General features: G+C 71.3%; 47 protein-coding genes (1 of these 47 cut by a window edge). 31 read left to right on the top strand and 16 right to left on the bottom strand.

The annotated features are described in order from the left end of the window. Positions 1–383 precede the first annotated feature (383 nt). Positions 384–1118 carry a Mut7-C RNAse domain-containing protein gene (locus tag ACIP5M_RS26835; protein ID WP_401201479.1) on the bottom strand — a complete coding sequence of 245 codons (735 nt, stop codon included), beginning with the start codon at positions 1116–1118 and terminating at the stop codon, positions 384–386. A gap of 41 nt (positions 1119–1159) precedes the next feature. After that, on the bottom strand, positions 1160–1576 hold the full coding sequence (locus ACIP5M_RS26830; RefSeq protein ID WP_401201478.1) for a winged helix-turn-helix transcriptional regulator: 417 nt from the start codon (positions 1574–1576) through the stop codon (positions 1160–1162). A gap of 129 nt (positions 1577–1705) precedes the next feature. Between ACIP5M_RS26830 and ACIP5M_RS26825 the strand changes: the two genes are divergently transcribed. Both ACIP5M_RS26825 and ACIP5M_RS26820 read left to right on the top strand, forming a co-directional pair. Next, positions 1706–2602 (top strand): NADP-dependent oxidoreductase, encoded by an 897-nt coding sequence (locus tag ACIP5M_RS26825; RefSeq protein ID WP_401201505.1) that lies wholly within the window; start codon positions 1706–1708, stop codon positions 2600–2602. Positions 2603–2729: 127 nt separating this feature from the next. After that, positions 2730–3131 (top strand): VOC family protein, encoded by a 402-nt coding sequence (locus ACIP5M_RS26820; RefSeq protein ID WP_401201476.1) that lies wholly within the window; start codon positions 2730–2732, stop codon positions 3129–3131. A 33-nt stretch (positions 3132–3164) separates the two neighbouring features. Here ACIP5M_RS26820 and ACIP5M_RS26815 read toward each other — a convergent pair whose 3' ends face one another. Continuing rightward, entirely contained in the window at positions 3165–3602 is a 438-nt protein-coding gene (locus ACIP5M_RS26815) for a hypothetical protein (RefSeq protein ID WP_382642698.1), read from the bottom strand. A gap of 304 nt (positions 3603–3906) precedes the next feature. On the opposite strand from ACIP5M_RS26815, the gene hemL reads away from it, so the two are divergent. From hemL to ACIP5M_RS26775, 8 genes are all read left to right on the top strand, one after another. Continuing rightward, positions 3907–5229 carry a glutamate-1-semialdehyde 2,1-aminomutase gene (gene hemL, locus ACIP5M_RS26810; RefSeq protein ID WP_401201474.1) on the top strand — a complete coding sequence of 441 codons (1323 nt, stop codon included), beginning with the start codon at positions 3907–3909 and terminating at the stop codon, positions 5227–5229. Then, the gene (locus tag ACIP5M_RS26805; protein WP_401201472.1) at positions 5226–5921 is read left to right on the top strand and encodes a histidine phosphatase family protein; all 696 of its coding nucleotides are present in this window, start codon (positions 5226–5228) and stop codon (positions 5919–5921) included. Before hemL ends, ACIP5M_RS26805 begins: the two co-directional genes overlap by 4 nt. 162 nt (positions 5922–6083) lie before the next feature. Continuing rightward, positions 6084–7319, top strand: a complete 1236-nt coding sequence (locus ACIP5M_RS26800; RefSeq protein WP_401201470.1) for a hypothetical protein — start codon at positions 6084–6086, stop codon at positions 7317–7319. Positions 7320–7386: 67 nt separating this feature from the next. Continuing rightward, on the top strand, positions 7387–8028 hold the full coding sequence (locus ACIP5M_RS26795) for a TlpA family protein disulfide reductase (RefSeq protein ID WP_401201468.1): 642 nt from the start codon (positions 7387–7389) through the stop codon (positions 8026–8028). A 28-nt stretch (positions 8029–8056) separates the two neighbouring features. Beyond that, positions 8057–8818: a cytochrome c biogenesis CcdA family protein gene (locus ACIP5M_RS26790; protein WP_401201503.1), complete on the top strand. Its 762-nt coding sequence runs from the start codon at positions 8057–8059 to the stop codon at positions 8816–8818. Between the two features lie 13 nt (positions 8819–8831). Beyond that, positions 8832–10595, top strand: coding sequence for a cytochrome c biogenesis protein ResB (locus tag ACIP5M_RS26785; protein ID WP_401201467.1), 1764 nt, complete (start codon positions 8832–8834; stop codon positions 10593–10595). Further along, positions 10592–11674, top strand: coding sequence for a c-type cytochrome biogenesis protein CcsB (ccsB, locus tag ACIP5M_RS26780; RefSeq protein WP_401201465.1), 1083 nt, complete (start codon positions 10592–10594; stop codon positions 11672–11674). Before ACIP5M_RS26785 ends, ccsB begins: the two co-directional genes overlap by 4 nt. A 25-nt stretch (positions 11675–11699) precedes the next feature. Next, positions 11700–12212, top strand: a complete 513-nt coding sequence (locus tag ACIP5M_RS26775; RefSeq protein ID WP_401201463.1) for an SRPBCC domain-containing protein — start codon at positions 11700–11702, stop codon at positions 12210–12212. Between the two features lie 47 nt (positions 12213–12259). On the opposite strand, the gene ACIP5M_RS26770 is transcribed toward ACIP5M_RS26775, so the two are convergent. Continuing rightward, positions 12260–12601, bottom strand: coding sequence for a PLD nuclease N-terminal domain-containing protein (locus tag ACIP5M_RS26770; RefSeq protein WP_401201461.1), 342 nt, complete (start codon positions 12599–12601; stop codon positions 12260–12262). Positions 12602–12690: 89 nt separating this feature from the next. On the opposite strand from ACIP5M_RS26770, the gene ACIP5M_RS26765 reads away from it, so the two are divergent. The 4 genes from ACIP5M_RS26765 to ACIP5M_RS26750 all read left to right on the top strand — a co-directional run bounded on the left by ACIP5M_RS26765 (position 12691) and on the right by ACIP5M_RS26750 (position 16211). After that, complete coding sequence (locus tag ACIP5M_RS26765) at positions 12691–14148, top strand: menaquinone biosynthesis decarboxylase (protein ID WP_401201459.1); 1458 nt, start codon at positions 12691–12693, stop codon at positions 14146–14148. Then, complete coding sequence (locus ACIP5M_RS26760) at positions 14145–14612, top strand: hypothetical protein (protein ID WP_401201457.1); 468 nt, start codon at positions 14145–14147, stop codon at positions 14610–14612. The genes ACIP5M_RS26765 and ACIP5M_RS26760 overlap by 4 nt, the downstream gene beginning before the upstream one ends. Continuing rightward, a complete protein-coding gene (mqnP, locus tag ACIP5M_RS26755) occupies positions 14609–15532 on the top strand; it encodes a menaquinone biosynthesis prenyltransferase MqnP (RefSeq protein ID WP_401201455.1) in 924 nt (307 codons plus the stop codon). The genes ACIP5M_RS26760 and mqnP overlap by 4 nt, the downstream gene beginning before the upstream one ends. A 172-nt stretch (positions 15533–15704) precedes the next feature. Beyond that, positions 15705–16211 carry a DUF3995 domain-containing protein gene (locus ACIP5M_RS26750; protein ID WP_401201453.1) on the top strand — a complete coding sequence of 169 codons (507 nt, stop codon included), beginning with the start codon at positions 15705–15707 and terminating at the stop codon, positions 16209–16211. On the opposite strand, the gene ACIP5M_RS26745 is transcribed toward ACIP5M_RS26750, so the two are convergent. Next, positions 16212–16760, bottom strand: a complete 549-nt coding sequence (locus ACIP5M_RS26745) for a rhomboid family intramembrane serine protease (RefSeq protein ID WP_401201501.1) — start codon at positions 16758–16760, stop codon at positions 16212–16214. A 173-nt stretch (positions 16761–16933) separates the two neighbouring features. Here ACIP5M_RS26745 and ACIP5M_RS26740 point away from each other — a divergent pair, with 173 nt between their 5' ends. After that, positions 16934–17605, top strand: a complete 672-nt coding sequence (locus ACIP5M_RS26740) for a UbiX family flavin prenyltransferase (protein ID WP_401201451.1) — start codon at positions 16934–16936, stop codon at positions 17603–17605. Between the two features lie 2 nt (positions 17606–17607). Here ACIP5M_RS26740 and ACIP5M_RS26735 read toward each other — a convergent pair whose 3' ends face one another. After that, positions 17608–17736, bottom strand: a complete 129-nt coding sequence (locus ACIP5M_RS26735; protein ID WP_393830626.1) for a hypothetical protein — start codon at positions 17734–17736, stop codon at positions 17608–17610. Between the two features lie 122 nt (positions 17737–17858). Here ACIP5M_RS26735 and ACIP5M_RS26730 point away from each other — a divergent pair, with 122 nt between their 5' ends. The 6 genes from ACIP5M_RS26730 (at position 17859) to ACIP5M_RS26705 (ending at position 22366) form a co-directional block, all read left to right on the top strand. Continuing rightward, entirely contained in the window at positions 17859–18314 is a 456-nt protein-coding gene (locus ACIP5M_RS26730) for an Lrp/AsnC family transcriptional regulator (protein WP_401201449.1), read from the top strand. 53 nt (positions 18315–18367) lie between these two features. Next, positions 18368–19531, top strand: coding sequence for an aminofutalosine synthase MqnE (gene mqnE, locus ACIP5M_RS26725; RefSeq protein ID WP_401201447.1), 1164 nt, complete (start codon positions 18368–18370; stop codon positions 19529–19531). Positions 19532–19674: 143 nt separating this feature from the next. Beyond that, the gene (locus ACIP5M_RS26720) at positions 19675–20199 is read left to right on the top strand and encodes a GNAT family N-acetyltransferase (protein WP_401201446.1); all 525 of its coding nucleotides are present in this window, start codon (positions 19675–19677) and stop codon (positions 20197–20199) included. Between the two features lie 132 nt (positions 20200–20331). After that, positions 20332–20604 carry a DUF4229 domain-containing protein gene (locus ACIP5M_RS26715; RefSeq protein WP_401201499.1) on the top strand — a complete coding sequence of 91 codons (273 nt, stop codon included), beginning with the start codon at positions 20332–20334 and terminating at the stop codon, positions 20602–20604. 190 nt (positions 20605–20794) lie between these two features. Further along, positions 20795–20878 carry a putative leader peptide gene (locus ACIP5M_RS26710; protein WP_330301006.1) on the top strand — a complete coding sequence of 28 codons (84 nt, stop codon included), beginning with the start codon at positions 20795–20797 and terminating at the stop codon, positions 20876–20878. 171 nt (positions 20879–21049) lie between these two features. Continuing rightward, the gene (locus tag ACIP5M_RS26705) at positions 21050–22366 is read left to right on the top strand and encodes a dicarboxylate/amino acid:cation symporter (RefSeq protein ID WP_401201444.1); all 1317 of its coding nucleotides are present in this window, start codon (positions 21050–21052) and stop codon (positions 22364–22366) included. A 100-nt stretch (positions 22367–22466) separates the two neighbouring features. On the opposite strand, the gene ACIP5M_RS26700 is transcribed toward ACIP5M_RS26705, so the two are convergent. Genes ACIP5M_RS26700 through ACIP5M_RS26690 form a run of 3 tightly spaced genes read right to left on the bottom strand, consistent with a single transcriptional unit; the run spans position 22467 to position 24627 of the window. Then, positions 22467–22784: a hypothetical protein gene (locus ACIP5M_RS26700; protein WP_401201442.1), complete on the bottom strand. Its 318-nt coding sequence runs from the start codon at positions 22782–22784 to the stop codon at positions 22467–22469. Further along, the gene (locus ACIP5M_RS26695; RefSeq protein ID WP_401201441.1) at positions 22781–24184 is read right to left on the bottom strand and encodes a hypothetical protein; all 1404 of its coding nucleotides are present in this window, start codon (positions 24182–24184) and stop codon (positions 22781–22783) included. The genes ACIP5M_RS26700 and ACIP5M_RS26695 overlap by 4 nt, the downstream gene beginning before the upstream one ends. Next, positions 24181–24627 (bottom strand): hypothetical protein, encoded by a 447-nt coding sequence (locus ACIP5M_RS26690; RefSeq protein WP_401201439.1) that lies wholly within the window; start codon positions 24625–24627, stop codon positions 24181–24183. The genes ACIP5M_RS26695 and ACIP5M_RS26690 overlap by 4 nt, the downstream gene beginning before the upstream one ends. Positions 24628–25199: 572 nt before the next feature. Here ACIP5M_RS26690 and ACIP5M_RS26685 point away from each other — a divergent pair. The 4 genes from ACIP5M_RS26685 to ACIP5M_RS26670 all read left to right on the top strand — a co-directional run bounded on the left by ACIP5M_RS26685 (position 25200) and on the right by ACIP5M_RS26670 (position 30729). Beyond that, on the top strand, positions 25200–25511 hold the full coding sequence (locus ACIP5M_RS26685; RefSeq protein ID WP_401201438.1) for an ATP-binding protein: 312 nt from the start codon (positions 25200–25202) through the stop codon (positions 25509–25511). A gap of 259 nt (positions 25512–25770) precedes the next feature. After that, positions 25771–26745: a hypothetical protein gene (locus ACIP5M_RS26680; RefSeq protein WP_401201436.1), complete on the top strand. Its 975-nt coding sequence runs from the start codon at positions 25771–25773 to the stop codon at positions 26743–26745. Between the two features lie 245 nt (positions 26746–26990). Next, positions 26991–28889 carry an AMP-dependent synthetase/ligase gene (locus ACIP5M_RS26675; protein ID WP_401201434.1) on the top strand — a complete coding sequence of 633 codons (1899 nt, stop codon included), beginning with the start codon at positions 26991–26993 and terminating at the stop codon, positions 28887–28889. 472 nt (positions 28890–29361) lie between these two features. Further along, a complete protein-coding gene (locus tag ACIP5M_RS26670; RefSeq protein WP_401201433.1) occupies positions 29362–30729 on the top strand; it encodes an alpha/beta hydrolase in 1368 nt (455 codons plus the stop codon). 9 nt (positions 30730–30738) lie between these two features. Here the strand turns inward: ACIP5M_RS26670 and ACIP5M_RS26665 are convergent, their stop codons facing one another. Both ACIP5M_RS26665 and ACIP5M_RS26660 read right to left on the bottom strand, forming a co-directional pair. Continuing rightward, positions 30739–31887, bottom strand: a complete 1149-nt coding sequence (locus ACIP5M_RS26665; RefSeq protein WP_401201431.1) for a lipase family protein — start codon at positions 31885–31887, stop codon at positions 30739–30741. 247 nt (positions 31888–32134) lie between these two features. Then, positions 32135–33145, bottom strand: coding sequence for an AraC family transcriptional regulator (locus ACIP5M_RS26660; RefSeq protein ID WP_401201430.1), 1011 nt, complete (start codon positions 33143–33145; stop codon positions 32135–32137). Between the two features lie 154 nt (positions 33146–33299). Here ACIP5M_RS26660 and ACIP5M_RS26655 point away from each other — a divergent pair, with 154 nt between their 5' ends. Next, positions 33300–35036, top strand: a complete 1737-nt coding sequence (locus ACIP5M_RS26655) for an AMP-dependent synthetase/ligase (protein WP_401201428.1) — start codon at positions 33300–33302, stop codon at positions 35034–35036. Between the two features lie 7 nt (positions 35037–35043). On the opposite strand, the gene ACIP5M_RS26650 is transcribed toward ACIP5M_RS26655, so the two are convergent. Next, the gene (locus tag ACIP5M_RS26650) at positions 35044–35286 is read right to left on the bottom strand and encodes a DUF397 domain-containing protein (RefSeq protein ID WP_401201426.1); all 243 of its coding nucleotides are present in this window, start codon (positions 35284–35286) and stop codon (positions 35044–35046) included. Beyond that, complete coding sequence (locus ACIP5M_RS26645; protein ID WP_401201425.1) at positions 35283–36155, bottom strand: Scr1 family TA system antitoxin-like transcriptional regulator; 873 nt, start codon at positions 36153–36155, stop codon at positions 35283–35285. Before ACIP5M_RS26645 ends, ACIP5M_RS26650 begins: the two co-directional genes overlap by 4 nt. 139 nt (positions 36156–36294) lie before the next feature. Between ACIP5M_RS26645 and ACIP5M_RS26640 the strand changes: the two genes are divergently transcribed. Together ACIP5M_RS26640 and ACIP5M_RS26635 are read left to right on the top strand one after the other, a co-directional pair. Next, positions 36295–36714, top strand: a complete 420-nt coding sequence (locus tag ACIP5M_RS26640; RefSeq protein WP_401201496.1) for an ATP-binding protein — start codon at positions 36295–36297, stop codon at positions 36712–36714. A 69-nt stretch (positions 36715–36783) separates the two neighbouring features. Then, positions 36784–37770: a transaldolase family protein gene (locus tag ACIP5M_RS26635; RefSeq protein ID WP_401201424.1), complete on the top strand. Its 987-nt coding sequence runs from the start codon at positions 36784–36786 to the stop codon at positions 37768–37770. Positions 37771–37780: 10 nt separating this feature from the next. Here ACIP5M_RS26635 and pabB read toward each other — a convergent pair whose 3' ends face one another. Further along, positions 37781–39910 carry an aminodeoxychorismate synthase component I gene (gene pabB / locus ACIP5M_RS26630; protein WP_401201422.1) on the bottom strand — a complete coding sequence of 710 codons (2130 nt, stop codon included), beginning with the start codon at positions 39908–39910 and terminating at the stop codon, positions 37781–37783. A gap of 12 nt (positions 39911–39922) precedes the next feature. After that, complete coding sequence (locus ACIP5M_RS26625) at positions 39923–40552, bottom strand: 50S ribosomal protein L11 methyltransferase (protein WP_401201420.1); 630 nt, start codon at positions 40550–40552, stop codon at positions 39923–39925. 337 nt (positions 40553–40889) lie between these two features. On the opposite strand from ACIP5M_RS26625, the gene ACIP5M_RS26620 reads away from it, so the two are divergent. Both ACIP5M_RS26620 and ACIP5M_RS26615 read left to right on the top strand, forming a co-directional pair. Next, the gene (locus ACIP5M_RS26620; RefSeq protein WP_401201418.1) at positions 40890–42857 is read left to right on the top strand and encodes a helix-turn-helix domain-containing protein; all 1968 of its coding nucleotides are present in this window, start codon (positions 40890–40892) and stop codon (positions 42855–42857) included. Between the two features lie 201 nt (positions 42858–43058). Continuing rightward, positions 43059–44729 (top strand): lytic transglycosylase domain-containing protein, encoded by a 1671-nt coding sequence (locus tag ACIP5M_RS26615; RefSeq protein WP_401201416.1) that lies wholly within the window; start codon positions 43059–43061, stop codon positions 44727–44729. A 216-nt stretch (positions 44730–44945) separates the two neighbouring features. Here ACIP5M_RS26615 and ACIP5M_RS26610 read toward each other — a convergent pair whose 3' ends face one another. Continuing rightward, positions 44946–45149 carry a cold-shock protein gene (locus ACIP5M_RS26610; protein ID WP_030012116.1) on the bottom strand — a complete coding sequence of 68 codons (204 nt, stop codon included), beginning with the start codon at positions 45147–45149 and terminating at the stop codon, positions 44946–44948. Positions 45150–45386: 237 nt separating this feature from the next. On the opposite strand from ACIP5M_RS26610, the gene ACIP5M_RS26605 reads away from it, so the two are divergent. Then, positions 45387–45868, top strand: partial view of a menaquinone biosynthetic enzyme MqnA/MqnD family protein gene (locus ACIP5M_RS26605; RefSeq protein ID WP_401201415.1) — the 5' portion only. 382 nt of this gene lie beyond the right edge of the window; the window shows 482 of its 864 coding nt (coding positions 1–482); the start codon lies at positions 45387–45389; the stop codon falls past the right edge of the window.

Here is a 45868-nt window from a genome sequence, read left to right as displayed (position 1 = left end):
CGGGGTCGCGGGGTCCCTCCGGGACGTCTCCTCGGCTCGCGCACTAAGGCACGGACCAGCCTTTGAGGGTGGTTGCGCGCTCGTCCTGCGGGGACGTCCCGGCGTGCCCCCGCTCCACCAGCAGGCAACAGGCCCCGGCCCGGTGCGCGGGGGAGTGGATTGCGACCCCCGGCCCGGGTGGGGCCGGAGTGGGGGTTGGGGTGGGGACACGCCGGAGTGTCCCCGCAGGACGAGCGCGCAACCACCTGGAACATGTCGAAGCGGGGGCTTCGTGCGCGAGCCGAGGAGACACTCCGGCGGGGCACCGCCCCAAGCCCCGCTCCGGACCCGCCCGGAGGACACCACCCCAGCCCCGCCGGCGATTGAGGCGAACCGGGGCCCCGTTACGCCGATGCCGTGCCGAATTCGACCAGGGCCTCGTCCACGATGCGCTCCAGGCGGGCATGGTGCGCGCCGCGCCAGTAGACGCGCTCACAGTCGGTGCACTGCGCGAAGACGTCGTAGGAGCGGTGCGTGCCGAGTTCCAGACGGTCCCCGACGCTGTCCTTGTCGGCCTCGCGGAGCGGCCCGTTGCAGGCGGTGCAGCGGGTCCACGGAGCGAGTTCGGGCGCGAACCGGCCGAGCACGTCGCGCAGTTGCTCGTCGGGGTTGTCGCTGTAGACGTACGCGCCGGCGAACAGCTCGCGGCGGCGCAGCAGTCCGCGGTCGCGGGAGAGCAGGACGCGCTGCTCGGCCGCGGAGCGGGTGGCGAGGGCCGGGTCGCCGATGTCCTCGTTCTCGTACGCGGCGTCCACGCCGAGCAGGCGCAGGCGGCGGGCGAGGGTGCCCAGGTGGACGTCGAGGAGGAAGCGCAGCGGGGCGCCGGGGACGCGTTGGGGCCGCTCGACCCCGAACACCTCGACGGTCTGGCCGTCTTGGGGCACGTAGGAGAAGGGCACCTCGTGGCCGTCGACGAGCAGGCGGCCGACCTCGGTGAGCGGGACCCCGGCCGACTCGACGACGTGGCCGAGGCTGGAGGCGCCGTCGGTCGCGGTCGGTACGCGTTCGGCGCGCCGGCTGGGGGCGGCGAACAGGCGCAGTTCGGGAGCGAGGGTGAGTTGAATGCCGGGTCCGTTCACCCTGTCAGCATGCCACTGCCGGGGCCCCGGGTGCGGCCCAATTACGAGGTCGCGGCGGCCTGGTCGTAGGCCTCGCGGTTGGTGCTGACCTCGTCGAAGTGGTTCTCGGCCCACCGCTTCACGGAGGAGAGCAGGCAGCCGAGGTTGCTGCCGAGGTCGGTGAGCCGGTAGTCGACCCGGGCCGGGACGGTGGGGGTGACGGTGCGGGTGACGAGGCCGTCGCGTTCGAGGGAGCGCAGGGTCTGGGTCAGCATCTTCTGGCTGACGCCGGGGATCTTGCGGCCGAGCTCGCTGTAGCGCATCGAGCGGTTCTCGGCTTCGCCGAGGGCGCTGACGATGAGGCCGACCCACTTGTCGCTGATGCGGGCCAGGAGCTGGCCGGTGGGGCACTCGGCGAGGAAGGCGTCGTAGGCGAAACGGGCTTCTTCGCGGGCGGCTGCGGCGGTGCGGGTGGCCATGGGGAACCCACTTCCAGGTCGGGTACGCACCTTGAAGTGCGTACTTACGAAAAGAGAGTACCTCTCCCTAGGTTAGTGCTCATCGAGAACGACGAGACACAGGGGAGAAGGATCATGAGCAGCACGACGATGAAGGCAGTGGTCGTCAACGGGTTCGGCGGCCCGGAGAACGTCGAGATCGCCGAGGTCGCGGTCCCCGGCCCGGAGGCCGGCCAGGTCCGGATCCGGGTCCGGGCCGCCGGGGTCAACCCGGTGGACGGCGCGGTCCGCGCCGGCGTCTTCGGCGGCGCCGGGCAGCGGCTCGGCCTGGGCTGGGACGTGGCCGGGGAGATCGACGCGACCGGTGCGGACGTGACCGGCTGGAACTGGGGCGACCGGGTCGTGGGCCTGCACTACGGGACGGTGAAGCCGCTGGGCACGCATGCGGAGTACGTGGTCCTCGACGCCTCCGCCGTGGCGGCCGCGCCGGCGAGCGTGGACACCGCGGCCGCGGCGGCGCTCCCGCTGAGCGGGCTCACCGCCGCGCGTTCGGTCGGCCTGCTGGGGCTCGCCCCCGGCGCGTCGGTCCTGATCACGGGCGCGGCGGGCGTGGTCGGCGGGCTCGCGGTGCAGCTGGCGGCGCAGGCCGGGCTGGTGGTGACGGCTCTGGCCGGCGAGGAGGACGAGGCGCTCGTACGGTCGCTGGGCGCGGCCGCCTTCGTCCCGCGCGGGCAGGCTCCGGCCGAGCCGGTGGACGGCGTCCTCGACGCGGCCGTCCTGGGGGAGGCCGCGCTGGCCTTCGTCCGCGACGGCGGCGCCTACGTCGGCCTGATCCCCGGCCACGCCCCGGCCGCGGAGCGCGGCATCCGGGTGCAGGAGCAGGAGGTAGCCCCGGACGGCGAGCTGCTGGCCCGCCTGGTGTCCCTGGTCGACGCGGGCACCCTCACCCTGCGCGTCTCGGAGACCTTCCCGCTCACGGACGCCGCCAAGGCCCACGACCGGCTCGACGCCCCGGGCGTCCGCGGCCGCATCGTCCTGACGGCGTGAGGCAGGGGCCGGGGGCGAGGCGCCTGGGGGGGGCCTCGCCCGGAGCCGGTCCGCGTACCGGGACAGGCCATCCCGTGCGGCGTAGCGTGGAATGACGACAGCCCACCATCGCAAGGAGGTGGCGTCCATGCCTGAAGCCCTTGGAATCGGGCACCTCACGCTGACCGTCACCGATGTGAAACGCAGCGCGGAGTTCTACAACCAGTTGTTCGACACCCAGACGGTCCTCGACGTGCAGGACGAGTTCGGGCCGTTCATGGCCGTCGCCTCACCGGCCTTCGTCCTCGGTTTCCGCACGCACCAGACGACCAATGGGGCCGACGCCTTCGACCCGACGCGGGTCGGGCTGGACCATTGCGCCCTGCACGTCGCCGACCGGGCCGCACTGGAGGCCTGGGAGGCGCGGCTGGACGAGCGGGAAGTCGCGCATTCCGGCGTCTTCGAGGATCCGTCCGGGGCCTTGCACCTCAATTTCAAGGACCCGGACAACATCGCAGTGGAGTTCTACTGCCCCGCCCGGCAGGGCTGAGCGGGACCGGGCCGCGCCAGGGCCGGGACCGGGTCAGGGCCAGACCAGGCAGTACGCCTGGTGGCCGTTCTCGTGGAGGCGGTGGGAGAAGTCCTGCCACTCGTGGAGCAGCTGGTAGACGTTGAAGGCGTCGCTCGGGCCACCGCGGTCGGGGACGGTGGACCAGATGAAGGCGGCCGCGCCGACCGACTCCTCTCCGATGCCGCGCAGCGGGTCGACCACCGTCATCGGGAGCTTGACCACCGCGTAGTCGGGGTGGAGGACGACCAGCTCCAGCGGCGGGACCTTGTGGAGGGGTATGCCCTCGATGCCGGTGAGGACCATCGCGGCCATCGTCTCCGGCTTGATCTTGGTGAAGAGACCGCCCATGCCGAGCTCGTCACCGCCGAGCTCTTCCGGCCGCATGGTGACCGGGACGCGGGCGGCCGTCGCGCCGTCCGGAGCCCCGAAGTACTTGTACGTCACACCCATACCCCGGCCCTTGGGGAGTTCGTCGGACGGCAGGGTGGGCCCGGGGACGGCGTCGGCCGCCTCCGTGGAGCGGCGGCGGTGCTTGCCGCGGCGTCGGGCCTCGCGGGCTTCGCGGGCGCGCTGGGGGTCGAGGCCGTCCGTACCCTCGCCCGGTCCACCACCGCGTTGCATATCTCCACCCGACTGGTCTTGCTTGCCCCGGCCCCGCGGCCCCCGCCACGCAGCCTGATCATCATGGCAGTGACCTCCCCCGCGGCGGCGCGGTGAAACGCCCGTCCGCAAGTCTGTCGCGGCCTCTGAGACCATGGCTGGTGTGAGCTACCCGTACCCGTATGAAGCCCCAGTTTCGCAGACGCTCTTCGAGCGCGCGTCCCTCGTGACCCCCGGCGGCGTGAACTCTCCGGTGCGCGCCTTCCGCGCCGTGGGCGGTACGCCCCGGTTCATGGTGTCCGGCACCGGTCCGTACCTCACGGACGCCGACGGCCGTGAGTACGTCGACCTCGTGTGCTCGTGGGGTCCGATGATCCTCGGCCACTCCCACCCCGAGGTCATCGGGGCCGTCCAGGCCGCCGTCGCCCGCGGCACCTCCTTCGGCACGCCCGGCGAGGGCGAGGTCGCGCTCGCCGAGGAGATCGTCGCGCGCATCGAACCCGTCGAGCAGGTGAGGCTCGTCTCCTCCGGTACGGAGGCCACGATGTCGGCGATCCGGCTGGCGCGCGGGTTCACCGGCCGGGCCAAGGTCGTGAAGTTCGCCGGCTGCTACCACGGCCACGTGGACGCCCTGCTGGCCTCCGCCGGCTCCGGGCTCGCGACCTTCGCGCTGCCCGACACGCCCGGTGTGACCGGCGCGCAGGCCGGCGACACGATCGTCCTCCCGTACAACGACCTCGAAGCGGTGCGGACGGCCTTCGCCGCGCACCCCGGCGAGATCGCCTGCGTGATCACCGAGGCCGCGCCCGGCAACATGGGCGTCGTCACCCCGGCCGAGGGGTTCAACCAGGGGCTGGCCGACCTGTGCCGCGAGAACGGCGCGCTGTACATCTCCGATGAGGTGATGACCGGTTTCCGCACCTCGCGCGCCGGCTGGTACGGCGTCGACGGGGTCAAGCCCGACCTGATGACCTTCGGCAAGGTCATGGGCGGCGGCTTCCCGGCCGCGGCCTTCGGCGGCCGCGCCGACGTGATGGGCCACCTGGCGCCCGCCGGGCCGGTCTACCAGGCCGGCACGCTCTCCGGTAACCCGATCGCCACCGCCGCCGGCCTCGCGCAGCTGCGCCTGCTGGACGCGGCCGCGTACGAGAAGGTCGACGCGGTGTCGAAGGAGATCCAGGGTCTGGTGACGGCGGCGCTGAGCAAGGAGGGCGTGGCGCATCGGCTGCAGACCGCGTCCAACATGTTCTCCGTCTTCTTCACCGAGGACGAGGTCCGCAATTACGACGACGCCAAGAAGCAGGAAGCCTTCCGCTTCAACGGCTTCTTCCACTCGATGCTGGCGCAGGGCGTGTACCTGCCGCCGTCCGCCTTCGAGTCCTGGTTCGTGTCCACCGCCCACGACGAGCAGGCGATCGAGCGGATCGCGGCCGCCCTGCCGGCCGCCGCCCGGGCCGCCGCGGAGGCCACCGCATGAGCAGCGACGTCCCCACCCGCCCCGACATCACCGTCGTGCACCTGGTGCGCCACGGCGAGGTGCACAACCCGGACGGGGTCCTGTACGGGCGCCGCGAGGGCTACCACCTCTCCGAGCTGGGCCGCCAGATGGCCGAACGGGTCGCGGACCACCTGAAGAGCCGGGACATCACCTACGTGGTGTCCTCCCCGCTGGAGCGGGCGCAGGAGACGGCGGAGCCGATCGCCAAGGCGCACGGCCTGGACCTGGCGACGGACCGGCGGCTGCTGGAGGCGGAGAACGTCTTCGAGGGCAAGACCTTCGGCGTCGGCGACGGCGCGCTGCGCAAGCCCGGCAACTGGAAGCACCTGACGAACCCGTTCAAGCCCTCCTGGGGCGAGCCGTACGTCGAGCAGGTGGTCCGGATGATGAGCGCGCTGGAGGCGGCGCGCGACGCGGCCCGCGGGCACGAGGCGGTGGCGGTCAGCCACCAGCTGCCGATCTGGATCGTGCGCAGCTTCGCGGAGAAGCGCCGGCTGTGGCACGACCCGCGCCGCCGCCAGTGCACGCTCGCCTCGATGACCTCCTTCACGTACCAGGGCGACAAGCTGGTGTCGGTGGGCTACAGCGAGCCGGCCCGCGACCTGGTTCCGGCGCACCTGCTGGCCGGGGCGAAGCCGGTGAAGGGCAAGTCCAAGGCCTTCGGCGCCTGAGCCCTTACGGCCTGATCGCCCGTCTGTTACGAACCGTTACAGCTTTACCTAATTAAATACAAGTTGCGCCGGGAATCACCGTTCCAGTGCCGCAAGTTCTGACGAATTGTTCGCTTATATGGGCAATGGCATGAGCTGTGCGGGTGACGACGGGACGGTGAGATGCGCGATTTCGGAGGCGTCAGTCGGAGGGGCCTGCTGGGATGGGGACTTGGGGCCGCCGCCGCGATGGGCATCGCGGGCTGCGGTGCACCGGCCACGTCCGATCCCGGCACCCCCGGGCCGATCAAGAACCCGAAACCCGGGGAGAAGCCGGCGGCCAAGGCGATCGGTGACGGCTCCACCGCCGACACCGGCCCGCAGCCCCGCCAGCCCGACAAGCCCGTGCCCCTCCAGCCGGGCGAGACCCCGCCGCAGTTCGTCGTCTTCAGCTGGGACGGCGCCGGGGAGATCGGCAACGGTCTCTTCCCGCGCTTCCTCAAGCTCGCCAGGGACCACGGCGCGGCCATGACCTTCTTCCTCTCCGGCCTCTACCTGCTGCCGGAGGCGAAGCGGAGCCTCTACCAGCCGCCGAACAACCCCGCGGGGGCCTCGGACATCGGCTACCTCAAGGACGAGAACATCCGCAACACGCTGAAGCACGTCCGCGAGGCGTGGCTGGACGGGCACGAGATAGGCACCCACTTCAACGGCCACTTCTGCGGCGGTTCCGGCTCCGTCGCCGGGTGGACCCCGGAGGACTGGCAGAGCGAGATCGACCAGGCCGTGTCCTTCGTCACGAACTGGCGCACGAACACCGGCTTCACCGACCTCGACCCGCTCCCCTTCGACTACCGCAAGGAACTGGTCGGCGCCCGCACCCCCTGCCTGCTCGGCCGGGACAACCTGCTGCCGACCGCACAGAAGCTGGGCTGGCGCTACGACTCCAGCTCACCCGGCGGCCTGCAGGTCTGGCCGGTGAAGAGGTCGGGGATCTGGGACCTGCCGCTCCAGTCCCTGCCCTTCCCCGGGCACTCCTTCGAGGTGCTGTCCATGGACTACAACATCCTCGCCAACCAGTCCAAGAACACCACCAGGGGCGTCCCGGCCAACTACCCGGGCTGGCGCAGCCAGGCCACCGCCACCTACCTCGGCGGCTTCCGCCGCGCCTACGAGACCAACCGCGCTCCGCTCTTCATCGGCAACCACTTCGAGGAGTGGAACGGCGGCATCTACATGGACGCCGTCGAGGAAGCCCTCAAAGGCATGGCGGACAAAAGGGACGTACGGCTCGTATCCTTCCGGCAGTTCACCGACTGGCTGGACGTCCAGGACCCCAGGGTGCTCGCCAAGCTCCGCGGGCTCGGCCCGGGCGAGCCGCCGGCCGGCGGCTGGGCGGCGTACATGACGGGCGCCTGACCAGGGCTTTGGCGCCCCCTCCGGGGGGTGGGTCACGTTCGCAAATCGCCCATGCGAAACTTTTCACATGAGCCTTAGCCGCGCGCTTGTACGTCGAAGGAGCCGCTCGACCAGCGGCCGCGCCCTCCTGCTCACCGCGGTGACCGTTGCGGGCGTCATGACCCTGACGTCCTGCAGCGATGCGGACGGCGGGAGCAAGCCCTCCAACAGCTCCGGTGGCAACTACGTCACGGGCGCGGGCGGCATCTCCCGGGTCGCCAAGGGAGAGCGCGCGGACGCCCCCCGGCTCGACGGGGCGACCGTCGACGGCAAGACCCTCGACACCGCGACCCTCAAGGGCAAGGTCGTCGTCCTCAACGTGTGGGGCTCCTGGTGCCCGCCGTGCCGCGGAGAGGCCAAGTACTTCGCGAAGGTCTCCAAGGAGATGACCGACGCCGGCCAGGACGTGGCCTTCGTCGGCATCAACACGCGGGACAACAGCACCCAGAACGCCGTGAACTTCGAGCAGGACTACGGGATCACCTACCCGAGCCTCTACGACCCGGACGGGAAGCTGATGCTCCGCTTCCCCAAGGGCACGCTCAACCCGCAGGCCATCCCCTCCACGATCGTCCTCGACAAGGAGGGCAAGATCGCCGCCCGCACCCTGGTCGCGATCAACGAGGAGCAGCTGCGCTCGATGATCGACCCGCTCCTCGCGGAGAAGTGACCTCGTGGTCACCGCCGTCCCCGACGTCCTGCTCGCCGCCGAGGCGACCGGCGTGAACACCACCGTCCTGAGCGGCGCCCTGCTGCTCGCGCTGCCCATCTCGGTCCTCGCCGGGCTGGTCTCCTTCTTCTCGCCCTGCGTGCTCCCGCTCGTCCCCGGCTACCTCTCCTACGTGACCGGCGTCAGCGGCGCCGACCTCGCCGAGGCGCGGCGCGGCCGGATGCTGGCGGGCGCGAGCCTGTTCATCGCGGGCTTCACCGCCGTCTTCGTCTCCACCGGCGCGCTCTTCGGGTACTTCGGCGCCAGCCTCCAGGAGAACAAGGCGCTGATCTCGCAGATCCTCGGCGGGCTGGTGATCGTCCTCGGCCTCTTCTTCATGGGCGCGATCCCGGGTCTGACGATGCGGGAGTTCCGCTTCCACAAGAAGCCGACGGCGGGACTGCTCGGCGCGCCCCTGCTCGGCGTGCTCTTCGGCGTCGGCTGGACCCCCTGCATGGGCCCGACCCTCGCCGCCGTCAACACCCTCTCCATCGACCAGGCCAGCGCCGGCCGGGGGGCGCTGCTGACCGTCGCCTACTGCCTCGGCCTCGGCGTGCCCTTCATCCTCGCCGCGATCGCCTTCCGCAAGGCGCTCGGCGCGTTCGGCTGGGTGAAGAAGCACTATGCATGGGTGATGCGCATCGGTGGCGGCATGCTGATCCTGACCGGCCTGCTGCTCGTCACAGGAATGTGGGACAGCATCGTCAGCGACATGCAGAGCTGGACCCAAGGCTTCACGGTGGGGATCTGAGGACGTAACGCACATGAGCAAGACCGACAACGCACCCACCGGAACCGGAACCGACGCCGGGGCCGGTACCGACGCCGAGCCCGTGCTCGGCGCCGCCGGAGCCCAGCTGTCCACCGCCCCCGTCGAGGACGGCGGTCCCGTCGGCATCGGCCTGCTCGGCTGGGCCCGCTGGTTCTGGCGGCAGCTCACCTCCATGCGGGTGGCGCTGATCCTCCTCTTCCTGCTCTCCCTGGGCGCCATCCCCGGCTCCCTCATCCCGCAGAGCTCGGTCGACGCGATGAAGGTCGCCGTCTGGAAGAAGGACAACCCGTCCTGGGTCGGCATCGCCGAGAAGCTCCAGCTCTTCGACGTCTACTCGTCGTTCTGGTTCTCGGCGATCTACCTGCTGCTCTTCATCTCCCTCATCGGCTGCATCCTGCCGCGCTCCTGGCAGTTCGTCGGCCAGCTCCGAGGCCGCCCGCCGGCCGCCCCCAAGCGGCTCGACCGGCTGCCCGCCCACACCACCTGGCGCACGGACAAGACCGCGGACGAGGTCCTCGCCCACGCGAAGACCCTGCTCGGCGGGCGCCGCTTCCGCACCGAGAGTGGCAAGGACCACGTCGCGGCGGAGAAGGGCTACCTCCGCGAGGCCGGGAACCTGATCTTCCACGTCGCGCTGATCGTGATGCTGGTGGCCTTCGCCTGGGGCCAGTACTACAAGTCCGAGGGCGGCAAGCTCGTCCTGCGCGGCAGGGGCTTTTCGAACACCCTCACCCAGTACGACGACTTCAAGTACGGCACCCTCTTCGACCCCCAGGACCTGCCGCCCTTCTCGTTCACCCTGGACCGGTTCGACGCCACGTACGAGATGACCGGCCCGCAGAAGGGCACCCCGCGCGACTTCAAGGCGTACGTCACCTTCAGCGACGGCGCGCACGGCACGCCGCAGAAGCGCGAGATCCAGGTCAACAAGCCCCTGGAGGTCGACGGCTCCAAGGTCTACCTGCTCGGGCACGGCTACGCGCCCGTCATCTCGGTGACCGACCCCACCGGCAAGGTGATCTACAAGGACGCCGTGCCGATGCTGCCGCAGGACGCGAACCTCACGTCCACCGGAGCGATCAAGGTCACCGACGGCTACAAGGACAAGGACGGCAAGAAGGAGCAGCTCGGCTTCAACGCCGTCTTCGTGCCCACCTTCGCCGGCGACGGCCAGGGCATGATGTTCTCGCAGTTCCCGGACGTGTTCATGCCGCGGCTCATGCTCAACGCCTGGCACGGCAGCCTCGGCGTGGACTCGGGTCTGCCGCAGAACGTGTACCGGCTCGACACCTCCAAGATGGAGTCCTTCAAGGACGAGTCGGGCGAGCTCTTCAAGCAGAAGCTGGAACCCGGCCAGACGATGACCCTGCCGAACGGCGCGGGCACCGTGAAGTTCGAGGGCATCGAGCGCTGGGCCACCTTCTCCGTCACCCACCAGCCCGGCAGCGGCCTCGCCCTGGCGGGCGCGATCGCCGCCATCGCGGGCCTGGCCGGGTCCCTGTTCATCCAGCGCCGCCGGATCTGGGTCCGCGCGGTGCGGGGCGAGGACGGCGTCACCGTCGTCGAGATGGCGGGCCTGGGCCGCAGCGAATCCGCCAAGCTGCCCGAGGAGCTGGCCGAGCTCGCCGCCACGCTGCACCGGCAGGCGCCCACCGCGTCCCGGGAGGCCGCGGCACCCGTCTCCGCGGCATCCGCCTCCGCAGCACCCGTCTCCGCAGAACCTGTCGAAGAAACCCCTGAAGGAGAGCGCGGATGACGCCGCTCGCAGCCGCAGCCAACGAGAACCTGGCGCAGATCAGCAACTACCTGGTCTATTCGTCGATGGCGGTCTACACGCTCGCCTTCTTCGCGCACATCGCCGAGTGGACCTTCGGCAGCCGCAGCAAGGTGGCCCGTACGGCCGCCGCGCTGACCGGGGCCCCGCAGGAGGCCGCCGCGCCCGCCGTGCAGGTGCGCGGCAAGGGCGGCACCGCCGTCCTCGACCAGCCGAAGGTCACCACCCGCTCCACCGCCGGCACCCGAGACGTGCCCGACGGCCCCGGCGCCGCGGGCGGCACCGTGCAGGGCGACCTCTACGGCCGGATCGCCATCTCGCTGACCGCCCTCGCCTTCCTCCTGGAGGCGGCCGGGGTCGTCGCCCGCGCCCTGTCGGTGCAGCGGGCCCCGTGGGGCAACATGTACGAGTTCTCGATCACCTTCTCCACGGTGGCCGTGGGCGCGTACCTGGTCCTGCTCGCGCTGAAGAAGAACGTCCGCTGGCTCGGCCTGATCCTGGTCACCACCGTCCTGCTGGACCTCGGCATCGCCGTGACCTGGCTCTACACCGACAGCGACCAGCTGGTCCCGGCCCTGCACTCGTACTGGCTGTGGATCCACGTCTCCACCGCGATCTTCTGCGGCGCCGTCTTCTACATCGGCGCGGCCGGCGCGGTCCTCTACCTCTTCCGCGACGGCTACGAGAGCCACCTGGAGGCCGGCCGCACGCCGGGCAGGTTCCGCTCTTCGGTGCTGGAGCGGCTGCCCTCGGCGGCCTCCCTCGACAAGTTCTCGTACCGGATCAACGCGGCCGTCTTCCCGCTGTGGACCTTCACGATCATCGCGGGCGCGATCTGGGCGGGAGACGCCTGGGGCCGCTACTGGGGCTGGGACCCCAAGGAGGTCTGGTCCTTCGTGACCTGGGTGGCGTACGCCTGCTACCTGCACGCCCGCGCCACCGCCGGCTGGAAGGGCCGCAAGGCCGCCTACCTCGCGCTCTTCGCCTTCGCCTGCTGGATCTGGAACTACTACGGCGTGAACATCCTGCTCAGCGGCAAGCACTCGTACGCGGGCGTCTGACCGGCGGGAGTGGGACGCTGGTGTCATGCCTGCTGTGATCCATGGCACCAGCGAGAGCCGCGGCGAGGACCGCTGGCGGCTGCGGTTCGAGCTGCACCTGCCGTACGCGTACGAGGAGCTGTGGCCCGTCCTGACCACGCGGGACGGGCTGCGGGGCTGGCTGGCCGAGGCCGAGGTCCTGGAGCGCCGGCTGGGCGGGGCGGTCACGCTGCGCTGGCTCAACACCGGGACGGTGACCACCGGCCACGTCACGGCCTGGGACGTCGAGCGGGTCGTGGAGTACACGCTGACCCTCCACGAGAAGATCCGCTTCCACCTGGAGCCGGTGGGGACGGACTCCACCGTCATCCGGTTCGTGAACGAACGGTCGGGCACCGAGGCCGAGCGCCTGGACTGCCTGGCCGGCTGGCACGAGCACTTCGAACTGCTGGAGTCCTCCCTCGAGGGGCGCCCGGCCAGGCCCGTGGACTGGGCCGCTTGGACGGACGCCCACTGGAGCGAGCTGCGCTCGGACTACGCGTCCCTCTCCGGCGCGTAGGAGCTGCGGGCCGGCGGATCCCGCGGCCGGACCCGCCCGTCCCGGGACTACGGCTGCTGGTCGCCCTTGTCGGTTCCCGTGCCCTTGTCCCCGTCCCGGCCCCGGTCCTTCTCCTGCTCGTCCCGCAGGGACTTCAGGAACTCCGGATTGTCGTCGGGCGCGATCCACTGGGTGCGGCCCCGGGCACCGCGTGCCCCGCCGCCGGGGGCCACCCGCTGCTTGCCCGCGAACAGCCACACCACCGGGCCGACGATGGAGAAGAGCAGGATGATGATCACCCACACCACCTTGGGCAGGTGCTTGACCTCTTCCTCGGGCGTGTTCAGGCAGTCGATGAAGGCGTAGATGGTCAGCGCGATGATCAGCAGGAACGGCAGATAGCGCAGCACGGTGTGGGACCGACTCCCGGGCAGTGGCGGCGGGGCCGCGAGGGCCCCGGTGACCCCTCCAGCGTAGTAGGTGACGGATACTGACCCCTATGGCTTACGACGATCTCCGCTCGCTGCTCCGGGCTCTGGAGCGGGAGGGCGACCTCAAGCGCATCAAGGCCGAAGTCGACCCGTACCTGGAGGTCGGGGAGATCGTCGACAGAGTGAACAAGGCGGGGGGCCCGGCGCTCCTCTTCGAGAACGTCAAGGGCTCGGCGATGCCGCTGGCCATGAACGTCTTCGGTACCGACCGGCGCCTGCTCAAGGCCCTCGGCCTGAAGTCGTACGGCGAGATCAGCGAGAAGATCGGCGGCCTGCTCAAGCCGGAGCTGCCGCAGGGGTTCGTCGGGGTCCGCGAGGCCTTCGGCAAGCTGGGCTCGATGGTGCACGTGCCGCCGAAGAAGGTGAAGGGCGACGCCGCGCCCGTCCAGGAGGTCGTCCTCACCGGCGACGACGTGGACCTGGACCGGCTGCCGGCGCTGTTCACCTGGCCCAAGGACGGCGGGTCCTTCTTCAACCTCGGGCTGACGCACACCAAGCACCCCGAGACCGGCGTGCGCAACCTCGGCCTCTACCGCCTCCAGCGCCACGACAAGCGCACCATCGGCATGCACTGGCAGATCCACAAGGACAGCCGCAATCACTACGCCGTCGCCGCCAAGCGCGGTGAGCGGCTGCCGGTCGCGATCGCCTTCGGCTGCCCGCCGGCCGTGACGTACGCGTCCACGGCGCCGCTGCCGGGTGACATCGACGAGTACCTGTTCGCCGGCTTCGTCGCGGGCAAGCGGATCGAGATGGTGGACTGCAAGACCGTTCCGCTGCAGGTCCCGGCGAACGCCGAGGTCGTCATCGAGGGCTGGCTGGAGCCGGGCGAGATGCTCCCCGAGGGCCCCTTCGGCGACCACACCGGCTTCTACACGCCGCAGGAACCGTTCCCCGCGCTGAAGATCGACTGCGTGACGATGCGGAAGCGTCCGCTCCTCCAGTCGATCGTCGTCGGCCGGCCGCCGACGGAGGACGGTCCGCTGGGCCGTGCGACGGAGCGGTTCTTCCTGCCGCTGCTGAAGATCATCGTGCCGGACATCGTGGACTACCACCTCCCGGAATCGGGCGGCTTCCACAACTGCGCGATCGTCTCGATCGACAAGAAGTACCCCAAGCACGCGCAGAAGGTCATGCACGCCATCTGGGGCGCCCACATGATGTCGCTGACCAAGCTGATCATCGTGGTGGACGCGGACTGCGACGTCCACGACCTGCACGAGGTGTCGTGGCGCGCGCTCGGCAACACGGACTACTCCCGCGACCTGACGGTGGTGGAGGGCCCGGTCGACCACCTGGACCACGCCTCGTACCAGCAGTTCTGGGGCGGCAAGGCGGGCATCGACGCGACGAAGAAGCTCCCCGAGGAGGGCTACACCCGCGACGGCGGCTGGCCCGACATGGTCGAGTCCGACCCGGCGACCGCCGCCCTCGTGGACCGCCGCTGGAAGGAGTACGGACTGTGAGCCCGATCGCAGTGGAGGGCCCGGAGCTCTTCCTCGGCACCGAGTCGGCGTACGTGGCCCTGGCGCGTCCGGAGATCGACCCGACCCAGCCCGGTGTGCTCATCGCCGCCGAGGAGGCGGGCGTGAGCCCCGAGGAGTTCGCGGGGCCCGGCGACACCTGGGCCGTGATGTTCGACGACGCGGACGACGAGGGCGGCGGCTTCGAACTGCCCGGCGCGCGGGACGTCGAGGCGGACGCCTTCGCGGAGCAGCTCCAGCACGCCCTGGCGGCCGGTGAGCCGTTCACCGTCGAGGCCGGGAACTTCCTGCGCCTCGACGGCCGCCCCTCCGGCGGCGCCTGGGTGGTCACCGCCCGCGTCACCCCGCCGGAAGACGCCGACGCGGCGCAGACCTTGGAGCTCGGCGCGCTCCCGGCGCCGGAGCTGCTGGCCGACCTCGAAACGTTCCGCAGGAGCCTCGCATGATGACCACCGCCGACGGTGTGATCGGACCCGGCCCCGCGCCGGAGGCGACCGGCAAGGTCAGGGCGTTCCTGCGGCTCGTGATGATCGAGCACTCGGTCTTCGCGCTGCCCTTCGCCTACATCGCCGCGCTCACCGCCATGTTCCAGCTCGACCGGAACGTGCACTGGGGCAAGCTGCTGCTCGTCACCGTCTGCATGGTGGGGCTGCGGACCTTCGCCATGGCCGCCAACCGGATCATCGACCGCGAGATCGACGCCCGGAACCCGCGGACCGCCGGCCGCGAGCTGGTCACCGGCGCCGTCTCGGTCCGCTCGGCGTGGACCGGGGCCGGGATCGCGCTCGTGGTCTTCCTCGGCTCGGCGGCGCTGCTGAACCCGCTGTGCCTGGCGCTGGCGCCCGTCGCGGTGGTCCCGATGGTGGTGTACCCGTACGGCAAGCGGTTCACGAACTTCCCGCACGCCATCCTGGGCCTGGCCCAGGCCATCGGACCGGTGGGGGCCTGGCTGGCCGTCACCGGGGAGTGGTCCTGGGACGCGGTGATCCTGGGGCTCGCGGTGGGCGTGTGGATCGGCGGCTTCGACCTGATCTTCGGCTCCCAGGACGTGGCCGCCGATCGCGCCGAGGGCGTCAAGTCGGTCCCGGCCCGCTTCGGCGTCGCGGCGGCCCTGTGGGGCGCGCGCGGCGCGCACGTGGTGACCACGGGCCTGCTGGCCTGGTACGGCCTCGCCACGGATGCGGGGGTGCTGTTCTGGGCGGGCCTGGTGATCGTCGTCGTGGCCTTCCTCTACGAGCACACCATCGTGACCCCGCACGACCTGTCCCGCCTGAACCGGGCCTTCTTCACGGTCAACGGCTTCATCGGCATTGCCCTGTTCGTGTGTGCCTCGGCGGACCTGGTGGCCCGCGGCCTGACCTTCTAGCAGGCGTCCGGCCGCCGGCAAGCCGGTACCCGGGACGGACGGGGCTCCCCCGGACGGGCGAGTGCGGGATCGTGCGGCGGCCGGATCCCGGGAGGGTGCTGTCCGGAGAGGCTTGGTTCACGGCGGGGGGACATCGGACCGCCACTCGGACCCGAGCATCCCGGAGGACCTGATGGCGACCCACAACGCGACCTCGACGCCCGTGCGCCGGCCCGCCCGGGCCGGATACCTGGCCGCCGTCGCGGCCCTGGGATACGCGGCCCCGCACTTCTGGTGGGGCGCCGGTGTCCCGGCGATGTTCCCCGGGGACTTCGCCACGGCCCCGCAGGGAAACCTGGAGGCCGCCGTCGGCTACTGGGTGATGGGCGCCCTGGCCGCGTTCGGCGCCGTGCTCTCCCTCGCCCTGGTCCGTCCCTGGGGCCGCCGCGTCCCGGCCCTCCTCATCGCCGTCCCCTCGGGGCTCGCCGCGATCGGCATGACCCTCTGGGGCTTCACGTACTTCGCGATGCAGTACCTGATCTCCGTCGGCCGCGTGGTCCCGGCCCCGGCCTTCGCGGCCAAGGACGCCCATCCGCAGGCCGTCTGGGGGCTGTTCTGGTACGGCCTGTTCGTGGTCTGGGGCGTCAGCCTGGGCATCGCCGCCTGGCAGCGCCTGCGCGCGCGCCGGGCAGGACTCTGACTACGGCGAGGGGCTGGGGGCGCGCCGGCCGGCCGGGCGGCGGAAGAACAGGGCCGTCGCCACGCCCGCCGCGAGCCCGCAGAGGTGGCCCTGCCAGCTGACCGCCGTGTCGGTCGGCAGGATGCCGAGGAAGAAGGAGCCGCCCCAGATCGCGGCGATCACCACGCCCACCGCGATGCCGAGGAGCCTGCGCTCGACGAAGCCGCGGACCACGAGGTAGCCGAAGAGGCCGAACACCAGGCCCGAGGCGCCGGCGGTGTTGGTGTGCGAGGGGGAGATCAGCCAGATGCCGATGCCGTCCGCGAGGACGACGAGGGCGCAGACGGCCAGGAAGTGGCGGATGCCGGCGAGCGCGGCGACGAAGCCGAAGATCAGCAGGGGGACACTGTTGGCCGCCACGTGCGCGAAGCCGAAGTGCAGGAACGGGGCGGTGAGGATGCCGCCGAGTCCGTCGGCATCGCGCGGGGTGATCCCGTACGGGTCCAGGGCGTGCCCGGTGGCGACGTCGACGAGCTCGATCACCCACAGCAGGGCCACCCAGCCCAGCATCAGCCGGGCCGCGGCCTTCGTGCGGTCGGTCTGCGTCCAGGTGTCCTGAGCCGTGCTCACCGTCGTCCCCCTCGTCGTGCGTCTGACCGTGCGTCCCACCGTGCGTCCCACCCCCTGGACGTCGGGCCACCATAGCGAGTGCCCGCCCGTGGTGGCCGGATAGTCTCGGAGGTATGACTGAGCGCAAGCGCACCCCGTGGGTGGTCGGGGTTTCCGGGGCGTCCGGGACGCCGTACGCGGCGGCGGTGCTCCGCGGGCTGCTCGCGGCGGGGGAGAGCGTCGACCTGGTGGTCAGCCGGGCCTCGCGGCTCACCCTGCTGGACGAGACCGGGATCGCCTTCCGGGACGCGCACTGGCGGGAGGACCTGGGGGAGTGGCTGGAGCGGGGGGCCGACGGGAAGCCCGCGACCTTCGCGCGGCCGGAACTGGGCGACGTCCGCTACTGGGCCGCCGGTGACCTGGCGGCGGGCCCGAGCTCGGGTTCGTACCCCGTGAAGGGGATGCTCATCGTCCCCGCCTCCACGGCGTGCGTGGCGGGGGTGGCGCTCGGACTGTCGAAGGACCTGCTCCAGCGGGTGGCGAGCGTGACGCTCAAGGAGCGGCGCCGGCTGGTGGCCGTGGTGCGGGAGACCCCGCTGAACGGGCAGACGCTGAAGCATCTGGTGGCGCTGGACGAGGCGGGCGCGGTCGTGCTGCCCGCCTCTCCGGCGTTCTACGCGGGCGCGACGCACATCCAGGATCTGGTGGACTTCGTCGCGGGGCGGGTGCTGGACGCGGCAGGGGTGCCGCACCGGCTGTACCGCCGTTGGGAGGGGGAGCTCGGTGGATCCCGCCCCCGGGGGTAGCGCTACTTCGTGGTGCGCGGCTTGCGGGTCTTGTCGACGCGCTTGGCGGCGGCGGGCTGGTGGGCACGGGATCGGTTGGCCAGCTCCTGGAGCTGTCGCATGTGCGCGTAGGCCATCTCGATCGTGTACACGGTGAACCACTCCTGAAGATCGTCATTGATCTGTTGAAAAGATTCACAGGGTGTTGACCCTGTGCGCCTTTGATTCTATACCTAGACTTGCAGGATCGCCGAATAATGGAAGGCTCCACGTAATGGACACGGTGGACAGGCAGCTCATCCAGGCACTTCGTGAGAACGGTCGTGCCTCGTACGCGGAGCTGGGCCGTCTCGTGGGCCTCTCCGGCCCCAGCGTCACCGACCGCATCAACCGGCTGGAGACGGCCGGAGTCATCACCGGCTATCGCGCGACCGTGGACTCGGCCTCGCTCGGCATGGGCGTCACCGCGCTGATCGGCATCTCCCTCTCCGACGCGGCCGACCACGAGGACGTGGCCCGGCGGCTGCGCGACCTCGCGGAGATCGAGGACTGCTGGTTCATCGCGGGTGACGACTCGTACATGCTCAAGGTGCGGGCCGGCGACGTGGACGGCCTGGAGAAGATCATCCGCAAGCTCTCCAGCACCAAGGGCGTCTCGCGCACCCGCACCACCATCGTGCTGTCGACGAAGTGGGAGAACCGGGTCGGGGAACTGCCCGAGGAGGGCTGAGAGTACGGTGGGTGGCGGTTGCAGGACAGGTATCTAGAGGAGGCGACCGGCTGATGGACGCTGGGCTCAAGCGCGAGCTGGAGGAGAAGGTCCGCTCCGGCGAGCGGCTGACCCGGGAGGACGGTATCGCCCTCTACGAGTCCGACGACCTGGCCTGGCTCGGCGGCCTCGCCCACGAGGTGCGCACGCGCAAGAACGGCGACGTCGTCCACTTCAACGTCAACCGCCACCTCAACATGACGAACGTGTGCACCGCGTCGTGCGCGTACTGCTCGTTCCAGCGCAAGCCGGGCGAGAAGGACGCGTACACGATGCGCATCGAGGAGGCCGTGCGCCTGGCCAAGGCCATGGAGAACGAGAACCTCACCGAGCTGCACATCGTCAACGGCCTGCACCCGAACCTTCCCTGGCGTTACTACCCGCGCTCGCTCTCCGAGCTGAAGAAGGCCCTGCCGAACGTCTCGCTGAAGGCCTTCACGGCGACGGAGATCCACCACTTCGAGACGATCTCGGGCATGTCGGCCTCCGACATCCTCGACGAGCTGATCGAAGCCGGCCTGGAGTCCCTCACGGGCGGCGGCGCGGAGATCTTCGACTGGGAGGTGCGTCAGCACATCGTCGACCACCGCACCCACTGGGAAGACTGGTCGCGCATCCACCGCCTCGCGCACTCCAAGGGCCTCAAGACCCCGTCGACGATGCTCTACGGGCACATCGAGGAGCCGCGCCACCGCGTGGACCACGTCCTGCGGCTGCGCGAGCTCCAGGACGAGACCGGTGGCTTCCAGGTCTTCATCCCGCTGCGCTACCAGCACGACTTCGTGGACATGAAGGACGGCAAGGTACGCAACAAGCTCCAGGCGCGGACGACGATGGCGACGGGCGCGGAGGCGCTGAAGACCTTCGCGGTCTCCCGCCTCCTCTTCGACAACGTGCCGCACGTGAAGGTCTTCTGGGTGATGCACGGCGTGCAGACCGCCCAGCTGGCGCTCCAGCACGGCGCGGACGACATGGACGGCTCGGTCGTCGAGTACAAGATCACGCACGACGCGGACAACTACGGCACCCCGAACAAGCTGGGCCGTGAGGACCTCCTGGACCTGATCCGCGAAGCCGGCTTCCGTCCGGTCGAGCGCAACACGCGCTACGAGATCATCCGCGAGTACCCCGGCCCGGACGCGGCCCTGCGCGAGACGCCGCAGGCCATGCGCGTCTGACCTCGCGGTCTGCCGTGAACCGAACGCAGGAGCCCCGATCCGCCGACCGGATCGGGGCTCCAGTGTTAGGGGGTGTCTTACGGATCAGGCCGGGCTCCCCCTGGCTGCTGGACCCCTCGTGGCGTAATGGATAACATGCCCGAGTGACTCTTACCTTCACTGTGGACCCGGTCGTTGACCCCGCCCTGCACGCGGGCATCCTCAGCCTGTGGACGGACGTGTCCAACGCGGGCGGCGCGGTCGGCTTCGTGGCCCCGGTCACCGCCGACGACATCCGGCCGGCGCTGGTCAAGCAGCTCGCCGCGGTCGCCGACGGCGGCATGCGGCTGCTCGTCGGACACGACGAGCAGGGCGAGGTGGCGGCCACCGCCTTCCTCGCCCGCAACACGCACCGGCTCCAGCTCCACTGGGTGTGGGCGTACACGGTGATGGTCCACCCCCGCCACCAGGGCAAGGGGTACGGCCGCGATCTGATGGCGGCGACGGAGGCGGCGGCCCGCTCCATGGAGGGCATCGACGCGATCCGCCTCGGCTGCCGCGGCGGCCACGGCCTGGAGCACTTCTACGCGGCCTGCGGCTACAAGGAGGTCGGCCGCGTCCCCGGCGCCATCCGCGTGGCCCCGGGCGACGACCGCGACGACATCACGATGCTGCTGCCGCTGCACTGACCCCGGGGCGGCGGCCGGGGCGGGTGCCCGGCGTGCTTCACTGGACGGGCACGAACCGACGGAACGCAGGACGAAGAGAGAGAAGGGGTCACCGTGTCCCTCAAGCCGAGCGCGACGATCCGCTACACCGCGATGCGTCTGGGGATCTTCGTCGGATGCCTCGTTCTCGTCGCCGTCCTCGTGAACGTGGGCTGGGTGCCCGCCGGACTCGGTGACGCGAACTTCGCCTGGGTCGTGCTGCTCGCCCTCGTCATCTCCGCGCCGCTCTCCTTCGTCCTCCTGCGCAAGCAGCGCGACGAGATGTCCGCGCAGATCTCCGGCCGCGTCGCGGGTGCGAAGGAGCGGCTCGCCGCGAACCGCAGCCAGGAGGACATCGCGGACGACGCCGCGCGCGCGAACCCGTAAGGGGCCCGTTAGCTTCCTCACACACCGAACCGCCTCAGCGCCGGGGATACCGCCCGTAACGCTGGGGCGTTCGTGTTTTCCGGGGCCGGCCGGGAGGGTCCGGGTGCGGTCCGGCCTCAAAGAACGCCTTTGAGATTCCCAAAGCGGAAGTGTTAGCGTGTTGAACATGTTGACCACAGCTGCGCACCCGATGACCACGAGCGTCCCGCTCGTGGCGCGCCTGCACGTCGACCTCTGCCGCCGCGCGTCCGCGGCCTGTTGCTGTTGTCGTTGAGCTGTCGTCCTTGAGCTGTCGAGTCTTGAGCTGAATCGATACAGCAGCGGTCCCGGCCGGCCCTTTCCGGCTGTCGCACCGCCAGACCAGCGCCACCCGGCGCCACCAGCGCCATCCACCGCAGAACCGTTCCCGCCAGTTCTTTGCGCGTCTTCCCCCCGGAGAGTGTCCGTGTCCGCGACCCCCCAGGCCCCCGCCAAGGCCTCGTCGTTCAAATTCCCCTTCTGGGCCCAGATCATCACCGGTCTGGTGCTCGGCGTCCTGTTCGGCTGGCTCGCCCGCAGCCAGGACATCAGCTGGCTCGGCACCACCCTGGAGAAGGTCGGCGACATCTTCGTCCAGCTGCTGAAGCTGGCCATCGCCCCGCTCGTCTTCTTCGCGATCCTGGTGTCCATCACCAACCTGCGGAAGGTCAACAACGCGGCGCGCCTCGCCTCCCGCACCCTCCTCTGGTTCATGATCACCTCGCTGATCGCGGTCGGCATCGGCCTCGCGATCGGCCTGCTGACCGACCCCGGCTCCGGCACCGGCCTGACCGCGGCCGACGGCAAGGACCCCAAGAAGACCGGCTCCTGGATCGACTTCCTGACCGGGATCGTGCCGACGGACATCGTCACGCCGTTCACCGAGCTGAAGGTCCTCCAGATCGTCTTCCTCGCCGTCGTCGCCGGTATCGCCGCCCTCCAGCTGGGCAGCAAGGCCAAGCCGGTCCTGGACCTCGCCGAATCCGCCCTGGTACTCCTCCAGAAGGCCCTGTGGTGGGTCATCCGCCTCGCCCCGATCGGCACCGTCGGCCTGATCGGCACCGCGATCGCCACGTACGGCTGGGACCTCATCGGCAAGTACGCGACCTTCACCGCCGACATCTACATCGGCTGCGCGCTGGTCATGTTCGGCGTCTACCCGCTGCTGCTCGCGACGGTCGCCAAGGTCAGCCCGCTGCAGTTCTTCAAGGGCGCCTGGCCCGCCATCCAGCTGGCCTTCGTCTCCCGCTCCTCGGTCGGCACCATGCCGGTCACCCAGAAGGTCACCGAGCGCCTCGGCGTCCCGAAGGAGTACGCCTCCTTCGCCGTCCCGTTCGGCGCCACCACCAAGATGGACGGCTGCGCCGCGATCTACCCGGCCCTCGCCGCCATCTTCATCGCGCAGATCTTCGACGTGCAGCTGGGCATCAAGGAGTACCTGCTCATCGTCTTCGTCTCGGTCATCGGCTCCGCGGCGACGGCCGGTCTGACGGGCGCCACCGTGATGCTGACGCTGACCCTGTCCACGCTGGGCCTGCCGCTGGCGGGCGTCGGCCTGCTGATGGCGATCGACCCGATCCTGGACATGATGCGCACCGCCACGAACGTGGCCGGCCAGGCCCTGGTCCCGGTCATCGTCTCGGCCCGTGAGGGAATCCTGGACAAGGAGGCCTACGCCTCCGCCTCGGCCTCCTCCCTGGACGAGCCGGCCCCCACCCCGGCCCCGGTCGCCGCCGCGGCCTGACCCTCCGGCCAGGCGCACCCGCCGCAGCCCCCGCCCCCGTCCGGGCGGGGGCTGCGGCGCTCACGGCGTAGTGATCGGGATGCGTTCTCCCGGGGGAGCCTCATCCGAGCGTTGCGATACGCACCCATGCGATCACCCCCAGAACGACCGGCGGGAGCAGCCACCACAGGCCCATGGTCCGGCGGTACAGCGGGAGCAGGGAGACGAGCAGCCCGACGACACAGATGGCGAACACGACATGGGCGGCCGACTCGATCTCCGCGCGCACGCGATCGTCGCCCGGCTGCACCTCTCCGATCAGCATGAGGACGCAGAAGTACGCCGCCGGGACGTAGAAGAGCCCGAGCGGAACGCCCAGCACCCACTGGAGGCAGCCCCGGTCCTCGGGCAGGTCGATGCTCTCGCGCCGGAACCTCATCGCATCGCTTCCTTCGCCTGCCCGAGGTTGTTGACGAACCGGTCACCGTAACCCTGGGCCTTGTCCAGGTCCCAGTACGGGCCGCCGTTGTAGCGTGCGGCGATCTCCCGCTTCTGGGCCTCGGTCAGCTGGTCCGCGGGAACGTCGGCGAAGCTCGTCTCCGCCTTGATCTGTGCCAGGTAGGCCCCGGCTATGAAGGCATTTTCCTTCGGGTCCTGGAGCGCCTGCTCCACCATGCCGCGCTGTCTGTCGGTGAGGTGCTCGGGATCGTAGCCCAGTACCTCGGCACCGCGCCGCAGCTGGATCGCGATGGGACCGTAAGAGGTTTCGTCCGACTTGCCGCCGATCCGGTCCGGCAGGTTCTGCGAGGCAATCGGGCTCAACCCCCAAGGAGCCTCGGCCTGTTCCCGCAGCGCCCCGACGATGTCGTCGGCGATGCCTGGTTGGTAGCCTCCGACCTCCTGCCAGGCCACACCCGCGAGGAGGTCCTCGGGCACCCCCGCGTGTGCGGCAGCCGCGCGAAGGATCTCCTGGTTCTGGGATATCCAGTCGGCACGCATACCGTCGGTGACGTTCGGAATCCAGTAGGTGTCGGCCGCCTCGCCGGGCAGAGCCGCCACCTTCATCCGGATGTCCCGCAGCTGCGGGGAGATCAGGGTGTCCGGGCCGACCGGGCCGGTCATCTCCCGCTTCGGGCCGCCGCCCGGGAGGCGGGTCAGCGGGCTGGTGCGGGCCTCCTGCGCCTCCCGGCGGATGTCCGCCATCGCCGCGTACAGGTCGGGCCGGCTGCCGCCGCCCTTCACCGTGAACTCGGGCAGCAGCTCGTACGCCTGCTTCAGCGCGTGCACGCAGGTGTTGCGCGCCTCCTGCTCGGCCGTCTTCGCCAGCCGGAAGTTGCCGCCCGCGTCGTCGTGGAGCCGGTTCGCCTCGTCCCGGATGTCGTCCACGTCCATCGTCAGCTCGGCGAGCCCGTCGAGGAACCCGGTCGTCGCCCGCATGTCCTCCCACTGGCGCATCGGCTCCGCCTCCTGCGCCGTACGGGTGATCGCGGTGCCCTTCGTGCCGATGAGCGCGGCGAGGGCCCGCTCGGCGCGCTTGCCGTTGCCGTAGTGCGTCTTGGCCGTCGTGAGGGCCGAGGCGTAGGCGTGCAGCGCGCTCGCCGCCTTGTCGTACCCCTCGGCGATGTGGGTCACCAGCCGGCGGGCCTCGGCGAGGCGCGAGGTGTACGTGTGGCTGCCGTCGCTCTGCCACTGCGTACGGGTCTCCGCCCGCCGGGCGGGCTCCTCGACCTGCACGAGGAGATCGCGCAGGCGGCGGAACTCGGCGGCGTTGCGCTCGACGAGGGCCGGGTTGCACTCCTCGAGGAACTCGACGTCCTGGCGGTAACTCAAGCCGCTCACTTGGCCTCCGGCTTCACGTACGTGCCCTCGTCGACGATGCGGTCGAGGAAGGAGCGGGCGGTGCCGTCGTCCACCGTGGCGAAGCCGGTGCCGGTCGTCTTCAGGCGGGTGGCGAGGCCGGCGAAGAGGGCGATCGTGTCCTTGAACTGGTCGTCGGCGAAGCGGGCGAAGCGGAGGGCTTCCGCCGAGACGTCCTCGTGCGCGCGGGGCGCGCGGGCCATGGTGCTCGCGTCGCCGTCGGGGCGGCCCTCGTGCAACAGCGCCGCGATCTCGATGAGGAGGTTGGCGTTGCCGTTGATGGACGGGGCACCGGCGAGCAGGCTGCCGGCGGCGCTGCCGCTGCCGCCCGCCTCGGGCGCCACCTGATTGAGCCGCATGGCGGGCGCCTCCGCCCCGGCCAGCGCGGCAGCCTTGTGCTGGGCCCATTCCGCGTCGAACGACATGTGTCACCTGGAGAGTTGGTTACAGGACATGAAGCGGAGACGAAAAAGATGAACGAAAGGTTCCGCAACAGTCTGTCAAAAACGCCCGGTAGTCGATCGATTGCGCTCAACTACCGTCATGCGGAGCGCTGATACGGGTACGGGAGATGCGCTCGTCAGCGCAGATGCGGGTGTGGCGCAACGCGCTGAGGTCCACGGCACGGCTACCGTGGTGGCCCCACCGGGCGGGCGGCGCGGGCCACGGCCGACGGCTGAAGGGGAGTACGACAACGTCTTGCGGACGTCCAAACAGCGAGCGGGTGCACGGCTGCACCCGTGCCTGAGGGTCAGATGCCGGACACGTGGGCCACGAACCCGGCCCATGCGTGGGGGCCGATGGTGAGGTGGGGGAGGCGGGTGTCCTACGGCGGCGGGGGTGGTGGCCACCTTCTCACGGTACGCACGGACGGACACGCTGAGTGACGTGATTCTTCAACTCGTCGACTTCCACGTCCAGCTCTCCGCCACCCCGCGCGGCGGCCCGGCTCGCCCGCCTGCTCGCGGTCGAACAACTGCGTGGTTGGGGACTCCCCTTGACCGGGCCCGCGCAGATCGTGGCCGAGCTCGCCTCCAACGCGGTGACCCACGGGCGCGTCCCCGGAAGAGACTTCCGGCTGGCGCTCTCGGTCACTCCGGAATCCCTCCTCATCGAGGTGACCGACCCCCGGGGTGACCGGATCCCGGAGATCCGCGAGGCGGGGTACGGGCTCGTTCTGGTCGAAGCCCTCGCGAACCGTTGGGGCGTACGGGAAGGGCCGGTTCCCTGCAAGGCGGTCTGGGCGGAGGTGTCCCTCGCCAGTGCCTCGCGGGGCGCCGCGATCCGGCGTGCTCAAGGGGCGAGCTGACGCAGGCGGCCCGGCTCAGGGCTTTCGGAGGCCGCTTCGGCAAGGCGGTTCACCGCCCGCAAGCGGTGGCCGGAGGCGGTCGGTAACCGGCCCGAGCGGACGCGGCACCGGGTGGACCGCCTCCGACCACTCTGTGGCACTGTGTCGCTCGATCCTCCCTCGCCAAGGGGGCGGACAGACGCGGCACGAGGGGGAAGCGATGAGGCTGACACGCTGGGCATCGAAAGGAGTCGGGGGCTTCGCGGGGATACGACGGGCGGTGACGGTGGCAGCCTGCGCGCTCGTCCTGGCACTCGGCGGTTCCGTGCTCGGAGCCCCGCCGGCCGACGCCGCGTCCGCGGGCTTCGAGTACCAGGTGACCCCGAAGGCCGACACGTACAAGGACGTGCCGGGTACGGACATCACGTTCGACGCGGCGGCCGGGGAAAGGTCGTTCCTGTGGTCCCGGTACTTCTCCACGGAGCCCGTCCCCGCGCTCTCGTCCGGTGACAACATCGGCAACACCTTCGCCATCCGCTGCCGCAACGCCGACGGCACCGCGCTGCCGACCGGGACCGAGAGCGGTGCCTACTGGGCGGCGAATCTGGTACCGCCGGGGGAGGCCTCGCTGACCGCCGGGCTCCGCTGGCTCTTCATCGCCCCGGCCGACGGCAGCTACACGTGTCGCCTGTCGATCGTCTCGTACTCCTCGATCATCGCCAACGGCCGCAGCGTCACCATGCGCGTCCCGGCCGGAGCCGAACTGGCCAGGGCCGCCTACTCCGCGATGTCCCGCTGGACGCTGCTCGATGGCAGCGGCACCGTGGTCGAACGCGGCACCACGGTCTCCACCAGCGGCTCCACCAACACCCCGGCTGGGGGCGACAACATCGTGGTCTACCAGGATGCGGCGCTGTCGACCTGCGCGGCGGGCTCCGGAATCTGCCCGGGCGGCACCGATGCCTACACCTACACGCGCGCGGAGACCTGGGTCGAGGCGCAGCCCCGGAACCCGGACGGCGCGCTGTGTGGCGAACCGGTCAAGAGCCCGGTGGCGCAGTGGAACATCACCAACGCGAAGCACCACCAGACGGTGACGAACACCCTCCGCATGACCCGGTCCCAGCTCGGGGGCTGCACGCAGATCCGCATGACGCTGAAGGTACGCAACGTCGACGGCAACCCGCTCAACATCCATGACGGATACGCCAGCGGCACGATCGCGGCGACGCACGGCGTGGCCTTCTCCTACTAAAGACGCACAAGGGGTGGCGGCCTCGGTACGCGGGTCCCGGGTCCCGCCTGACCGCCCTCCTGGCGTATCTCCAGGGCGGCTCGGACAGCGGTTCGGGCGGGCTCCCGCCCCCGGTCCGGGCCGCCGCCCGAGTGCGGCGGCCGCGTGGAGCGTCCGTGAAGAAGGGTTCCAGGGGGTGTTCAGGCGCGGCCCCGGGTCCGTAAATTACCGGCGGTAACACTGCGTCGAACCGAGGAGAACGCGCCGTGGCAGCCGAATCCAGCCTGGTCAGGTCCTCACAGCCCGGAAAGCCCGTCGCCGTCGAGCCCGTCAAGACCGTGGTCGACGGGCGGGTGCGCGAGGTACGGGTGCCCGCGCTCGCGGCCGTGCCGGGGCACGGCTCCCTCGGGGACATCCCCTTCGACAACGCCCGGCAGGCCCCCGGCGAGCCCGTGCTCGCCCGCAAGGAGCGCGACGGCTCCTGGCGGGACGTCACGGCCGCCGAGTTCGCCGCCGAGGTGCTGGCCGTCGCCAAGGGGCTCATCGCGGAGGGCCTGCGCGAGGGCGACCGACTGGCGATCATGGCGCGGACCACCTACGAGTGGACCCTGCTGGACTTCGCCGGATGGGCCGCCGGCCTGGTCACCGTGCCCATCTACCCGACCTCCTCGGCGATCCAGGCGCGCTGGATCATCCACGACTCCGGCGCCGTCGCCTGCGCCGTCGAGGACACCGCCCAGGCCCGCCTCATCAGCGCCGAACGGATCAACCTGCCGTGGCTGGCGCACCTGTGGGAATTCGACACGGGTGCGATCGCCCGGCTGGTCAAGGCCGGCGAGCACCTGCCCGACGCGCTGGTCCACCACCGCCTGGCCGCCCGTACGCCGGACTCCGTCGCGACCCTGATCTACACCTCGGGCACCACCGGTCAGCCCAAGGGATGCGTGATCACCCACGCCAACTTCTTCGCCGAGGTCGACAACGCGGTGGAGCTGCTGCACCCCGTCTTCAAGTCGGTCAGCAAGGACCCGGCGTCGACGCTGCTCTTCCTGCCGCTGTCGCACGTCTTCGGCCGGATGGTGGCCGTCGGCTGCCTGCGGGCCCGCGTCAAGCTCGGGCACGCCCCCAGCATCAGCACCGAGGACCTCCTCGCCGACCTCGCCGGCTTCCGGCCGACCTTCCTCCTCGCCATCCCCTACGTCCTGGAGAAGGTCTACAACACCGCCCGCGCCACCGCCGAGAAGATGGGCCGCGCCTCGTCCTTCGACCGGGCCGCCCGCATCGCCCGGCGGTACGGGGAACTCGCCGAGGGCAAGAGCCCCGGGCTCGGACTGCGCGCCGCGCGGGCGCTGTACGACCCGCTCGTCTACCGCCGCATCCGGGCGGCGCTCGGCGGCCGCGTCCGGTACGTCCTGAGCGGCGGATCCCCGCTGGGCCGCCGGCTCGCCGCCTTCTACACCGGCGCCGGCATCGAGGTCTTCGAGGGCTACGGGCTCACGGAGACGACCGGCGCCAGCACCGTCACCCCACCCCAGCGGCCCCGCCTCGGCACGGTCGGCTGGCCGCTCCCGGGCACGGCGGTACGGATCGCCGACGACGGCGAGGTGCTGCTGGGCGGCCGGCACGTCTTCGCGGGCTACTGGAACACCGCCCAGGCCGTCCCGCCGGGCGGCTGGCTGGCCACCGGTGACATCGGGGAGCTCGACGCCGACGGCTACCTCACCATCACCGGCCGCAAGAAGGACCTGATCATCACCTCCGGCGGCAAGAACGTGGCCCCGGCCCCGCTGGAGGACTGGCTGCGGGCCCACCCGCTGGTGGGCCAGTGCATGGTGGTCGGCGACAACCGGCCCTACATCACCGCGCTGATCACCCTGGAGCCGGAGGGGCTGCAGCACTGGCGCCAGATGCACAAGAAGACCGGGGTGCCGATGCGGGAGCTGGTACGGGACGAGGCACTGCGCGCGGACCTCCAGCGGGCGGTGGACGAGGCGAACCGGCTGGTCTCCCGCGCCGAGTCGATCCGCAGCTTCACCGTCCTGCCGGGGGACTTCACGGAGGCGCGGGGGCATCTCACGCCGTCGCTGAAGCTCAAGCGGGGCGCGATCCTGCGGGACTATGCGCGGGAGGTGGAGGAGCTGTACGGGGCCCCGCGCGAGCCCTGACCCCGGGGCGGGGACCGGCCCCCGGGGCTCCGCCCCGGACCCCGCGCCTCAAACGCCGGCGGGGCTGGATTCGGCTCGGCCGGGTGGGTGGGTGCGGCGCCGCTTCCCGGGGCTCCGCCCCGGACCCCGCGCCTCAAACGCCGGCGGGGCTGGATTCGGCTTCGGTGCCTCGAACGCCGGCGGGGGCGAGAGGTGGGCGGGCGGAGGGGCCGGAGGGCGCTTATGGTGGGCTGACTGGTCCGGGGGGTCACCCGAGGAGGGTGCAGTGCCCCGTACCCGCAGCCGATCGCATCCCCGCATACGGCCCCGTACGCGCTCCCGTGCCCTTGCCGCCGCCTGTGTGCTGGCCCTGGCCGGGCTCGGCGGTGCACCGGCTCACGCGCCCGGCCCCCCGCCCGGAGGCGACGCGATCCGGTGGGGGGTCTGCCCCGAGAAGCCCGTGCCGGCCGGCATGCGGTGCGGGACCCTGAAGGTGCCGCTCGACCACGCCGCCCCCGCCAAGGGCACCGTCACGCTGGCGCTGGCCCGGATACCGGCCAGCGACCGCAAGAAGCGCCTCGGCTCGCTCCTGCTGAACTTCGGCGGCCCCGGCAACCCGGGCATCGCGAACCTCGCCGCCGACCCCAAGCTCTTCGCCGACCTCGGGGAGCGCTACGACCTCGTCGCCTTCGACCCCCGAGGGGTCGGCCACAGCGAGCCCGTCTCCTGCGGCGGCTCCCAGGAGACCGAGACCGAGTCCGAGACGGAGGGCGACGCGGGCGAGGACGCCGCCGCGCAGCTGGCCGCCCTGCGCGCCGTGGCCCGGCGCTGCGAGCTGGCCTCCGGGCCCGTCCTCCCGTACATCGGGACCGTCAACGTCGCGCGCGACCTGGACCTGATCCGCCAGGCCCTGAGCGACCGCAAGCTCAACTACCTCGGCTTCTCCTACGGCACCCGGCTCGGCGCCGTCTACGCCGCCCAGTTCCCCGGCAGGACCGGCCGTATGGTCCTCGACGGCGTGGACACCCTCAGCGAGCCGCTGGCCGAGCAGGCCCTCGCAACGGCGCGCGGCCAGCAGCGGGCGCTGGACAACTTCCTGGCCTGGTGCGTCCGCAGCGAGGACTGTGTCTACGGGACCAACACCCGCACCGCCCGGGAGGGCGTCGAGGCCCTGGTGGAGCGGCTCGACGAGCAGCCGCTGACCGGCCACGACGGTTCGTACGTGACCGGGCAGGACGCGGTCCTGGCCATCGGCCAGGCGTTGTACGCCAAGAGCACGTGGCCCGATCTCGCCGACGCGCTGGCGATGGCCGAGCGGGACCACGATCCGGTGGGACTCATCCAGCTCGGCGGCCCGGCCGACCCGGGCCCGGTGGACCAGGACACCGCCGGCCAGGGCCCCGGCACCGTGCCCGCGGACAACGGCGAGGCCGCCCTCGCCGCCGTGAGCTGCGCGGACGACCCGGACCGGTCCAGGGACACGGCTGCTCCGGCGGCCATAGAAAAGGAACTGGTGGATCTGCAGGACGAGTTCGCCAAGGTCTCGAAGGTCTTCGGGCCGCGCCAGCTGATGACGGTGCTCGCCTGCTACGGGCGCCCCGCAGGCACCGACTTCATCCGGAAGATCGACCACCCGGGCGCCCCGCGCATGATGCTGATCGGCACCCGGGGCGACCCGGCGACCCCGTACGAGTGGACGGAGGAGACGGCCGAACGGCTCGGCTCGGCCGTCATCGTGGACTACAAGGGTGAAGGGCACACCGGTTACGCCTCCTCACCCTGCGTGCGCGAGTACGCGAACCACTTCCTGATCGACGGGCGGCTGCCGGCCGGGACGCGGTCCTGCCCGGCCGGCGAGTGAACGGTCCGGCTAGCAGTTCGTGCGGGCCGGGCGGCCCGCGAAGCGGTCCGCCAGCCAGTTCCCGGCCTCCAGGGAGTGGGTGATCACGCCGCTGACGTGCTCACCGACCCAGATCGTGTCGAATTCGACGTTCGCGCCCTTCGCGCACCAGTCGGAGCGCAGCTGCCGGCCCACCCCGTACGGGATCAACTCGTCGCCGAGCGCGTGGTACTGGTACACCGGCGCGGCCGGGGCCGTCCGTCCGAGCCGGCTCTGGCCCAGACGGGCCTGCCAGTCGGGCTGGGCGAGCGGGTCGCGCGTGGTGAGGTCGGAGATCCGCTTGAAGGAGCCGGCGATGGCGTCGATGGCGACGCAGCCCTCCTTCAGGCCGTTGACCAGGAGCTTGCCGGCCGGGTTGAGGTAGGAGTCGAGCTTCAGCTCGGGGAAGGCGGCGTCCTGTCCGGCGGCCGCCATGAAGATGAGGCCGGAGCCGTAGGAGCCGTTGTTGAACTCGGCGACCTTCATCAGATCGGCGGGGACACCGCCGGCCGCCGTGCCCTTGACCTTCAGCTCGGGGGCGTACGAGCCCTGCAACTCGGCGGCCCAGCCGGCGGCCTGGCCGCCCTGCGAGTAGCCCATGATGCCGACGGGCGTGTCCGCCGCGAGCCCCGCCTCGGGCAGGCGGGTGGCGGCGCGGGCGGCGTCGAGCATGGCGTGCCCGGCGGAGGGGCCCACGGTGTAGGTGTGCACGCCCGGGGTGCCGAGGCCCTCGTAGTCGGTGACGACCACGGCCCAGCCGCGCAGGGTGAGCTGCTGGATGAGGTTGGCCTCCATGGCGGTGCCGTACGGGAGGTTGTTGCTCGGCGCGCAGGAGTCGCCCATGCCGACGGTGCCGACGGCGTAGGTGACGAGGGGGCGCGGGCCGGTACGGCCGTCCTGCGGGACGATGACGGTGCCGGAGACGGTGTTCGGGGCGCCGTCGGCGGTGGTGGAGCGGTAGTGGATCTTCCAGGCCTTGGTGTTGGTGGGCTGGCCGGGGAGCGGGTGGAAGGCGGAGGGCGCCGCGGCGACGATGTCCCCTGGGGCTGAGGCCGGCGCCTCGGCGGCCCGGGCGGCGGGCATCCAGCCGGCGATGGCCAGGGCGGCCACGGTGGTGAGTGCGGTGCTGCGGATTCGCATGGGCGGCTCTCCCGATGAGGTCCGTGGGGGGGCAGGTGAGCCGAAGGTAGTGACCGACCGGTCGGCACGTCGCTGACCGCACAGCTCACCTTTCCTGACCGGGGGCACCAGCCACCGAATCCGGCGCCGGCGCGGCGCCGTTTGTACCCGCACCCGTGCACTCAGGCAGGCAAAATCAGCCCCTCCGGCGTTTGAGGAGCGGGGTACGGGGCGGAGCCCCGGATCTTGGCGGGGCCCCGGACGCCCCCTAGCCCGCCGCGGTGGAGCGGTACGCGCCCGGGGTCGTGCCCGTCCAGCGGCGGAACGCGCGGTGGAACGCCGTGTCCTCCGAGAAGCCGAGGCGGGCCGCGAGTTCCGCGATCGGCTCGCCGCTCTCCGCCAGGCCCGCGATGGCCGCGTCCCGCCGGACGTGGTCCTTCAGCTGCTGGAAGGACGTGCCCTCCTGCTGCAGCCGGCGCCGCAGCGTCGCCGGGGACACCGCCAGCCGCGCGGCGACCTCGCCGAGCGCCGGCAGCCGCGGGGAGCCGCGCAGGTGCTGCGTCAGGGTCCGGCGGACCTGTTCCGCGACCGTGGTCCCGTACTCCGGCCGGGAGAGGAGGTCGAAGGGGGCGCGGCGAAGCATCGCGTCGAGGGCGGCCTCGTCCCGTACGAGCGGCGCGGTCAGCCAGTGCGCGTCGAAGGCGGCGCCCGTGCGCTCCTCCCCGAAGCGGACCGGGCAGTCGAAGAGGAGGGCGTACTCGTCCTTGTGCGGCGGCGGGGGATAGGAGAACGCCGCGTACGCGAGCGGGATGCGCCGCCCGATCAGCCAGCTGCTCAGCCGGTGCCAGATCGCGAGCACGCACTCGGTGAGGAAGCGTTCCTCGTCCCGGGCGAAGTCGTTGCGGACGGTGAAACGCGCCTCCGCGCCCGACACCTCCAGCGCCAGCTCCGGCCCGCCCGGGAACAGCCCGTAGAAGGCGGCCGCCCGCTGCGTGGCCGCGCCCAGGTCCCGGCAGCCGAGCGAGGCGTGGCACATCATCGCGAAGGTGCCCGGGCGGCTCGGGACCGCGCCCAGGCCGAGGAACTCGTCCTGCGTGGTCCGGTACAGCGCCCGGAAGAGGCGGGCGAACTGCGCCGGGGTGATCCGCGCCCGGTCGTCGCCCAGCAGCAGCGGCGGGATCTGCGCCTCCTGGAGCAGCGGCACGATGTCGGTCCCGCTCCCGCGGACCCCCGCGAGCACGGCACGCACGTGGTGCACGGTGACCGTCCGCCTCCCCATGGGTCAGACGGTAGCCCTCCGGGCCGCCGCGCGATACGGCCCCGGCAGCGCCGGTTGAGCGCTGCGGCCAGCGCCCCTGACGCTTCCGGTCATGCCGCCGCCGCGCCCCGGCTGCCTAGCGTCGGGGAGTCACCGACTCCCGGGAGGGCATGCGATGGACGTCGACGCACGGCCGAGCACGCTGGCGCGGTTCACCCAGTGGACCGAGGAACGGTACGGGCCCGAGACCGCCCTCCGCTTCCGGGCGCCCGACGGCACCTGGCAGACCCGCACGTACGGGGAACTGGGCGCCGAGGTACGGGCCGTCGGGCGCGCGCTGCTCGGGCTGGGGGTCGCCGCCGGGGAGCGGGTGGCCGTCCTGGCCGAGACGCGGCCGCAGTGGACGTACACCCACTTCGGGGTGCTGGCGGCCGGCGCGGTCCTCGTGCCCGTGTATCCGTCGGCGGGCGAGGAGGAGCTGGCCTGGGTGCTCGCCGACTCGGAGGCGGTGGTCGCCGTCTGCGACGACGGGGCACAGGCCGCCCGGGTCGAGGCGCTGCGCGCCCGGCTGCCGGCCCTGCGGGCCGTGGTCCTGATGGACGAGGTGCCGGCACTGCCGCTCGCCCCCGAGGCCGACCTGAACGCCCGGACCGCGGCCGTCACCCCGGACGCGGACGCCTCGATCGTCTACACCTCCGGCACCACCGGCCTGCCGAAGGGCTGCCGCCTCACCCACGGCAACCTCGGCGCCATCCAGGACGCCACCCTCCCGCTGATCAAGGGCGGACCGGGCGACTCCACGTACCTCTACCTGCCGCTCGCGCACCTGCTGGCCCAGCTCATCCAGTTCACGACCCTGCTGGAGGGCGGCGAGCTCTGCTACTTCGGGGGCCGGATCGAGGACGTGCTCGCGGAGCTGGGGACCGTACGCCCCACCCATCTGCCGTCGGTGCCGCGGCTGTTCGAGAAGCTGCACGCGGTGGTGCTCTCGCTGGCCGAGGCCGGGGAGGGCGGCCGGGAGCGCCTGGAGGAGGCGGTACGGCTGGGCGTGCTGGCCGCGGAGGGGCGGCTGCCGGAATCCCTCCGGGCCGCGTACGAGGCGGCGGACAAGACGCTGTACTCCCTGGTCCGGGGCGCCTTCGGGGGCCGCCTGAAATGGGCGCTCACCGGCGGCGCCCCGATCGCCCCGGCGACCATGGACCTGCTGCGGGCGTGCGGGATCACGGTGTTCGAGGGCTACGGCATGACCGAGTCGGGAGGCGTCATCTCCCTCAACCACCCCGAGGCCCTCCGCTACGGGACGGTCGGCAAGCCCATCGACGGCTGCGAGGTGCGGATCGCGGAGGACGGAGAGGTCCTGGCCCGCGGCCCGATGGTCTTCCCCGGCTACCACGCGAACCCGGCCGCGACGGCCGAGACCCTCGACCCCGACGGCTGGCTGCACACGGGCGACCTGGGCGAGCTGGACGGCGACGGCTACCTCCGCATCACCGGCCGCAAGAAGGAACTCATCATCACCTCGGCGGGCAAGAACATCACCCCCACGGAGGTCGAGTTCGCCGTCCAGCGCTCCCGCTACGTCTCCCGCGCGGTCCTCATCGGCGACCGCCGCCCGCACCCGGTGGCCCTGATCACCCTGGACGCGGAGGAGATCACGGCCTGGGCGGAGCGGGAGGGCATCGACCTCGGCAAGGACCCGGCCGGACATCCGGCCGTCCGGGCCCTGGTCGAGACGGCGGTGGCGGAGGCGAACCAGACGGTCTCCCGCCCGGCCCGCATCCGCGCCTTCCGGATCCTGGACGAGGACTTCACCATCGCCGCGGGCACGCTGACCCCGACGCTGAAGCTACGGCGCAAGGCGGTCGCGGAACGGTACGCGGCGGAGATCGACGCGCTCTACGGCGCCGGTTGACCGCAGCTCAGCCGGTGATTCCGGCCAGGAACGCACTCCAGCTGGCGGACGCCACCGCCAGCTGGGGCCCGGCCGTCACCTTGGAGTCGCGGATGTGGATGGTGGTGGGGCAGGTGGCCACCTCGACGCAGTTGCCGCCCTCGCCGGTGCTGTAGGTCGACTTCCGCCAGTTGTACGCCACTTCGAGGCACTCGCCGCCTTCGCCGCCGCTGTAGCTGCTCTTGAACCAGGCCAGGTCGGCGGTGTTCATCGGAGTTCTCCTAGCGTTTTCTCGATCAAGGCGAGGGACTCGTCAGGCGCGAGCGCCTGTGCCCGGATGATCCCACAGCGCTCGGCCATGATGCGTACCTGATTGGGGTCGGTGATCAGATTGGGGCGTCCGTATGCTTCGTGGTAGGCAATCTGCTGACGGCCCTTCGGGTGGAGCAGCGTGAACGACCCCTCCATTACTGTGTGGGCGCCACGTTCAAACGGCACCACCTGGAGCTCCACCGTCCGCAACCGACCGATGTCCACGAAGCGTTGGAGCTGCTCGCGGTGTACAGCCGGGCCACCAACCTGCCGGTGCAGCAGGTTCTGGTCGAGGATGAAGCTGAACGTGGGGGACGGCCAGCGCTCGAAGATCTGCTGCCGTGACAGTCGGTCCTGCACTCGCTTCTCGATCGTCGCCTCATGCAGCAAAGGTCGACGCTGAGTGAACACTTCGCGGGCGTGCTGCTCCGTCTGCAAAAGCCCCGGTACCCCTTGGTGTGCGTACTGATGGATGGCCTCGGAAGCCGCCTCTGCCGTGGCGTAATCCCGAAACCAATCCGGATGCCGGGTCCGCACCTTCTTCAAGGCCTCCTTGACGTCCGGAATCGCCACCAGCAGCAGCCCCCGCGCCCCGAGGACCTTGTCCGCCCGTTCCAGCAGGTCCGGCTGCGGGGTCCGCACCCCGCGCTCAATCGCACCGATCAGGTCCTCGCTGACGTTGAGGCGGCCCGCCAGTTCCTTCTGCGAGAGTCCGGCGGCCTCCCGTAGCACCTTGATCTGTTTGCGCACGGTGTGGAAGAGGTGGGCCGTGCCGTCCACCTCCGCCGGACGCTCGGGTCGCTCCTCGCGGTCTGACAGGTCGTTCATACGGTGAACCGCCCTCGTCCGTACAAGCCGTACACGCACACGTCGGGAGCCCTACGGCGGATGACCGTCACGCCGGGACCACTGGAAAGCGTACGGCGGCGCGACCACGCTCGGTGAGGTGACGACCGAATTGAGTGACATGGCACTGGACTTCAGTCAGCGGTTCAGCTCGACGCCCCGGGGCGCCCGCCTCGCCCGCCGGCTGGCGCAGGCGCAGCTGGACCTCTGGGGGGTGCCGTACGGCTGTGAGCTCTCCGACGACGTCGTGCTCGTCGTCGCCGAGCTTGCGGCCAACGCCGTGCTGCACGGCCGCGTGGCCGGGCGGGACTTCGAGCTGCGGATGGCGTATGACGGTACGCGGGCGGTGCGCGTGATGGTGAGTGACACCTGCGGCGAGAAGGGGCCGCTGGAGGGGCCCGGGCCCGCCGTGCCGTGGGTCGCGGAGGACGGGCGCGGGCTGTCGGTCGTACGGGCGCTGGCGCGCGGCTGGGGCGTGACCCCGAGGGTGCCGGGGAAGACGGTCTGGGCCGAGGTGGTGGCTCCGGGCCGAGTGGGGTGAACGCCCCGACTTGACATTGACGCGGATCGCTCCTGTGACCCGGTGGGAGCGCGGCCTACGCTCGGCCCCATGTTGAGCCGACTGGCAGTGGGGCTGCTGAAACAGTTGGCGGCCGAGGGCGTGTCCCCCTGGCTGGCCGACGGGAGCGGGGTGGAACTCCTCGCCGGGTCGAGGCCCGATCCCGCGGGCGTGGACGCGGCGTTCTTCCAGGGCGCCGTGGCTCCCGCGGCCCCGGTTGCCTCGTCGGCGGACGTCCGCCGGTCCTGCGATGTGCTGCGGGGCGTCTTCCACGCGAGTGAAGGCGTCCACGGGCGGGTCTCGGTGCCGGTTGACCCCCGGTACGCCCACGACGCGGACGCCCTGGTGAGCGCAGCCCGTGCGGGGTGGAGCGAGGTGGGCCGGGCGAACGTCCTGATGCGCATTCCGGTGACCCGGGCCGGCCTCGTCGCCCTGGAGGAGTGCCTCGCGCTCGGCATCAGCGTGGACGCGGACCTGGTGTTCTCGGTCGAGCGGTACGAGGAGGTGCTCGACGCCGTTCTGCGGGGACTGGAGCGGGCGTTCAAGGCCGGGCTGCCGCTCACGGAGGTCATCGCCACGGCCTCGGTACCGGTGGGCCCGCTCGACGCGGAGGTGAACGCGCGCCTGGCGGCCTTACCCGTACGGGAGATGCGGGCGGCCGAGGCGCACGGTACGGCGAGCCTGGCGGTGGCCCGGCAGATCTACCGGGCGCGCGAGCAGCGGCTCGGCGGCAGCTGGTGGCGGGTCCTGCGGGCGGCGGGAGCCATGCCGCCCGGGCTGCTGTGGACCGCGGCGGGTCCCCGGCACGTGGGGGCGCTCATCGGATGGAACACCGCGCAGGCCGCCCCGCCCGAGGTGTTCGAAACGGCGGCCAGGGAGGTGGAGTTGAGGGGGGACACCCTGCTGAACGCGCACCGGGAGGGGCGGGGCGCGACGGACGCCCTGGAGGCGCTCGGGGTCCGCATGGCCGAGGTGGCCCAGGCGCTGGAGGCGGGCGAGCTCACCCGCCTCCAGCGGGACTGGATGCTCAGGACCTGAGCCGGGGGGCTCAGGACCTGAGCGTGTCCTCGCGCGTGTGGCGGAACCGCGCGCCGGTCAGGGCCAGCAGGGGAGCGGCCTTGACGACGGTCTCCTCGAACTCCGCGGCCGGGTCGGAGAGGGCGATGACCGCGCCGCCGACTCCGTAGCGGATCCGGTCCCCGGTGACGAGGGCCGTGCGGATCACGATGCTCAGATCGGCGGCGCCGGACAGCGAGAAGTAGCCGATGGCGCCGGAGTAGACCCCGCGGGGTCCGGCTTCGAGCCGGTCGATGATCTGCATCGTCCGTACCTTGGGCGCGCCTGTCATCGAACCGCCGGGGAAGGCGGAGCGTACGCACTCCACGGCGCTGCTGTCGGGCCGCAGCCGGGCCCGGACCGTGCTCACCAGCTGGTGCGCGCCGGCGTAGCTCTCCACGCGGAAGATGTCGTCGGCCTCCACGGAGCCCGGCACCGCGCAGCGGCCGAGGTCGTTGCGGACCAGGTCGACGATCATGAGGTTCTCGGCGCGGTCCTTCTCGTTGCTCATGAGGTCGGCGACCAGGGCGGCGTCCTCGGCGGCGGTGGCGCCGCGCGGCCGGGTGCCCTTGATGGGACGCGATTCGGCCAGGCCCTCGCCGTCGATGCGCAGGAACCGCTCGGGCGAGGAGCTCAGGACGGAGAGCTCGCCGAACTGGAGGAAGGCGCTGAAGGGCGCCGGGTGCGTGCGGCGCAGCCGCCGGTACCCCTCCCAGGGGTCGAGGGAGCCGCGGACCTCCGCCATGTTCGTGAGGCAGACCTCGTAGGTCTCGCCGGCGGCGATCAGTTCCTGGCAGTCGGCGATCAGCCCGAGGTAGGCCTCGCGTTCGTGGCGCAGCCGGATCTCGCCGAGGTGGTCGGGCGCCGGGGCCGGTGCAGGGGCCCGGAGGACCGGGCGGGCGAGGCGTGCGGCCATGTCGGCCAGCCGGCTGCGGGCGTCGGCCTCGGAGCCCGGGAGGTCTTCGTCCGCGAGCGCCAGGAGGTAGGCGGTGTCGGTGAGGTGGTCGATCACCAGGGCCCGGTCGGCGAAGACCATCACCGCGTCGGGGTCCTCGGAGCGGTGGGCGAGCTCGCCGCCGCACTCGGTCTTGAGCTCGTAGCCGAGGTAGCCGGTCCAGCCGAGCGCGAAGTCGAAGGGCAGGTCGGGGATGTCGGTGGCGATGCCGCGCAGGTCCTGGTCGATCCAGTCCAGGAAGGGGCCCGCCACGACCTCGGAGCCGGCGGCGGAGTCCACGGTGACGGTCCCCGTCCACACGTCGGCGCGGGCCACCCGGGCCAGCGGTCCCGAGGCGTCGCCCATCACCGAAAAGCGGCCCGTGGCGGTGTCCGTACGGCTGCTGTCGAGCCAGAACGCGTAGGGGCGGTCCCGGAAGACCCTCGCGTACGCGGTCTCGGCGTCGGCGGGGGCGGGGAGCTCCTCGACGAGCACCCGCAGGCGGCGCCGCGGGGCGGATGCGGGGGCGGCGGCAGGGGCAGGCGCAGGCGCAGGGCCAGGCACAGGCGCAGGGACCGTTCGGGCCGCGGCCGGCGCGACGGGCGTACGGCGGCGGGCCGCGGTCAAGCCGGCGAAGTTCGCGAGGAGTCGGACCCCGTGCTCGGCGCAGATCGACTCGGGGTGGAACTGCACGCCCCACAGCGGCCGGTCGCGGTGCTCCAGCCCCATCAGGATGCCGTCCGGCGTCCAGGCCGTGGGCCGCAGCGCGGGCGGAAGGCCGGTCACCGCGAGCGAGTGGTAGCGGACCACCTGCATCGGCGACGGGATCCCGTCGAACAGCCCCCGGCCGTCGTGCAGGACGGGCGAGGTGATGCCGTGGCAGGGCTCCGGCGCGCGGCCCACGGTGGCTCCGTGCAGCAGGCCGATCGCCTGGTGGCCCAGGCAGATCCCCAGCAGCGGCAGCGTGCCCCGCTCGATGACCTCGTGGCTGATGCCCAGGTCGGCGCGGCGCGCGGGGGTGCCGGGGCCGGGGGAGACGATCACGTTGTCGAAGTCCGCGAGGTGCCGGGAGCGCCAGGCGGGGTCATCGTTGCGGACGACCTCCGGCTCGCGGCCGTTCACCTCGGTGATCTGGTGGAAGAGGTTGTAGGTGAAGGAGTCGTAATTGTCGATCAGCAGCGTGCGCACGGTCGTTCCCCTTCACGCCGGCAGGATCTCGAGGAGCATGTGCTCCACGGTGTCGCTGCCGTACTCGCCCTCGCTGACGCGGTGGCTGCGCAGGGTGCGCAGCTCGCGTCCGCACTCCTGGGCGATCCGGTAGAGGGCGCGGACGTCACCGCGGTCGCTGAAGTGCAGCAGCGCCGAGCCGTTCGGGGTGAGCCAGCGGGGCGCCTGCTCCAGGTAGCGGCGGTGGGCCTGGTAGCCGGCGTCCACGTAGGCGCGCTCGTGGACGGACTTGTACTCGTAGGAGTCCGGCGCGAGGACGTAGTTGGAGCTCCAGAAGATGGTGTCGAAGCGCTCGTCCTCGCCGAGGCCGGAGAACAGGTCGCTGTGGACGGCGCGCAGGCGGTCGTGGACCCCGTGCCGTTCGGCGTTGGCCGCGGCGTTCTCCACCGCGCGCGGGCTGATGTCCGAGGCGACCACGCGCTCGCAGCCGGCCAGGGCGGCCATCACGGCCGTCACGCCGGAGCCGCAGCCGATTTCCAGGAACGACCCGGTGTGACGGGCCTTCTGCCCGTTCAGATCGAGGAAATCGAGAGCAATGCCGGTCGAGGGGGAGTAGAGGGGAGCGAACACCTCGTCCAGCAGATCCCACTCGCGTCCGCACATGGAGAAAACCTTCGGCCTGTCGGGCCGCGTCAACGACATGCGACTACGGTCAAGCGAGCGCTCGTAGCTCTGGAGCTGCGACATGGAACCCCCCATAAGCGATCCTGAACGGCACCCGTGTCGTGGTGCCAGGGATATCCGTATCGGCGGAACGAATGCCTCCAGAAGGTGGTCGTGCAACCACGTTGAGTGTGCAACGCGGTGGCCCAGTCACACTCCAACCCATCTGACCTGGACTTTTTACTTATGGACAATGTTGACCAACTGAGGGGCGCGGGATTACGTTCTGCGCAGGAATGTGCAAGGGGGGACTTTGCGCCGGGAGGGGACCGCGGGGATGCCGGAGACTCACGAGCCGCATGCGGACATAGCCGAGATGCTGGAGCTGCTGGCCCGAGAGGCGCCCGTGGAGGAGTTCGAGGACATCGTCCGAAAGGCGCGTAAAGCCGGAGTTCTCGACGAGGAACTCGCCCGTCTGATCCGGGCCAAGGACATCTCCCTCAACATCCGCAACCTCTTCGCGCGGCGCCAGCAGCGGGAAGCGGGACTGAGCGCCCTGGTCGACACGGCGCGGGACCTCACGCTCCCCTACAACCTGGACACCCTGCTCAAAGTCATCACCCGACGGACCCGGCTGCTCCTCGGGCTCGACATGTCCTGGGTGACCTTCCACGACTTCGACGAAGGCTGCTCCTACGTACGGGCCGCCGACGGCCACACCTCGGCGATCACCGTCGGCTTCGGGGTCCCGATGAGCGGCGGCGTCGGCAGACAGGCGCGGCAGCGGGCGGCGCCCTTCTGGTCGGCCGACTACCTCCGGGACGACAGCTTCAAGCACTCCGACGTCATCGACAACGTCGTACGGGCCGAGGGACTGCACGCCATCATGGCGGTCCCGCTGCGCCACGGCGACGAGGACCTGGGCAACCTGTACGCGGCCGGCCGGCGGGTCCGGCACTTCGACCACGACGAGATCTCGCTCATGAGCTCGCTCGCCGACCTCGCGGCCGTCGCCATCGAGAAGACCCGGCTGCTGGACCGCGTCCGGGACGAGGTCGCGGACCTGGAGCTCGACACCTCCCGGGCCATGCACTCCTCCGCGGCCGCGCAGCGGCTGCGCGACACCCACAGCCGCCTGATCGAACTCGTCCTGGAGGGCGGCGGCCTGCACACCCTGGCCTCCGAGGCCGCCACCCTGCTCAGCGGCACCCTGCTGATCCGCGACCAGGCCGGCCGGGACCTGGAGTCCACCGGGGCCTTCCCCGACATGGACGAGAACGAGATCCGCGCGCTCTCCCTGGACGCCCAGGCCGAACGCCGGCCGGTCCGCTCCGGCGACGGCATCTGGGTGGCCCCGGCCGTGGCCGGCAAGGAGGCCCTCGGCACCCTGCTGCTCGCGCCGCACGCCCGGACCAACGACGAGGCCGTCGAGGACTCGGACACCGCCCACCGGATCCAGCTCCTCGCGCTGGTGTCCCAGGCGACGGCCGTGCTGCTGATGATGCAGCGCAGCGCGGCGGTGGCCGAGGGCCACGTCCGCGACGAACTGTTCAACAACCTCCTCAAGGGCGCGCCGCAGCCGGCGGCGAAGTTCGCCGAGCGCGCCCGGCGGCTCGGCGTCGACCTCGACGGCTCGCACGTCGTGGTCGTCGCCCGGCCCGAAGGCGGCTCGCTGGGCCGCGCCGTCATGTGGGCGTCCTCGTACGCCCACCGGCTGTGCGGGCTCAAGAGCGTCGACGAGGGCTGCATCATCCTGATGCTGCCCGGCACCGACCCCGGCGCGGCGGCGCGGGCGGTTTCGGAGGAACTGTCCGCCGCGCTCAACCACCCGGTGACGGTGGGCACGGCGGGACCGGTCACCGACCTGTCCCTCATCAGCCGCACCTACCAGGAGGCGCGCTGCTGCCTCGACGCCCTGACGGCCCTGGGCGGTTCGGGCGGCACCGCCTCGCCGCACGAGCTCGGCTTCCTGGGGCTGCTGCTGTCCGACACCCCCAACACCGGTGACTTCATCCACCACACCATCGGGCCGGTCCTGGACTACGACGCCAAGCAGCGCACCGAGCTCACCCGCACCCTGGAGGCGTACTTCGCCTCGGCGGGCAGCCCGACCCGCGCCGCCGAAAGCCTGCACGTGCACCCGAACACGGTCTCGCGCCGCCTGGAGCGGATCTCCGAACTGCTGGGCCCCGACTGGCTGGCCCCCGAGGAGGCCCTCCAGGTCCAACTGGCCCTCCAGATGCACCGCACCCGCAACGCCCTCCTGAAGGCCCCCCGGGACACACCGCGCTGGCCGAGTCGCTAATCCGGAGCCATCGGGGCATTGGGGACAGGGGAGTGCCTCCTCTGTCCGTTCTGCCACGAGAGCCGGGTGAAGCCGAGACGAATGGTGCGTCACATCTGCAGGGGGGACGGCAAGTCGTTTCCGAATACCTGATAGACAGTGGATATTCACGGCCCGACCGGCCGTATACCTTTGGACGGCTCCTGGGGGGATCGCCGCACTGTGAAGCCGCTTCACCGTCACCTCGTCAACACCTCGCGCAAGGTCCTGTGCACGGCCGCCCTCGCGGCCAGCCTGACCACCGCCGCGGTCGTGACCAACCCGTCGACCGCCGACGCGGGGGAGTCCGAACCGACCCCGGACAGCCCGCAGGCCGCCGACCGCGGTGATGCCCGGCTGGATCTGCCCGACACAGTCGCCGACCCGCCGGCCGCCGGGGCGACCGGCACGGACGCCGCCAGCGGGATACCGGGCACCGCCCTCGACGCCTACAAGCGTGCCGAGCTGTCGGTGGCCGCCGCGCTCCCCGGCTGCAAACTGCCCTGGCAGCTGCTCGCCGGCATCGGAAGGGTGGAGTCCGTACACGCCTCGGGCTACGGGCTCAAGGCCGACGGCTCCACCGAGAAGCCGATCCGGGGCCCCCGCCTCGACGGCAACGGCTTCGCCGAGATCCGCGACACCGACAAGGGCGAATGGGACGCGGACACCGAGTACGACCGTGCCATCGGCCCGCTCCAGTTCATCCCCTCCACCTGGCGGACCTGGGGTGCCGACGGCAACGGCGACGGCAAGCGGGACCCGAACAACATCTACGACGCGGCGCTGGGCGCGGGCCTCTACCTCTGCGCGGGCGACCGGGACCTGTCGGTCGCGGCCAAGCTCGACTCGGCGATCCTCAGCTACAACAACTCCCGCGAGTACGTGAACACCGTGCTCGGCTACATGCGGCAGTACCAGGCCGGCGGCGTCACCGAGGTGCCGAACCCGCCCGCGGGCAACTACCCGACCCAGCCGCCGGGCCACCTGCCGACCCCGCAGCCCCAGCGGCAGACCCCGAGGCCGACGCCGACTCCGACGCCGACCCCCAAGCCCACCCCGACGCCCACGCCCACCCCGACCCCGACCCCGACGCCGGCCGCGCATCTGGCCGAGCTGTCGCTGCTCGGCGGCTCCGGCCTCACGGCCGAAACGGGGGCGGACTTCGCCGAGGTCCCGAAGGTCAAGGCGGTGCTCAGCGACGGCAAGCCCGCCGCCGGGCAGGAGGTCGTCTTCACGGTCGAGGAGGACACCACCGGCGGCACCGGCTTCGGCCAGGCCGCGCAGAAGTCCGTGGCGGTCAAGGCGGGCGCCGACGGCACCGCGGCCGCGCCCGGCCTCAAGGCGGGTGCCCAGGCCGGCACCTTCACCCTGCGGGTCTCGGCGTACGACAAGAACGGCAGCTTCACGATGAAGCTCGCCGGCAAGGTCACCGCCAAGCCGGTCGCCGACAAGCTGGCCCGCCCGGACGGCGCCAAGCCGCTGGAGACGGTCGCCGGCCGGAGCATCACGGGCGTCGAGGTCCTCGCCACGGCAGGCGGCAAGGCCGTCTCCGGCACGGAGACCGTCGCCGAGCTGGTCGTGAAGGACAAGGACGGCGCGTGGGTCCCCGTGGACCCGGCGACCGCGAAGGGCCCGTACTTCAAGGACGAGACCGGCAAGAAGATCTTCAGTCTGCCGCTGCCCAAGACGGGTGCCGACGGCAAGATCGTCCTCCCGGAGCTCTTCACGGACGCGGACCTGCCCGCCGGCACCTACACCCTGCGCCTGACCACCCCGCAGAAGGTCACCCTGATGCTGGACCTCAAGATCACGGCCCCCGTGCCCCAGCCGGCTCCGGACCCCGCCAAGCCGTAGCCGAGAGCGGGGCAGCAGCCCCGGCCCCGCCCGCGGGAACCAGGAACGCAGCCGCCCCCCCGGCACCGTATCGACGGTGCCGGGGGGGGCGGCTGTGTTCCTCCGCCACCCCACCCGGGAGGGAAAAGGCAGGAGCCCTGCCGCTCTGCTCGCGCAGAGGGGACAGGGCTCCTTGGGTACTGCTATTCCAACCGCGATTAAGGTTGGCCCAGGCGATTAAGCCGGGGTGACGTTCTCCGCCTGCGGGCCCTTCGGACCCTGCGTGACGTCGAAGTTCACCGTCTGGTTCTCCTCGAGGGAGCGGAAGCCAGAGGCGTTGATCGCGGAGTAGTGGACGAAGACATCCGGGCCGCCGCCGTCCTGGGCGATGAAGCCGAAGCCCTTTTCAGCGTTGAACCACTTCACGGTTCCGGTAGCCATGAGCCCTCCTATGGGCCAAAGGGTCGCCCTGCTCCAGAACCTGCTAAGAAGTCTGAAAACTACAAAAGCCTGCGGGTCACATTCTCCGCAGGCCTCGTACTGCAAGGGAAACCAAACTGCAACTTGCGTCGAGCCTAGCACGCACCCTGCGGCCGAGACCAGAGGGAAAGATCACGTCACTCGGACGTTTGAGACCCGCCGGAAGGCTGACGGGGACCCGGGGGCTAGTCTCGCGATGTGGACGTCTATCGCAGCCGGCCCCGCGTCGGCCACATCCAGTTCCTGAACTGCCTGCCCCTCTACTGGGGCCTGGCCCGCACCGGCACGCTGCTGGATCTGGAGCTGACCAAGGACAGCCCCGAGAAGCTGAGCGAGAGCCTCGTCCAGGGTGACCTCGACATCGCCCCGATCACCCTCGTCGAATACCTCCGCAACGCCGACCAGCTCGTCGCCTTCCCCGACCTCGCCGTCGGCTGCGACGGGCCGGTGATGTCCTGCGTGATCGTCTCGCAGCTGCCGCTGGAGCGGCTCGACGGCGCCCGCGTCGCCCTCGGCTCGACCTCCCGCACGTCCGTACGCCTCGCCCAGCTGCTGCTTTCCGAGCGCTACGGGGTCCAGCCCGACTACTACACCTGCCCGCCCGACCTGGGCGTGATGATGCAGGAGGCGGACGCGGCCGTGCTGATCGGCGACGCCGCGCTGCGCGCCTCCCTCCACGA

It is taken from the genome of Streptomyces sp. NPDC088762 (assembly GCF_044750905.1).
In the GTDB taxonomy this organism is placed as follows: domain Bacteria; phylum Actinomycetota; class Actinomycetes; order Streptomycetales; family Streptomycetaceae; genus Streptomyces.
This window is presented reverse-complemented; position numbering and strand designations above follow the sequence as displayed.

What these genes read in the sequence shown, in the direction of transcription:
- ACIP5M_RS26830 (WP_401201478.1), bottom strand. Translation starts at nt 1,576, where the DNA reads ATGGCCACCCGCACCGCCGCAGCCGCCCGCGAAGAAGCCCGTTTCGCC.
- ACIP5M_RS26825 (WP_401201505.1), top strand. Translation starts at nt 1,706, where the DNA reads ATGAAGGCAGTGGTCGTCAACGGGTTCGGCGGCCCGGAGAACGTCGAG.
- ACIP5M_RS26820 (WP_401201476.1), top strand. Translation starts at nt 2,730, where the DNA reads ATGCCTGAAGCCCTTGGAATCGGGCACCTCACGCTGACCGTCACCGAT.
- ACIP5M_RS26815 (WP_382642698.1), bottom strand. Translation starts at nt 3,602, where the DNA reads ATGGGTGTGACGTACAAGTACTTCGGGGCTCCGGACGGCGCGACGGCC.
- hemL (WP_401201474.1), top strand. Translation starts at nt 3,907, where the DNA reads ATGGCTGGTGTGAGCTACCCGTACCCGTATGAAGCCCCAGTTTCGCAG.
- ACIP5M_RS26805 (WP_401201472.1), top strand. Translation starts at nt 5,226, where the DNA reads ATGAGCAGCGACGTCCCCACCCGCCCCGACATCACCGTCGTGCACCTG.
- ACIP5M_RS26800 (WP_401201470.1), top strand. Translation starts at nt 6,084, where the DNA reads ATGCGCGATTTCGGAGGCGTCAGTCGGAGGGGCCTGCTGGGATGGGGA.
- ACIP5M_RS26795 (WP_401201468.1), top strand. Translation starts at nt 7,387, where the DNA reads ATGAGCCTTAGCCGCGCGCTTGTACGTCGAAGGAGCCGCTCGACCAGC.
- ACIP5M_RS26785 (WP_401201467.1), top strand. Translation starts at nt 8,832, where the DNA reads ATGAGCAAGACCGACAACGCACCCACCGGAACCGGAACCGACGCCGGG.
- ccsB (WP_401201465.1), top strand. Translation starts at nt 10,592, where the DNA reads ATGACGCCGCTCGCAGCCGCAGCCAACGAGAACCTGGCGCAGATCAGC.
- ACIP5M_RS26775 (WP_401201463.1), top strand. Translation starts at nt 11,700, where the DNA reads ATGCCTGCTGTGATCCATGGCACCAGCGAGAGCCGCGGCGAGGACCGC.
- ACIP5M_RS26765 (WP_401201459.1), top strand. Translation starts at nt 12,691, where the DNA reads ATGGCTTACGACGATCTCCGCTCGCTGCTCCGGGCTCTGGAGCGGGAG.
- mqnP (WP_401201455.1), top strand. Translation starts at nt 14,609, where the DNA reads ATGATGACCACCGCCGACGGTGTGATCGGACCCGGCCCCGCGCCGGAG.
- ACIP5M_RS26750 (WP_401201453.1), top strand. Translation starts at nt 15,705, where the DNA reads ATGGCGACCCACAACGCGACCTCGACGCCCGTGCGCCGGCCCGCCCGG.
- ACIP5M_RS26745 (WP_401201501.1), bottom strand. Translation starts at nt 16,760, where the DNA reads ATGCTGGGCTGGGTGGCCCTGCTGTGGGTGATCGAGCTCGTCGACGTC.
- ACIP5M_RS26740 (WP_401201451.1), top strand. Translation starts at nt 16,934, where the DNA reads ATGACTGAGCGCAAGCGCACCCCGTGGGTGGTCGGGGTTTCCGGGGCG.
- ACIP5M_RS26730 (WP_401201449.1), top strand. Translation starts at nt 17,859, where the DNA reads ATGGACACGGTGGACAGGCAGCTCATCCAGGCACTTCGTGAGAACGGT.
- mqnE (WP_401201447.1), top strand. Translation starts at nt 18,368, where the DNA reads ATGGACGCTGGGCTCAAGCGCGAGCTGGAGGAGAAGGTCCGCTCCGGC.
- ACIP5M_RS26715 (WP_401201499.1), top strand. Translation starts at nt 20,332, where the DNA reads ATGCGTCTGGGGATCTTCGTCGGATGCCTCGTTCTCGTCGCCGTCCTC.
- ACIP5M_RS26710 (WP_330301006.1), top strand. Translation starts at nt 20,795, where the DNA reads ATGACCACGAGCGTCCCGCTCGTGGCGCGCCTGCACGTCGACCTCTGC.
- ACIP5M_RS26700 (WP_401201442.1), bottom strand. Translation starts at nt 22,784, where the DNA reads ATGAGGTTCCGGCGCGAGAGCATCGACCTGCCCGAGGACCGGGGCTGC.
- ACIP5M_RS26690 (WP_401201439.1), bottom strand. Translation starts at nt 24,627, where the DNA reads ATGTCGTTCGACGCGGAATGGGCCCAGCACAAGGCTGCCGCGCTGGCC.
- ACIP5M_RS26665 (WP_401201431.1), bottom strand. Translation starts at nt 31,887, where the DNA reads ATGCGAATCCGCAGCACCGCACTCACCACCGTGGCCGCCCTGGCCATC.
- ACIP5M_RS26660 (WP_401201430.1), bottom strand. Translation starts at nt 33,145, where the DNA reads ATGGGGAGGCGGACGGTCACCGTGCACCACGTGCGTGCCGTGCTCGCG.
- ACIP5M_RS26655 (WP_401201428.1), top strand. Translation starts at nt 33,300, where the DNA reads ATGGACGTCGACGCACGGCCGAGCACGCTGGCGCGGTTCACCCAGTGG.
- ACIP5M_RS26650 (WP_401201426.1), bottom strand. Translation starts at nt 35,286, where the DNA reads ATGAACACCGCCGACCTGGCCTGGTTCAAGAGCAGCTACAGCGGCGGC.
- ACIP5M_RS26645 (WP_401201425.1), bottom strand. Translation starts at nt 36,155, where the DNA reads ATGAACGACCTGTCAGACCGCGAGGAGCGACCCGAGCGTCCGGCGGAG.
- ACIP5M_RS26640 (WP_401201496.1), top strand. Translation starts at nt 36,295, where the DNA reads ATGGCACTGGACTTCAGTCAGCGGTTCAGCTCGACGCCCCGGGGCGCC.
- ACIP5M_RS26635 (WP_401201424.1), top strand. Translation starts at nt 36,784, where the DNA reads ATGTTGAGCCGACTGGCAGTGGGGCTGCTGAAACAGTTGGCGGCCGAG.
- ACIP5M_RS26625 (WP_401201420.1), bottom strand. Translation starts at nt 40,552, where the DNA reads ATGTGCGGACGCGAGTGGGATCTGCTGGACGAGGTGTTCGCTCCCCTC.
- ACIP5M_RS26620 (WP_401201418.1), top strand. Translation starts at nt 40,890, where the DNA reads ATGCCGGAGACTCACGAGCCGCATGCGGACATAGCCGAGATGCTGGAG.
- ACIP5M_RS26610 (WP_030012116.1), bottom strand. Translation starts at nt 45,149, where the DNA reads ATGGCTACCGGAACCGTGAAGTGGTTCAACGCTGAAAAGGGCTTCGGC.